The organism is Ignatzschineria sp. 22MB058224 (assembly GCF_058188435.1).
Map to the genome: position 1 here is coordinate 453,698 of NZ_CP187366.1, position 57,671 is coordinate 511,368.

48 protein-coding genes (2 of these 48 running past the window's edge) are annotated in these 57,671 nt (G+C 37.9%); 26 read left to right on the forward strand and 22 right to left on the reverse strand.

Features of this window, described 5'->3' with window-relative positions:
* Positions 1-133, reverse strand: partial view of an isoprenoid biosynthesis glyoxalase ElbB gene (gene elbB, locus ACPF7B_RS01735; protein WP_490505917.1) — the 5' portion only. Its footprint begins 551 nt before the window's first position; only the first 133 of its 684 coding nucleotides appear in the window; its start codon is at positions 131-133; the stop codon falls past the left edge of the window.
* 158 nt (positions 134-291) lie between these two features.
* Here elbB and ACPF7B_RS01740 point away from each other — a divergent pair, with 158 nt between their 5' ends.
* The 6 genes from ACPF7B_RS01740 to ACPF7B_RS01765 all read left to right on the forward strand — a co-directional run bounded on the left by ACPF7B_RS01740 (position 292) and on the right by ACPF7B_RS01765 (position 7,637).
* A complete protein-coding gene (locus ACPF7B_RS01740; protein ID WP_490505918.1) occupies positions 292-2,061 on the forward strand; it encodes a tetratricopeptide repeat protein in 1,770 nt (589 codons plus the stop codon).
* A 9-nt stretch (positions 2,062-2,070) separates the two neighbouring features.
* Positions 2,071-3,705 carry an N-acetylmuramoyl-L-alanine amidase gene (locus tag ACPF7B_RS01745; protein ID WP_490505919.1) on the forward strand — a complete coding sequence of 545 codons (1,635 nt, stop codon included), beginning with the start codon at positions 2,071-2,073 and terminating at the stop codon, positions 3,703-3,705.
* A gap of 209 nt (positions 3,706-3,914) precedes the next feature.
* Complete coding sequence (locus tag ACPF7B_RS01750; RefSeq protein WP_490505920.1) at positions 3,915-4,865, forward strand: ABC transporter permease; 951 nt, start codon at positions 3,915-3,917, stop codon at positions 4,863-4,865.
* Positions 4,862-5,806, forward strand: coding sequence for an iron chelate uptake ABC transporter family permease subunit (locus tag ACPF7B_RS01755; protein ID WP_490505921.1), 945 nt, complete (start codon positions 4,862-4,864; stop codon positions 5,804-5,806). Before ACPF7B_RS01750 ends, ACPF7B_RS01755 begins: the two co-directional genes overlap by 4 nt.
* Positions 5,806-6,564 carry an iron ABC transporter ATP-binding protein gene (locus ACPF7B_RS01760; RefSeq protein ID WP_490505922.1) on the forward strand — a complete coding sequence of 253 codons (759 nt, stop codon included), beginning with the start codon at positions 5,806-5,808 and terminating at the stop codon, positions 6,562-6,564. Before ACPF7B_RS01755 ends, ACPF7B_RS01760 begins: the two co-directional genes overlap by 1 nt.
* Before the next feature lie 89 nt (positions 6,565-6,653).
* Entirely contained in the window at positions 6,654-7,637 is a 984-nt protein-coding gene (locus tag ACPF7B_RS01765) for a siderophore ABC transporter substrate-binding protein (protein WP_490505923.1), read from the forward strand.
* A gap of 175 nt (positions 7,638-7,812) precedes the next feature.
* Here the strand turns inward: ACPF7B_RS01765 and ACPF7B_RS01770 are convergent, their stop codons facing one another.
* A complete protein-coding gene (locus ACPF7B_RS01770; protein WP_490505924.1) occupies positions 7,813-9,024 on the reverse strand; it encodes an argininosuccinate synthase in 1,212 nt (403 codons plus the stop codon).
* 85 nt (positions 9,025-9,109) lie between these two features.
* A complete protein-coding gene (gene trkA / locus ACPF7B_RS01775) occupies positions 9,110-10,489 on the reverse strand; it encodes a Trk system potassium transporter TrkA (RefSeq protein WP_490505925.1) in 1,380 nt (459 codons plus the stop codon).
* A gap of 414 nt (positions 10,490-10,903) precedes the next feature.
* Between trkA and mgtE the strand changes: the two genes are divergently transcribed.
* Both mgtE and ACPF7B_RS01785 read left to right on the forward strand, forming a co-directional pair.
* Positions 10,904-11,932, forward strand: coding sequence for a magnesium transporter (gene mgtE, locus ACPF7B_RS01780; protein ID WP_490505926.1), 1,029 nt, complete (start codon positions 10,904-10,906; stop codon positions 11,930-11,932).
* Between the two features lie 121 nt (positions 11,933-12,053).
* A complete protein-coding gene (locus ACPF7B_RS01785; RefSeq protein WP_490505927.1) occupies positions 12,054-13,340 on the forward strand; it encodes an AmpG family muropeptide MFS transporter in 1,287 nt (428 codons plus the stop codon).
* Between the two features lie 91 nt (positions 13,341-13,431).
* Here ACPF7B_RS01785 and ACPF7B_RS01790 read toward each other — a convergent pair whose 3' ends face one another.
* Positions 13,432-14,082, reverse strand: coding sequence for a fumarylacetoacetate hydrolase family protein (locus tag ACPF7B_RS01790; RefSeq protein ID WP_490505928.1), 651 nt, complete (start codon positions 14,080-14,082; stop codon positions 13,432-13,434).
* 177 nt (positions 14,083-14,259) lie between these two features.
* On the opposite strand from ACPF7B_RS01790, the gene ACPF7B_RS01795 reads away from it, so the two are divergent.
* The 5 genes from ACPF7B_RS01795 (at position 14,260) to rbsB (ending at position 18,986) form a co-directional block, all read left to right on the forward strand.
* On the forward strand, positions 14,260-14,958 hold the full coding sequence (locus ACPF7B_RS01795; RefSeq protein ID WP_490505929.1) for a VIT1/CCC1 transporter family protein: 699 nt from the start codon (positions 14,260-14,262) through the stop codon (positions 14,956-14,958).
* A gap of 244 nt (positions 14,959-15,202) precedes the next feature.
* Entirely contained in the window at positions 15,203-15,625 is a 423-nt protein-coding gene (rbsD, locus tag ACPF7B_RS01800) for a D-ribose pyranase (RefSeq protein ID WP_490505930.1), read from the forward strand.
* The gene (rbsA, locus tag ACPF7B_RS01805) at positions 15,626-17,131 is read left to right on the forward strand and encodes a ribose ABC transporter ATP-binding protein RbsA (protein ID WP_490505931.1); all 1,506 of its coding nucleotides are present in this window, start codon (positions 15,626-15,628) and stop codon (positions 17,129-17,131) included.
* Entirely contained in the window at positions 17,131-18,081 is a 951-nt protein-coding gene (gene rbsC, locus ACPF7B_RS01810) for a ribose ABC transporter permease (protein WP_490505932.1), read from the forward strand. The genes rbsA and rbsC overlap by 1 nt, the downstream gene beginning before the upstream one ends.
* A gap of 17 nt (positions 18,082-18,098) precedes the next feature.
* Positions 18,099-18,986 carry a ribose ABC transporter substrate-binding protein RbsB gene (rbsB, locus tag ACPF7B_RS01815; protein WP_490505933.1) on the forward strand — a complete coding sequence of 296 codons (888 nt, stop codon included), beginning with the start codon at positions 18,099-18,101 and terminating at the stop codon, positions 18,984-18,986.
* 104 nt (positions 18,987-19,090) lie between these two features.
* Here rbsB and ACPF7B_RS01820 read toward each other — a convergent pair whose 3' ends face one another.
* The 4 genes from ACPF7B_RS01820 to fdnG all read right to left on the reverse strand — a co-directional run bounded on the left by ACPF7B_RS01820 (position 19,091) and on the right by fdnG (position 24,718).
* Positions 19,091-19,975 carry a formate dehydrogenase accessory protein FdhE gene (locus ACPF7B_RS01820; RefSeq protein WP_490505934.1) on the reverse strand — a complete coding sequence of 295 codons (885 nt, stop codon included), beginning with the start codon at positions 19,973-19,975 and terminating at the stop codon, positions 19,091-19,093.
* 118 nt (positions 19,976-20,093) lie between these two features.
* Positions 20,094-20,747, reverse strand: a complete 654-nt coding sequence (locus tag ACPF7B_RS01825) for a formate dehydrogenase subunit gamma (RefSeq protein ID WP_490505935.1) — start codon at positions 20,745-20,747, stop codon at positions 20,094-20,096.
* A gap of 2 nt (positions 20,748-20,749) precedes the next feature.
* Entirely contained in the window at positions 20,750-21,655 is a 906-nt protein-coding gene (fdxH, locus tag ACPF7B_RS01830) for a formate dehydrogenase subunit beta (protein ID WP_490505936.1), read from the reverse strand.
* Positions 21,656-21,667: 12 nt separating this feature from the next.
* Positions 21,668-24,718 carry a formate dehydrogenase-N subunit alpha gene (fdnG, locus tag ACPF7B_RS01835; protein ID WP_490505937.1) on the reverse strand — a complete coding sequence of 1,017 codons (3,051 nt, stop codon included), beginning with the start codon at positions 24,716-24,718 and terminating at the stop codon, positions 21,668-21,670.
* Positions 24,719-25,236: 518 nt separating this feature from the next.
* Between fdnG and ACPF7B_RS01840 the strand changes: the two genes are divergently transcribed.
* Together ACPF7B_RS01840 and ACPF7B_RS01845 are read left to right on the forward strand one after the other, a co-directional pair.
* Positions 25,237-25,986, forward strand: a complete 750-nt coding sequence (locus tag ACPF7B_RS01840) for a Nif3-like dinuclear metal center hexameric protein (RefSeq protein ID WP_490505938.1) — start codon at positions 25,237-25,239, stop codon at positions 25,984-25,986.
* A gap of 86 nt (positions 25,987-26,072) precedes the next feature.
* Positions 26,073-29,654: a translocation/assembly module TamB domain-containing protein gene (locus ACPF7B_RS01845; RefSeq protein ID WP_490505939.1), complete on the forward strand. Its 3,582-nt coding sequence runs from the start codon at positions 26,073-26,075 to the stop codon at positions 29,652-29,654.
* 261 nt (positions 29,655-29,915) lie between these two features.
* Here ACPF7B_RS01845 and ACPF7B_RS01850 read toward each other — a convergent pair whose 3' ends face one another.
* Positions 29,916-31,550: an FMN-binding glutamate synthase family protein gene (locus ACPF7B_RS01850; RefSeq protein ID WP_490505940.1), complete on the reverse strand. Its 1,635-nt coding sequence runs from the start codon at positions 31,548-31,550 to the stop codon at positions 29,916-29,918.
* A 184-nt stretch (positions 31,551-31,734) separates the two neighbouring features.
* On the opposite strand from ACPF7B_RS01850, the gene ACPF7B_RS01855 reads away from it, so the two are divergent.
* From ACPF7B_RS01855 to ACPF7B_RS01865, 3 genes are all read left to right on the forward strand, one after another.
* Positions 31,735-32,400 (forward strand): hypothetical protein, encoded by a 666-nt coding sequence (locus ACPF7B_RS01855; RefSeq protein ID WP_490505941.1) that lies wholly within the window; start codon positions 31,735-31,737, stop codon positions 32,398-32,400.
* Positions 32,378-32,857, forward strand: coding sequence for a regulatory protein RecX (locus ACPF7B_RS01860; protein ID WP_490505942.1), 480 nt, complete (start codon positions 32,378-32,380; stop codon positions 32,855-32,857). Before ACPF7B_RS01855 ends, ACPF7B_RS01860 begins: the two co-directional genes overlap by 23 nt.
* 108 nt (positions 32,858-32,965) lie before the next feature.
* A complete protein-coding gene (locus tag ACPF7B_RS01865) occupies positions 32,966-36,391 on the forward strand; it encodes an FAD-dependent oxidoreductase (RefSeq protein WP_490505943.1) in 3,426 nt (1,141 codons plus the stop codon).
* A gap of 141 nt (positions 36,392-36,532) precedes the next feature.
* On the opposite strand, the gene ACPF7B_RS01870 is transcribed toward ACPF7B_RS01865, so the two are convergent.
* A complete protein-coding gene (locus ACPF7B_RS01870) occupies positions 36,533-36,844 on the reverse strand; it encodes an NGG1p interacting factor NIF3 (RefSeq protein WP_490505944.1) in 312 nt (103 codons plus the stop codon).
* An 87-nt stretch (positions 36,845-36,931) separates the two neighbouring features.
* Here ACPF7B_RS01870 and ACPF7B_RS01875 point away from each other — a divergent pair, with 87 nt between their 5' ends.
* Together ACPF7B_RS01875 and rluA are read left to right on the forward strand one after the other, a co-directional pair.
* On the forward strand, positions 36,932-37,339 hold the full coding sequence (locus ACPF7B_RS01875) for a DUF4377 domain-containing protein (protein WP_490505945.1): 408 nt from the start codon (positions 36,932-36,934) through the stop codon (positions 37,337-37,339).
* A 7-nt stretch (positions 37,340-37,346) separates the two neighbouring features.
* Positions 37,347-38,006, forward strand: coding sequence for a bifunctional tRNA pseudouridine(32) synthase/23S rRNA pseudouridine(746) synthase RluA (gene rluA / locus ACPF7B_RS01880; RefSeq protein ID WP_490505946.1), 660 nt, complete (start codon positions 37,347-37,349; stop codon positions 38,004-38,006).
* Positions 38,007-38,105: 99 nt separating this feature from the next.
* On the opposite strand, the gene ACPF7B_RS01885 is transcribed toward rluA, so the two are convergent.
* Both ACPF7B_RS01885 and ACPF7B_RS01890 read right to left on the reverse strand, forming a co-directional pair.
* Positions 38,106-39,389, reverse strand: a complete 1,284-nt coding sequence (locus tag ACPF7B_RS01885) for an MFS transporter (RefSeq protein WP_490505947.1) — start codon at positions 39,387-39,389, stop codon at positions 38,106-38,108.
* An 82-nt stretch (positions 39,390-39,471) separates the two neighbouring features.
* Positions 39,472-40,638, reverse strand: a complete 1,167-nt coding sequence (locus tag ACPF7B_RS01890) for a M20 aminoacylase family protein (protein ID WP_490505948.1) — start codon at positions 40,636-40,638, stop codon at positions 39,472-39,474.
* Positions 40,639-40,931: 293 nt separating this feature from the next.
* On the opposite strand from ACPF7B_RS01890, the gene ACPF7B_RS01895 reads away from it, so the two are divergent.
* The gene (locus ACPF7B_RS01895; protein ID WP_490506481.1) at positions 40,932-41,951 is read left to right on the forward strand and encodes a PTS sugar transporter subunit IIC; all 1,020 of its coding nucleotides are present in this window, start codon (positions 40,932-40,934) and stop codon (positions 41,949-41,951) included.
* A 270-nt stretch (positions 41,952-42,221) separates the two neighbouring features.
* Positions 42,222-42,779, forward strand: coding sequence for a hypothetical protein (locus ACPF7B_RS01900; protein WP_490505949.1), 558 nt, complete (start codon positions 42,222-42,224; stop codon positions 42,777-42,779).
* 101 nt (positions 42,780-42,880) lie between these two features.
* Here the strand turns inward: ACPF7B_RS01900 and ACPF7B_RS01905 are convergent, their stop codons facing one another.
* The 3 genes from ACPF7B_RS01905 to ACPF7B_RS01915 all read right to left on the reverse strand — a co-directional run bounded on the left by ACPF7B_RS01905 (position 42,881) and on the right by ACPF7B_RS01915 (position 45,782).
* Positions 42,881-43,339 (reverse strand): outer membrane lipoprotein, encoded by a 459-nt coding sequence (locus ACPF7B_RS01905; protein ID WP_490505950.1) that lies wholly within the window; start codon positions 43,337-43,339, stop codon positions 42,881-42,883.
* A gap of 141 nt (positions 43,340-43,480) precedes the next feature.
* On the reverse strand, positions 43,481-44,392 hold the full coding sequence (locus ACPF7B_RS01910) for a DNA ligase (RefSeq protein ID WP_490505951.1): 912 nt from the start codon (positions 44,390-44,392) through the stop codon (positions 43,481-43,483).
* 154 nt (positions 44,393-44,546) lie between these two features.
* The gene (locus ACPF7B_RS01915) at positions 44,547-45,782 is read right to left on the reverse strand and encodes an aromatic amino acid transport family protein (protein ID WP_490505952.1); all 1,236 of its coding nucleotides are present in this window, start codon (positions 45,780-45,782) and stop codon (positions 44,547-44,549) included.
* Positions 45,783-46,255: 473 nt separating this feature from the next.
* On the opposite strand from ACPF7B_RS01915, the gene nhaC reads away from it, so the two are divergent.
* The gene (gene nhaC / locus ACPF7B_RS01920) at positions 46,256-47,713 is read left to right on the forward strand and encodes a Na+/H+ antiporter NhaC (protein WP_490505953.1); all 1,458 of its coding nucleotides are present in this window, start codon (positions 46,256-46,258) and stop codon (positions 47,711-47,713) included.
* 65 nt (positions 47,714-47,778) lie between these two features.
* On the opposite strand, the gene ACPF7B_RS01925 is transcribed toward nhaC, so the two are convergent.
* The 7 genes from ACPF7B_RS01925 to ACPF7B_RS01955 all read right to left on the reverse strand — a co-directional run bounded on the left by ACPF7B_RS01925 (position 47,779) and on the right by ACPF7B_RS01955 (position 54,070).
* Positions 47,779-48,630 (reverse strand): metal ABC transporter permease, encoded by an 852-nt coding sequence (locus ACPF7B_RS01925; RefSeq protein WP_490505954.1) that lies wholly within the window; start codon positions 48,628-48,630, stop codon positions 47,779-47,781.
* Positions 48,627-49,508, reverse strand: a complete 882-nt coding sequence (locus tag ACPF7B_RS01930; protein ID WP_490506482.1) for a metal ABC transporter permease — start codon at positions 49,506-49,508, stop codon at positions 48,627-48,629. Before ACPF7B_RS01930 ends, ACPF7B_RS01925 begins: the two co-directional genes overlap by 4 nt.
* On the reverse strand, positions 49,505-50,401 hold the full coding sequence (locus tag ACPF7B_RS01935) for a manganese/iron ABC transporter ATP-binding protein (RefSeq protein ID WP_490505955.1): 897 nt from the start codon (positions 50,399-50,401) through the stop codon (positions 49,505-49,507). Before ACPF7B_RS01935 ends, ACPF7B_RS01930 begins: the two co-directional genes overlap by 4 nt.
* The gene (locus tag ACPF7B_RS01940; protein WP_490505956.1) at positions 50,398-51,306 is read right to left on the reverse strand and encodes a metal ABC transporter substrate-binding protein; all 909 of its coding nucleotides are present in this window, start codon (positions 51,304-51,306) and stop codon (positions 50,398-50,400) included. The genes ACPF7B_RS01935 and ACPF7B_RS01940 overlap by 4 nt, the downstream gene beginning before the upstream one ends.
* 195 nt (positions 51,307-51,501) lie before the next feature.
* The gene (locus ACPF7B_RS01945) at positions 51,502-52,551 is read right to left on the reverse strand and encodes a DUF481 domain-containing protein (protein WP_490505957.1); all 1,050 of its coding nucleotides are present in this window, start codon (positions 52,549-52,551) and stop codon (positions 51,502-51,504) included.
* A 115-nt stretch (positions 52,552-52,666) separates the two neighbouring features.
* Positions 52,667-53,425: a methyltransferase gene (locus tag ACPF7B_RS01950; RefSeq protein WP_490505958.1), complete on the reverse strand. Its 759-nt coding sequence runs from the start codon at positions 53,423-53,425 to the stop codon at positions 52,667-52,669.
* Between the two features lie 57 nt (positions 53,426-53,482).
* Positions 53,483-54,070 carry a LemA family protein gene (locus tag ACPF7B_RS01955; RefSeq protein WP_490505959.1) on the reverse strand — a complete coding sequence of 196 codons (588 nt, stop codon included), beginning with the start codon at positions 54,068-54,070 and terminating at the stop codon, positions 53,483-53,485.
* Positions 54,071-54,317: 247 nt separating this feature from the next.
* Between ACPF7B_RS01955 and purE the strand changes: the two genes are divergently transcribed.
* The 3 genes in view from purE to ACPF7B_RS01970 are tightly spaced (at most 20 nt apart) and all read left to right on the forward strand, a layout consistent with a single transcriptional unit that may run on beyond the window.
* Positions 54,318-54,812, forward strand: coding sequence for a 5-(carboxyamino)imidazole ribonucleotide mutase (gene purE, locus ACPF7B_RS01960; protein WP_490505960.1), 495 nt, complete (start codon positions 54,318-54,320; stop codon positions 54,810-54,812).
* Between the two features lie 5 nt (positions 54,813-54,817).
* Complete coding sequence (purK, locus tag ACPF7B_RS01965) at positions 54,818-55,936, forward strand: 5-(carboxyamino)imidazole ribonucleotide synthase (RefSeq protein ID WP_490505961.1); 1,119 nt, start codon at positions 54,818-54,820, stop codon at positions 55,934-55,936.
* Positions 55,937-55,956: 20 nt separating this feature from the next.
* Positions 55,957-57,671, forward strand: the 5' portion of a protein-coding gene (locus tag ACPF7B_RS01970) for a phosphoribosylformylglycinamidine synthase (RefSeq protein WP_490505962.1). It continues 2,026 nt past the right edge of the window; 1,715 of the gene's 3,741 nt are visible here — the first part of the coding sequence; the start codon lies at positions 55,957-55,959; the stop codon falls past the right edge of the window.

The window sequence follows — 57,671 nt, forward strand, 5'->3', positions numbered from 1 at the left end:
TATCGGGTGCAAAGAAAGAGACTTTGTAGCCTTCTTTTGATAATGCAATATTAAGCGCCACAGCCTCAGTAATTTCTGCTCCATCAAGATGACCCGAACCTGCAAGTATTAAGGCAAAATGTTTTTGACTCATTTTAGTTTCTCCATTCAATGATTTAGTCGTAATAATTAACAATTCAACATTAATTACGTTAAAATAAGGCGTTAAATTGCGTATTATCTTTAATATAGCAGAATTGAAACAGCATGTTAGAGATTGCAAACGAATAGATATAAGGGAGACTCGGCTGTATGAAGAAAATAATCAGTTTTTTTCTTATCTTAGGATACCTTGTGCAAGTATCAGCATATGCACAAGAGATGCAAGTAAGTGATAAAGATACTGCAATCAATAATGAAATTATTCAGGAAGTATCGGATATCCAAGATGAAATTACTGCTTTTCCGAGTGATGAGAGCGCAGCAAACTATGATTTTGTTGCTGCTGAGATAGAGGCAGTAAATCAAGCTGAGCTTGAAAGAGCAAATGCTGAAGCAACCGGGTTAGAGCAGAGTCAAGCTACGAAACGTTCTGTACAATTAAATTTAAGTGAAGGGAATATCGCGCAGGCATTACCTTTTATTCAGCAGTTGGTCATTCAAGATCCTACTAATATCGATAACTATAATCTTCTTGCTGAATCTTATCTTTTGACAGGGGACTATGATGCAGCAGCGATGACTTATCATCATCTCGTCGAGTTACTCTACTTGACAGATGATGGTTCAATGAATGGATCACCTTATTTTTCAATATTAAAACGTTTTCATGAATTTGAATTACCGCTTGAAGTGCAATTAATGGTTTTTAAAGAGCTCGCGGCATTGGAAGATTATGATGTATTTCCTTTGGTGTTGTTAGCAGGATTCTCAATTGATAACTCTCGTTACTCAGAGGCAGAAAGTTATCTTGAGCGGGCACTACAAATTAATCCAGAAAATGCAAAAATCTATACGCTTTATACTTTTGTCTATTGGAATCAAGGTGAGCCAGAAAAAGCTATTAGGTTGCTCGAAAACGCATATAACACCTATCAAGATCCAGAAATGGGATTAGAGTATGTCAATGCCTTGATATCAAATTTTGATTACGAGACAGCGTATCAGCAATTAATTCCACTAATGATCATTACAAATGAAGCACCTCCTGTTTTTGAGAAATTTATTGGTATGGCATATGTGATGGGAAATTACGATAATATCCGTGATATGTTGACGCTTCGTTTGAATCAGCCTGAGGTTCTGACACGCGCTGTACTTAATCTTTTCTACTTCTCGGAAATACTCGGAAATAGTGAAAATCTCTTAAAAGTTCTCCCAGAGATTCCTAATCCAACTCCAGAGTATGCGGAAGCACTTTATACAATTAAAGCAAAAGTTGCGTTGTTAGCAGGAGATATAGAGCAATTTAATCAATGTTTTGATGATATTTCAGCACTTGCTATTTCTGAACCAGCTGCCGTTACGATGAAAAAAATGATGATGCTTGAAAAAGAGCAACAGTATGTATTGCTAGATCGTGAACTTGTAGAATATAGTGATCTTTTTGATAGTAATAATCAAAGTAATTTAACCTTCTTACGTGCGATGAGCGCTTTAGGTAAAAAAGATTACGATACGATGATTCATCTCTTCGAAGAGGAGATAAAAGCAAATCCACAAGATGCCATTGCTTATAATGCTTTGGGTTTTTCCTTAGTAGAAATTGATCCAAAAAATGCTGAAAAAGCATTACCGTTGATTACAAAAGCCAATCTCATGATGCCAGATCAAGATTTTATTGAAGATAGTTTAGCGTGGACATATTTTCAATTGGGCGAACTTGAACTTGCTGATAAATATATTAGTAAAGCGTACCACAAAAATAAAGATCCCGAGATCATTGCGCACTATATTGTGATTTTAAATGCTTTAGGAAAAACAGAAGAGGCAAAAGCGCTTTTTCATAAATTTAATCTTTTCTTTGGGAACTCTAAATCTCAAAAAATTATTACAGATAATATTGATTGGGCAGCAAATTAAGGGGCTAGAATGAATCAAACTGTTTCATTTAAAAAACAGGGAGGGATTGCATTTCTACTCTTTGTCGTTTTAATGTTGTGTAACATAATTTTTGCTGCAACAGTTGTAGGAACCGGACGAGCTGAGAATCGTAATGGAGAGATGATGATCATTTTTCCTCTTAATCAACAGATTAAATTCAATAGTTTTCGTTTACAAAATCCCGATCGATTGGTAATTGATATTCCTAATGCGCAGCTGCAAAATAAGGTTACGTCTTTACCAATAACATCAAGCTTTGTGTCTGGTGTACGTTTGGGAACACAACAAGGGACAGATCTACGGATTGTGATTGATCTAATTCATTCAACGGTACCGGCGAGTGCTGCAGTAATTAAAGGAAAATTAGGTTATGAATTAGTTATTAGTGTAGGGGCATCTGCAGGAAGTGTGCGGCAAGACTTTGCACAATCAGGCCAAACAGTTGTGACACAGCCCCAAGAAATTCAAGTCGCTAAGGCGGTTCCTAAAAAGAATATCTTGATTGTGCTAGATCCCGGTCATGGTGGTAAGGACCCCGGGGCACATGGTAAAGCTGGAACTCGTGAGAAAGATGTTGTTTTACAAATTGCAAAAATTTTGCAGGAAAAGATTAATCGTGAGCCTAATATGAAAGCGATTATGACGCGTAGTAATGACACTTTTATTCCGCTTCGGGAACGTGTTTTGATCGCTCGTCGTAATAAAGCCGATATGTTTATCTCTATTCATGCAGACGCAGGTTCATCGAAAGCTGACGGAGCATCTGTCTATATCCTTTCTACAAGCGGTGCATCAAGTGAAGCGGCACGTTTATTAGCGCAAGCAGAGAATCGTTCTGATTTAATTGGGGGGGTAAAAATCTCTGATAAGGATGATGCGATTGCATCGATGCTTTTGGATTTATCGCAAGAAGCGACAATTGAATCATCAAATGCTTTAGGAAAGCATATTCTGAAGCACGTTAGTAAGCATGCTAACCTTCATAAACGTCAGGTAGAGCGAGCAGGATTTGCCGTATTAAAGGCACCAGATATTCCATCGGTATTGGTGGAAACAGGTTTTATCTCCAATCCCAAAGAGGAGCAAAATCTGCGTAGTAAAAAACATCAAACACGACTTGCAGAGGACATTTTAGCAGGGATTAAAGCATACTATAAAGAGCGTCCTGCTACTGAATTGGTATATAGTACAGTTGTTCAAAAAGCTGATAATAGTAAAGCACAAGTATTGACTCAGAATTCCGGTGCAAAATATGTTGCACCGCAGCGTAAATCGGAAGTAAAATTGCCAGAGTTACGTTTAGAATCTAGCAGTAGCGGGGTCGTACAAAATGTTACGGATAATTCAGTTTCGGTAGCAAGTGTTGATATTCCTAAAGTTGATGCGCCAGCACCAGTTGCTATCCCCCCTGTTACAATTGGTGTAGAATTTCCAGAACCGACTGCACCGATCCAATTAATATCTGAAGGAGATCTTTTACGTGAGTATGTAACGCAGCGTGGTGATAGTCTAGATGCAATTGCTCAAAAATATAATATTAATGTTACAACTTTAAAGAAGGTTAATAATTTGCCGGATAATCAATTACGTGTACCTGTTGGAACACGATTAATTATTCCGTAATATTCTGTAACTTAAGAGAGAGAAATTGCACAAAAGAGCTTGTAAACACAAGCTCTTTTTTTGATATACAGTATTTTGAATTAGATAAAAAATGTCCAAAATGATTTAAAATTTTTAATTCGCCTATGAAAAGCCTAAATATACTGTAAAATAGCAATCATTATCATTCGAGTCATTATTACATTTGTGAAAAGGTTGGTCATCAATCGATGCGAGTCTCATTTTGGATTATCGTTCTTATAGGATTATCATTAGTGTCTCTTTTTATTGGCGCTAGTGATCTTTCTGTGAACGATCTTTTTAATTTATCAGATACGCAAAAGCTGACGATTATTGTGAGCCGAATTCCTCGTCTATTGGCAATTTTAATTGCCGGAGCGGCGATGTCGATCTGTGGATTAATTATGCAAAAGTTGAGTCAAAATCCATTTGTTTCTCCAACAACAGCAGGGACAATGGAATCAGCGCGACTTGGTATTTTAGTGTCTCTGTTATTTTTTGGAAATTCTTCCATGATCATAAAAATGATCTGTGCATTTCTATTTGCGTTAGGTGGCACATTTATTTTTATGAAAATATTAGAGCGTATCCGATATAAAGATGCGGTATTTATCCCGTTAATTGGATTGATGTTTGGTGGAATTATTGGTTCAATTTCAACCTTTATTGCCTACAAATATGATCTTATTCAAAACCTTGCTTCATGGCTAATTGGTGACTTTTCTGTCGTATTGGCAGGGCGCTATGAGTTGATGTATATCTCTATTCCTCTAATGATTATTGCTTATATTTATGCTCATCAGTTTTCAATTGCCGGTATGGGTCAAGATTTCGCAAAAAATCTTGGTCTCAAGTATCAGCAAGTCGTTAATATTGGGTTAGCAATTGTGGCAATGATGACAGCATCGGTACTATTAACCGTTGGAATGATTCCATTTCTAGGATTGATTGTGCCAAATATTGTATCGATTTATAAAGGCGACAATATTCGTGCGACACTTCCATTTACCGCCGTTTTAGGAGCAATTATCGTCCTTGGTTGTGATATTGTTGGGCGACTGATTATATATCCTGCGGAAGTGCCAGTTAGCGTAATGATCGGAGTTATTGGTAGTTTAGTGTTTCTCTGGCTTCTTTTTAAAAAGGCAGCAAGCGCATGAGTGCACGTATTAAATTATTACTACTTTTTTTAGTTGCGATTGTGACCACTTCACTCTATCTCTTTTACCAGCTTGGAGATAATTGGGATTATGCACTACCACGTCGTGGTTATAAAGTTGGAGCAATGATTATTGCTGGTGGCGCTATTGCTTTTTCGACAGTAATTTTTCAAACGGTTACACATAACCGAATTTTAACGCCAAGCATTATGGGACTTGATTCGCTCTATCTATTTGTTCAGACTGTATTAGTTTTTTTTCTTGGTGGCAAGAGTTTTGCCATGATGAATAATGAATGGTTATTTTTCCTTTCAGTCGGTTCACTGGTGTTTTTTTCAATGCTTCTATTTAGAGGTATCTTAGGAAAAAGTGGGCGATCAGTCTTCTTTTTACTCTTAGTTGGAATCATTTTTGGGGCATTATTTCAAAGTCTTTCAACCTTTATGCAGGTCTTGATTGATCCTAATGAGTTTTTGATTGTTCAAGACAAGATGTTTGCAAGTTTCAATAATGTTCAAGTAAAGCTTTTGTGGTGGTCAATACTGATTATTGGGTTGACTTTAGTAGGGTATTTTCCTTGTATTAAGTTTTTAGATGTATTGTCACTCGGGCGAGATCAAGCGGTGAATTTGGGTGTTTCCTATCACAAGTTAGTGATGATTACATTAGTTGTTGTTGCGATCTTTACAGCAGTTTCAACAGCATTGATAGGTCCTATCACATTTTTAGGACTATTAGTGGCGAACTTAAGTTATGAAATTTTTAAAACATATCGTCATTCAGTTTTATTAGTCGGTACAGTACTGGTGAGTATCATTGCTTTGACGCTCGGACAAGTATTGGTAGAACGTATCTTTAATTTTTCGACCACATTAAGTGTGATCATTAACTTTATCGGTGGTATCTACTTTATGTACCTTTTATTAAGAGGGAGTAAATAATGGTTGTTGTAGAAAATGTGTCAAAGTATTTTGGATCACGTGCAGTGGTTGATAATGTCTCTTTGACAATTCCTCAAAATAAAATCACTTCATTAATTGGTCCTAATGGTGCCGGAAAGAGTACATTATTAGGAATTATGAGCCGTTTAATAGCCGCTGATAGTGGTCGTGTCTTAATCAATGGTGAGACAATTGAGCGTTGGAATTCTGATGAACTTGCAAAAAAAATCTCTATTTTGAAGCAGGCGAATCATTTAAATTTACGTATCACCGTCCGTGAACTAATTGCATTTGGACGATTTCCTTATAGCAAAGGGCGCTTAACCGAAGAAGATCAATATTTCATTAATGAAGCCATGGAATATATGGGGTTGACAAAATTACAGGATAAATATGTTTCAGAGTTGAGTGGTGGTCAACGGCAATCAGCATTTATTGCAATGGTAGTTGCTCAAAATACTGATATTATTTTTCTTGATGAGCCGCTCAACAATCTTGATATGAAACATTCTGTCGAGATTATGCAGGTGCTTCGTAAATTGGCAGATGAGAAAAATAAAACAATCGTCATTGTTATTCATGATATCAATTTTGCTTCATGTTACTCAGACCATATTATCTCACTTAAAAACGGGAGGCTGATCCATGAAGGTGAAACCGCTAAAATCATTAATAGTGCTATTTTAAAGGATATTTATGATATGGATATTCCTATCCAAACGATTGATAATCGCCGGATTTGTGTCTATTTCTCTTAACGAATAATAACTGAGATTTTTTAAAACTTGTAGGCTATCTGTGTACAGCCGATCTATTTTGATTTTGAATTAAGCTGAGGAGTTTATTGATGAAAAAATTTAATAAAGTAATTATTGCTTCAACATTGGCGGTTTTATTAGCCGCTTGTGGTGATGATAAAGCAGCACCAACAGTAACAGAGGCTAATAACGTTAAAACGACTGAACAAACAGTGTCTGAGTCGCCTAAAACAGCGTCTATTAAACATGCATCCGGCGAAACGGTCGTTCCTTTAAATCCACAACGGGTTGTCGTATTTGATTTTGGAACATTAGATACCTTAGAAGCATTAGATATTGATGTAGTAGGTTTGCCAAAAGCTAATTTACCGAGCTATCTTGCTGAGTATGATAACAATAAATATCTCGATTTTGGGAATTTAAAAGAGCCAAATTTTGAAGCAATCCATGGTGCAAAACCTGATTTTATTGTGATTTCACATCGTCAAGCACCACTGTACGAGCAATTTACAGAAATTGCTCCTACGATTAATTTAGCAATTGACAATAAGCACTATGTTGACTCAGTAACTGGTAATATGCGTACGCTTGGAGAGATCTTTGGTAAAGAAAATGAAGCGGAAAAAGAGATTAAAGCTATTGAAGCAAAGATTGAATCTGTACGTGCTAAAACTGCCAATATGGATGAAACAGCTTTAATCTTATTGGTGAATGGTGGAAAAATTAGTGCTTATGGGCCAGGGTCACGTTTTGGCCTTATTCATGATGTGTTAGGTTTAAAACCCGCTGATGACTCATTACAATCAGAAGCGACTCACGGGCAGACTGTTTCATTTGAATATGTCATGGCTAAAAATCCAGATTACATATTCGTAGTTGATCGTAGTGCGGTAGTGGGTAATAGCGATCAATCTGCTAAAGAGGTAATTGAAAATGCATTAATTAAAAATACCAATGCATATAAAAATGGTAATATTACGTATTTAGACCCAAATGTCTGGTATTTATCGGGTGGTGGGTTTAAATCAACAGAAAAAATGATTGATGATGTTGATGCTGCAATTAGCAAGTAATCAATAATATTTTTCTTTTATAAAATTTCGTAATGATGGGCGTAGCAGGTAATTCTGCTGCGCTTTTTTATATTGATTAATAATAATTTATTCCAATAAAAAACCTCGTAATGATAACGAGGTTTTTTGTTATTTACTTTTGAAGAAAGGTTACAAGTCTAACAAAAGCAGAATATTAAAAATGGCGATTTTTACTTGCGGCAATACGTAAGCGTAGAGCATTCAATTTAATGAATCCGCCGGCATCTTTTTGGTCGTATGCGCCACCGTCATCTTCAAATGTTGCGATATTTTCATCAAAGAGGGAGTCATCTGATTTACGACCGACAATGATGACATTACCTTTATAGAGTTTAACGCGTACAACACCATTGACGAATTTTTGTGATTCATCAATCATCGTCTGAAGCATTTTGCGTTCTGGTGACCACCAATACCCATTGTAGATTAAGCTCGCATATTTGGGCATCAATTCATCTTTAAGATGTGCAACCTCACGGTCAAGCGTGATTGATTCAATTGCGCGATGGGCTTTAAGCATGATAGTACCAGCGGGTGTTTCATAACATCCGCGTGCCTTCATACCGACATAACGGTTTTCAACAATATCAACACGGCCAATACCATTTGCACCAGCAAGTTTATTTAATTGCGCCATTACATTTGCAGGTGATGTTTCTACGCCGTCAATTGCGACGATATCACCATGGCGATACGTTAATTCAACATATGATGGTGTATTCGGTGCTTCTTCAGGAGAAACGGTCCAACGCCACATGTCTGCCTCAGGTTCAGTCCAAGGATCTTCAAGTACTAAACCTTCATAAGAGATATGAAGTAAGTTTGCATCCATTGAATAAGGAGATTTTTTACCGCCACGATCGATCTTAATATTATTTTTCTCTGCATAATCGAGCAATTTTTCACGGGACATTAAATCCCACTCACGCCAAGGAGCAATGACTTTAATGCCTGGTTTTAGTGCATATGCACCAAGTTCAAAACGGACTTGGTCATTTCCTTTACCAGTAGCGCCGTGTGAGATCGCGTCTGCATTTGTTTCATTCGCAATTTCAACTAATCTTTTAGCAATCAGAGGACGTGCAATGGATGTACCTAACAGATATTCACCTTCATAAATTGCATTTGCACGGAACATTGGAAAAATAAAGTCGCGAGCAAATTCTTCGCGAAGGTCATCGATATAGATCTCTTTAACACCGAGTGCTTTTGCTTTCTCGCGTGCTGGTTCTACTTCTTCACCTTGTCCGATATCCGCAGTAAATGTTACAACTTCACAGTTATATTCATCTTGTAACCATTTTAAAATGACGGAGGTATCTAACCCGCCTGAATATGCGAGGACCACTTTATTGATTTTTTCCATTATAGTCTCCTGACGACTTTGGTTTAAACGCTTTGGTTAAAATATTGTTATAAGTTATTTTATGACATAGAGGTCACAAAAATCCCTATTTCCGCAGCTCAAAAAGATCTTCCACTTCTGGAATACTCTCTTTGTCTGTGATGAATAAGATAAGGTGATCATTTTGTTCGATATACATAGAAGGTTCGATTTTGACAACTTTACCGCGACGAACAAGTCCAGCAACAACAACGTCCTCAGGCCATCGTATCCCTTCGAGTGATTTTCCAACAATTTTAGATGTTTCTGCATTACCATGTGCAATGATTTCCATCGCTTCTGATTCACCCGATCTTAGAGAGTATACCTGAACAATATCGCCTTTTCTAATATAGGTTAACAGCGTGCTTAATGTTACTTGTTGTGGAGAGAAAGCAAGATCAATATTCGATTCATCCTCAATCATCTCAAGATAAGAAGAACGGTTGATAAGAGACATTGAGAATTTTGCCCCGAGCCGTTTAGCGAGCATTGCTGCCATGATATTCGTTTGATCATCGTTGGTTAATGCACAAAAAAGATCAGTATTCTCGATATTTTCTTCAAAGAGTAATGTTTCGTCTGTGCAGTCACCATGTAAAATTAAGCTACGATTGAGTTTTGAGGCTAATGCATTTGCTCTTTCAGCGCTGGCTTCGATTAGTTTTACATGCGTAAAGGCTTCTAATGCCTCGGCAAGAGATGCACCAATATTACCACCACCAGCAATGGTAACTTTTTTCGCAATACGTTGTTTAGATTGGAAAAGTTCGATCACTTCTCGTGCATCAGAACGAGCACATAGGAAATAAACCTCATCATCCTCTTCTAGTACGGTGTCTTCATCGGGGATAAATTCACTTCCTTCGCGATAAATAGCAACATAGTTAATATTTAGATGACGGGTACGGCGTTTAATTTTTGAAAAGCGTCGTCCATAGAGTTGTGAATCTTTTTCAACTCCCATTGAAACAATTAATGCTTCACCTTTTGCAAAGCGAAGGACATCGAGCGCGCCGGGAAGTTCAATGATATTTTTTATATAGTTGGTGATCAGAGTTTCAGGACTTATCACAACATCAATATGAAATGTTGAGTCGATTTTGTTTCCAAAGAGATCGCCTGTTTTGAGATAATCCTGGGAACGAACTCGGGCAACTTTTAACTTGATACCAAATACAGTATGCGCAATTTGGCAAGCAACAATATTAACCTCATCGCTTGAAGTCACTGCAATGATCACATCCATACTTTCAGCACCCACCTCTTTTAAAAGTACTGGGGATGCTGCGTTTCCTCTAATGGTGCGTATGTCATAGCGCTCTTTAAGAGAGGCTAATGGGGCATATTGGTTATCAATGATAGTGATATCATTTTGCGCTTCTTTTGATAACACATGCGCGACCGTAGAGCCCACTTGCCCGGCTCCGAGAATTAGAATTTTCATTACTACACGTCACTCAATTTTATAATCCTGCAATCATACCGCAAAAAAATAGGGATTTGTATCAGTTTTTCATAAAGATATTTTTAGCTATATTAAAGTAAATCTTTGATAGCTTCAGGTATTTGAATTGAAAAATACTGCTTTAAAGGCTATAATTTCGCACTTAAATTTTAGGTTAATCCTGAAAATTTGAATTCAACAACTGCATTCTTACGTAATATATTTACAAAAGGGTGATTGTTTTAAACCTTGCAGGGGCAGTTTTTGGCAATTTTAATAATCTTTTCATCTGCAATATTCATATCATAGTGTAATTATTCACATGAGCGATTGTTTTTAGAGCTTCCTAGCCGCTGACATTAACTTAATAGTGTGATCAGGATAGATTGCCTAATATTCTAGGAGGATGCTTTAATGGTTCATAATCCACAAACATTGAACACAGAGCGGTTTGAAGAAGAGACCGTTGGATCTTTAATGGATTTCGATTTTATCTGTGTCCCCGAAACATTTACTGTGGGAGAAACTTTTAAGTATCTAAGGAAAAATGTCCATGGGAAAACAAATATCCATTATAGTTATGTAATTGATAATATCGGTTTATTGGTGGGTGTGTTGTCGTTAAGAGAGCTTTTGGGTGCTGAAGAAAATCAAATTTTACGAGAAATTATGTCACCTGCAACACTTAAGCTTGATTATAATCTCGACCAAGAGAAAGCGGCAAAAATCTTTCAAGACTGTGATCTTGTAACACTGCCAGTTGTCGATAGTAACGGCCGAATGATTGGTGTGCTTCATGTCGATGAGATGATGGATGTTATGCAGCAAGAGGCGACTGAAGATATTCATAAAATGGCTTCTATCTCTGTTGATGAAGATGAAGAGGTAAAAGGTTTACTAGAATCTTCTTTTGGTTGGCTCTATAAAAAACGTATTGGCTGGTTAGTTATTTTAGTATTTGTGAATCTTTTGTCCGGTGCTGGAATTGCGAGTTATGAGGAGTTACTAGGAAAATATCTCCACATTGTCTTCTTCTTGCCGCTACTGATCGCAAGTGGCGGTAATGCCGGCTCACAGTCAACAACATTAGTTATTCGTGCAATGGCTGTGGGTGATGTCACCATGAAAGATTGGTTTAAAGTTATCAGTAAAGAAGCCTTAGTTTCTTTTGCTTTGGGAATCACCATGGCAGTAGCGATTTCAATTATTGGCTATTACCGAGGGAGTGCACATCATGTAGGTACAGAAACGGCCATTATTGTCGCGATCGCAATGGTTGTAGTGGTAATGTTTGGCAGTTTGTTAGGGGCTGTTATGCCATTTATTTTTAGATTATTTAATCTCGACCCCGCAACAGCTAGTACGCCATTAATTACCTCAATTTGTGATATTGCTGGTGTATTTATCTATCTTGGTATTGCAAGTTTATTCCTTTCATTTTAACCAGGTAGTTGTTAACAACTTTTTCTGATGAAATTTTTATATAAAATGATCGATGAATCATGCATCGGTCATTTTTTATGAGAGAATTACAAGTCATTGATCTTATTTTTTGGAGTAGCAAGTGTCCGAGCAGCGTATTGGTAAAAGTTTCCGTAATTATTTATCACGGCAGAATCTTCAGGTTGCTTTGTTAGGTTTTTCTTCGGGAATTCCTATTTTAATGACACTTTCAACATTAACATTTTGGCTCTCGAAGTATGGCGTGGATAAAACATCAATTGGTTTAGCTTCTCTTCTAGGCATCCCTTACAGCATTAAGTTTTTATGGGCGCCGATATTAGATCTTACGAAATTACCACTTTTGGGGAGATTAGGGCGCCGTAAAGGATGGATCCTCTTTTTCCAATTGATCATTATGTTTGTATTTTTTGCATTTTCGTATATTGATCCGCTAAAAAATCCTTATTTACTTGGAGCACTAGTGTTTCTTTTGGCATTAGCTTCGGCGAGCCAAGATATTGTGGTTGATGCATTTCGTATCGATTACCTTGATACAGATAACCAAGCTTATGGTGCAAGCAGTTATCTATTTATGTATCGCATTGCAATGTTGTTAATGGGAGCCGGCGTTTTTGCATTATCTGATCACTATGGCTGGGATTTTATATTTCGAGGTGTGGGTTATTTAATACTACTTGTTATTATTTTGACGCTTTTTATTAAAGAACCAGGAAGTGAAGTAGTAAAAGCAAGCAGGGAAGTACGATCAGTATGGGAATCTGTGTTAAATGTGGTTGCTAAATTTAAAGGGGGATTTGAAACATTCTTTGCCCGAAAATATGCGCTGTGGTTTTTGCTTTTAGTGGTATTTTATAAATTACCTGATGCGATTTCCGGCGTTATGGTAACCAACTTCTATAACGATATGGGATATACAGGAACAGAAATCGGCATTGCAACTAAAGTCTATGGGCTCATTGCGACATTATTCGGTGCTTTTTTAGCAGCGGCGATTATCAATAATCTAGGTCTTTATCGTAGCCTCATTATCTCTGCGATATTGATTGGTTTAACGAATCTTGGTTATCTCTTGATTATTACAATGCCCGATATCATGATGTTAGTGGTGGCAATTAGTGCTGAAAACTTTATCTCCGGCTTTTCTAGTGCTCTTTTTATTATGTTTCTAGGACTTTTATGCGATCGTAATGCATCGGCGACGCAATATGCACTTTTAAGTGCATTATCAACCTTTGGATTACGTATATTAGGGGGTAGCTCGGGTTTTATGGTGGAAGAATTAGGATGGAGTAATTTCTTTATCATGACATCATTTCTCTTTGTGCCAAGTTTAGTACTGATTATCGCTCTAAAACGAGAGATTGTGACTCTTAAAGCATCGGAGTAATAGCGTAGAAAGTGTATAGATCAAAAAAACCAGTAGAAGGTATGAGCTTACTGGTTTTTTATTGTCATCTTTTATGAGTTAGATTGATGTTTTATGCAATAACACAAGAGGTATTGATAAATGGTTCCAGGGTCATTTTTAACTGATCACCGGAGTGTAATTTTCCAACACCTTCTGGTGTACCGGTGAAGATAAGATCTCCTGTTGTTAAGCCATAAGTATGAGAGAGATAGCTGATAATTTCTGCAATGGAGTAGAGCATTAGTTCACTATTTCCTGTCTGCTTCAGAACGCCATTTTGAGTGAATGTAAAACGGATATTTTTAGGGTTAGTGATTTTATCAGCAGAAATAAAAGGGCTTACAATTGCAGCGTTGGGGAATCCTTTACACTTTGTCCAAGGTTCTCCTTTTGCTTTTATAATACTCTGTATATCACGTGCTGTGAGGTCTAATCCAACGCCATAACCCGCAATAAGCGCAAGGGCATCTTCCGGTGCGATATTGCGAGCCGATTGTCCAATATAGAGCACAATCTCGGTTTCGTAGTGAATATCGTCTGAAAAAGTAGGAAGTTCTATTGTTGAGTCACAAGATGCTAGTGCAGAAGTAGGCTTTAAAAATACTAGCGGTTCTGTGGGTGTTGCATTACTCAGTTCTTCGATATGTTTGGCGTAGTTACGGCCAATACAGAAGATATTTTCTATTTTTTTATGATTGTTTTCGAGTGTGATACTTGCCATACTTAGGCCTCCTTTTAGTTTGAAATCTACTTTACAATACAGGAGTTTTTGGAAGAGCGATAGTATCGATAATCGTATTGTGAAATGGTAATAGAGCAATCAATATTTAGTGATAAATGATAATATCAAGGCCAATTTATTATTGGCAGTTTTTTATTCGACTGAGGGAATAGATTTATGACTAAAAAAACATCTAAGAAACAGAGTGGTGATATTGAAAATAGACTTAATATTTTGCGCGCGGGTGTGCTTGGCGCAAATGATGGAATTATCTCGACTGCGGGGCTGGTGATTGGTGTTGCAAGTGCTACGACCAATATAATGACTATTCTTATCGCGGGATTAGCAGGGCTTTTAGCCGGCGCTTTTTCAATGGCTGGTGGTGAATATTCTTCCGTAAGTACTCAAAAGGACGTCGAGAAGGCTGAAGTAGAGAAGGAGAAACAGCTTTTAAAAAATGATTTTGCAGGTGAACAAGCGGCGTTGACTGCTTTTTATCAGGAGAAAGGATTATCGAAGGACCTTGCTGAACAAGTCTCTTCAGAATTGATGCGTGAGAATGCTCTTGCATCGCGTGTTCAGTCAAAACTCAATATTACTTTAGATGAGTATGTTAATCCTTGGAATGCAGCATTTTCATCGATTATCGCATTCTCATGTGGTGCTGTTATTCCATTACTGTTTATTTTGTTATTACCGCAGGAGTTGAAAATTTTGGGGACATTTGTAGCAGTCTCGGTTGCTTTAGCATTGACAGGTTATATTAGTGCTATGCTTGGTGGTGCTCCAAGATTTAAAGTGCTTGTACGTAATGTTGTTGTCGGTATGTTGACGATGTTAGTTACTTATGGTCTAGGGCAGTTTGCACATATTTAAAAGTCATTTTAGAGGATAAAGTACTTTTAATTTGGATATATATATCGAACTAAATGTGTATTTTTGAATAAATATTATTCTTTAGTGCTACTGATAAATTATGGTTCATTCGTTGTTTATCAAATCCGTGATTTGTTTTGATAGCTTTAATACTTTTTGTGAGTATCGGTTAATTCATTAGAAAGTGATATAGTACGACAAATATATGATTCAGATATGTTCAATTTGTAACGAGGAAACTTAGATGCTTAAAAGTGGTTTATTTAATAGTGATATTCATCGAGTGCTTGCAAAAATGGGTCATACCGACCAAATTGCTATTGCCGATGCAGGTTTACCAATTCCTGAATCGATAGAGCGTATTGATATTGCACTAATGGAGAATCTTCCTACTTTCTTAATGACACTTGAAACAATTTTACCTGTAATGCAAGTTGAACGCGTTTTCTTAGCGGAAGAGATTAAGACTGAAAATGATGCTGTGCATCAGGCTGTGTTAGCGCTCATTGAACGTTTTTCAACGGAAGAAAAACCGATCGAAATTTTTTACCGTTCTCATATCGAATTTAAACAATTAACCGCACAACCAGCATGTAAGGCAATTGTACGGACGGGTGAATGCACCCCTTTTGCAAATATTATTCTTGAGTCTGGTGTGGTGTTTTAAATGGCACGAAGTTGTTTGTTAAGCATTCAATCGGTGAGTAAAGCTTTTCCTGGTGTGAAGGCTTTGGATAAAGCAAGTCTTAATGTCTATTCTGGACAAGTGATGGCATTATTAGGTGAAAATGGTGCAGGTAAATCGACATTGATGAAAGTATTGACCGGCATCTATTCTAAAGATGAAGGCACAATTGCTTATCTTGGAAAAGAAGTCTCTTTTAAGAATCCTCGTGAATCACAATTTGCAGGGATCGGGATCATTCATCAAGAATTGAATCTTATTCCTGAACTCTCGATTGCTGAAAATATCTTTCTCGGACGCGAGTTTACCAATAGCTTTGGTTGCATTAATTGGAAAAAAATGCACGAGGAATCAGCAAAACTTCTTAAACGGCTCAATATCCCATATAGTACCGATACGCTCATCGGTGATCTCTCTATCGGCGGTCAGCAGATGGTTGAGATTGCGAAAGTTTTAAGTTTTAAAACCAAAGTGATCATTATGGATGAACCAACTGATGCACTCACCGATACCGAAACAGAAGCACTCTTTCGGGTAATAGCTGAATTAAAAGCATCTGGATGTGGGATCGTCTATATTTCACATCGACTGAAAGAAATTTTTGAAATTTGTGATGATGTGACAGTTTTACGCGATGGCCAGTTTGTTACAGAAAAGCCTATTTCAGAACTCACAGAAGAGAAACTCATAGAATTAATGGTTGGTCGTAAGCTCGAAGATCAATATCCGCGGATTGATAGTATGATTGGCGATGTGACATTATCCGTACAAAATTTATCAGCGCCGGGTATTCATGATGTTAGTTTTGAACTCAAGACGGGTGAAATTTTAGGCGTCGCAGGTTTAATGGGCTCTGGTCGAACAGAGTTGATGAAGGCAATTTATGGTGCACATGGTCGCAAAGCTGGAAAGATAACTTTAGAAGGTAAAGATGTGCGCGTAAAATCTGCCGCGGATGCACTTAATGCTGGAATTGTCTATATTTCAGAGGATCGAAAACGTGATGGTCTAGTGCTTTCGATGTCGGTCAAAGAAAATATGACGTTAAGTTCCTTAAAGCAATTTAAAGGGGTTGCTAATAATCTTCGATTAAAAGAAGAGCTAGAAGCTGTTAAAACCTATATCACTACATTTAATATCAAAACACCTCATGCCGAGCAAAATATCGGTCTGCTATCTGGTGGAAATCAACAAAAAATTGCGATTGCGAAAGGACTGATGACGAATCCTAAAGTCCTTATTTTGGATGAGCCCACGCGAGGGGTGGATGTCGGTGCTAAAAAAGAGATCTATCAGCTGATAAATGAATTTAAAGAGCGCGGATTAAGTGTGATCCTTGTTTCTTCTGAGATGCCGGAGGTGCTCGGAATGAGTGATCGAATATTAGTGATGCATGAAGGGCGAGTTACGGCGGAGTTTAATCGTTTAGAGGCGACACAAGAGAAAATTATGGCAGCTGCCGTAGGTAAAATAGAGGGTAATGCATAATGCAACAAAGAATGATTAAAAAGTTTTTAATTGAACAGAAATCGCTGATCGCTTTGATCGTCTTAATTATCGGCGTTTCAATGTTGAATGAGAATTTTTTCACGCTCAATAATATTTTTAATATATTACAGCAGACATCCGTGAATGCCATTATTGCAGTGGGCATGACGCTTGTGATTTTAACGAGTGGTATTGATTTATCCGTAGGTTCTGTTTTTGCTTTAACAGGAGCAGTTGCGGCATCGATCATTGGACTTGATATCAATCCTTTTATTGCCGTTGGTGCAGCACTTCTTTTAGGGTCGGGAATTGGCTTTGTATCAGGTGTGATTATTGCAAAAGGTAAGTTACAGGCCTTTATTGCAACATTGGTTATGATGCTAATTATTCGTGGTGCTACGCAAGTCTATACGCAAGGCAGTCCAATAGGTTTGGGTATGAGTGATTATGCTTATATGTTTGAATGGATTGGATTTGGACGCATTTTTGGTGTGCCGTTACCCATTATTATCATGTTAGTGGTATTTATTATTGCGGGTTATATTCTTAAATATACTAAGTTGGGTCGCCATATTTATGCTGTCGGCGGTAATGAGGCTGCAACTAAACTTTCAGGAATTAATGTTGATCGTGTAAAAATCATCGTCTATATGATGAGTGGTGTTTTATGTGCTATTGCAGCGATGATTGAAGTTTCTCGTCTTTCATCGGCACAACCAATGGCGGGCTCAGGTTATGAGATGGATGCGATTGCAGCAGTAGTTCTTGGCGGAACTAGCATGGCTGGTGGACGGGGAAAAATTCTTGGAACTTTGATTGGTGCATTGATTTTAGGATTCCTCAATAATGGGTTGAATCTTTTGGGTGTTGATGCCTATTATCAAATGATAGTGAAAGGTGTTGTAATTCTTTTAGCAGTTTTAATTGATAACAAAACAGTTCGTTCGTAAATAGAAGGAAATTGAGTATGAAAAAACGTTTTTTAAAAACAGCAATGATTGCTGCATTAGGTCTAGGGTTGGTGGGTACGGCAATTGCTCAAGAGAAAATTGCGCTTGTTGTTTCAACATTGAATAATCCCTTCTTTGTGACTTTAAAAGATGGTGCCGTTGATAAAGCAAAAGAGCTTGGTTATGAGTTGGTTGTATTGGATTCTCAAAATAACCCGGCTAAAGAGCTTGCGAATGTAGAAGATATTCTGGTGAAAGGAACGAAAGTCCTATTGATTAATCCTACAGATTCAGATGCCGTAGGAAATGCTGTTTTAGCGGCGAATAAGGCTGGTATTCCTGTGATTACTCTTGATAGAGCAAGTGTAAAAGGGGATGTTGTGACTCATATTGCATCGGATAATGTGGCAGGAGGCAAAGCTGCTGGAGATTTTATCGTTGAAAGACTTGGGAGTGATGCAAAAGTGATTCAACTGCAAGGAATCGTCGGTACATCGGCTTCAAGAGAGCGTGGTGCAGGATTTAAACAATCTCAAGAAGCGAATGGTTTTAAAATCATTGCAGCGCAACCAGCCGATTTCGACCGTGCAAAAGGGATGAATGTCATGCAAAATCTTTTAACTGCGAATCCTAATGTTCAAGCAGTATTTGCAGAGAATGATGAAATGGCGCTTGGAGCACTAAGAGCGATACGCTCAGCAGGCCAAAATGATATCGTAATTGTTGGATTTGATGGCACAGAAGATGCCATTAAAGCTGTTGAACGTGGACAAATGGCTGCGACAATTGCTCAGCAACCGGAACTTATTGGTTCAAAGGGTGTAGAAGCAGCCGCGCTGATTATTCAAGGACAAACACCAGATGCTAATATTCCTGTTGAATTAAAAGTTATTACTAAAGAATAATAGAATAATTACACGTGATTAATTAGCAATTGTTAAGCAAAAGCCATTCAAAATGAATGGCTTTTTTACTGTAATCTATCTTTATCTGCTATCCAATACCGTTATTAAATAATATAGGGGTTAAAACCATGAGTTTTGTACTCATCACTATGGAGTTTTATCGCTAACGGTAATGTCAAAAGATCTTCAATAAAGGGATCTGCCATAATCTTTTTTGTGCGATCTAAGAATTTTAAATAAGTATAGCATTCATCGCATGTCTCAGCGGCCATTGGACTCTCTAATTCTTCAATCTTCATTTGGAAAAGTGATTTATTGCTGACACACTCTGTACATTGGCTACGTACAACATGCCATTTTGTTTCACAAAAGCTACAATAGAGATAACGTAAGCCATCTTCTGTATTATCGAGTACACTACTAATTGCCGGCATCTTGCAGCAAGGGCAAAGATCTTTGTTTTTGAGAGTATATTTTTTATCGACTATGAAATGCGCTGCCTCAAAGTGAAGTGTTACTTGCATGATTGCAAGAATAAAAAGACGTTTTTCCGCCGGTATTGCCTCTAGATCAAGTGAAAGTACTTTTTTGAAATAGTCTGTAACGTCTGCTTTATCTTTAAATTCATCGTTTAAAGTTTCAATCGTTTCTAGGGTTGCTGTATATTGGGTCGATTCAGTTTTTACAAGATTAGTATGTAATGTTGTGAGAAATGATATTCCTGCTTTATGAAAACGTTTGATAATCTCCTCATTCATGACAATAAAGGGCTCTTCATCTTGGAAATGATGTGTTGCAAAAGATTTTTCTAATTCGGAATATGCCACGTTTTGCGCTGTGACTAATGCTTGAAGGAACGGTAATGCTGGAGATTCAGGATGATTTTTTATAGCCGTTTTGATTGCTTGTAGACGGAAAGGATAGTGACTTCCCTTAGGAGGAATTACTGCGATGATTTCTTTAATACCGCCGGTTGGTGTCATTGTCATAGTATTGATCTCAATTGTAGAATTTTTAAAATAGTAACGCACCAACAATGTGGTGCGTTATTAAAGTATGAGTTAATAATATCATGCATTAATAGTACTGATTTAGCACCTAAAATGCTTACTCTTTTTCAGTTTTAGCATTATTAGTAATAGAATTTCCTTCCATTACTTCTTTGTACCAAAGGGGATGATGGCTCTCTGCCCATTTCTCACTGACGACTCCTTCAGTCATTGCACGAATGGTCCCTTTTACCCAGATTGCTGCGTAAACGTGAACAATGATACAAGCAATCAGAATTAATGCACACCAAGCGTGTAGCAGGATTGCCACACGGCGAAGTGGAATGCTAAATTCATTGGCAAAGTATGGTTGCCACATGATAGTTCCGGTAGTAATCAGCACTAACATCGATATCGTCATTGCCCAGAACATAATTTTTTGTCCTGCATTGTACTTCCCAACATTTGGCAAATGTTCGCCTTTGATGACTTCTTTAACCGACATTGCCCATTTGATATCGGCTTTATTGATAAAGTTACGCTTAACGTAACGGAAGAATTGAATAAAGAAACCAATAAACATAATGACCCCCACAAATGGATGCACAATGCGTGCCATTTGCGGTGTACCAAATATTTGGCTAAACCAAAAGAAACTCGGATAGAAGAATGCTAATCCTGAGAATGCTAATAAGATAAAGCATAGTGCCACAATCCAGTGATTGATTCTTTCTGATGCTGAATAGCGTTGAATTAAACGTTTTTTAGTCATGACTATTCTCCTTTACCGACTTTCTTTTTAGGATCAATAACTTCTTTACCTTCATCTGGGTCATCGGCACGGCTAGGGCCTACAGTAATGTAATGCAGGAAGCCTGTAAATACAGCTGCGGCGATTCCCACAGTTGAAAGCGGTTTAAGAAGACCTTTCCATAGACTTGTTACAGGACTGATATGAGGATCTTTTGGAAGATTGCTATAAAGTTCTGGTTTATCAGCATGATGAAGAACATACATTACATGTGTACCACCTACACCTGCTGGATCATAAAGACCTGCATTTTCAAAGCCACGCTCATTGAGATCTTTAATACGTGTCGCAGCATACTCTTTCATATCTTCTTTTGCACCAAATTGAATTGCACCTGTCGGGCAAGATTTGACACATGCAGGTTCCTGTCCAACAGCAACACGATCAGAGCAGAGTGAGCATTTATATGCTTTATTATCTTTTTTGCTCAGACGAGGAATATTGAATGGGCAACCAGTAACACAATAACCACAACCGATACAGTTCTCTTGGTTGAAGTCTACAATACCATTGTTATATTGCACAATTGCACCAGGTGAAGGACAGGCTTTTAAGCAACCTGGATCTTCACAGTGCATACAACCATCTTTACGGATGAGCCACTCTAGTTTGCCATTTTCGGTGGTTTCATTAAAGCGCATGACTGTCCATGACTCATTTGTTAAATCTGGTGGGTTGTTGTATGTGCCATCACAAGTACCGACAACATCACGAAGATCATTCCACTCAGAACAAGCTACCTGGCATGCTTTACAACCGATACATGTAGTAACATCAATAAGTTTTGCTACCTCAACACCTTGTCTTGCATCAGGTGATTTTGTTGAAGTCGCAGAACGACGTTTAATATCTAAAGATTCTAAAATCATTTTTGCTTCCTTTTATGCGTTGAGGGGTTCGACATTCACAAGGAATGTTTTATATTCAGGTGTTTGAGTATTGGCATCACCAACAGCGGAAGGAAGGAAGTTCGTTAGGAACCCTTTTCTCGCAACACCCTCAAAGCCCCAATGAAGAGGGACGCCGATCTGATGGACTTTTTTGCCATCGATCATTAACGGAACAATACGTTTGGTAACAACAGCAACAGCCTCGATAAAGCCACGATTAGAGGATACTTTTACCATATCGCCAATTTTTATGCCTTTTTCAGCTGCTAACTCTTCACTGATTTCAATAAATTGCTGTGGTTGAGTGATTGCCGCTAAACGTGCATTTTTTGTCCAGAATTGGAAATGTTCTGTGAGACGATAAGTCGTACCTACATATGGGAAGTTTTCGTGGGAGCCGAGCATCTTACGATCATCTTCGAACATACGAACAGCAGGATTATTGACTGGCGTATAAAGTGGGTTATAACCAAGAGGTGTTTCCATTGCCTCGAAATGAGTAGGGAATGGACCGTCGACAAGCTTTCTTGCAGAGAATAGACGGCCAACCCCTTCTTCATTCATGATAAATGGATCCATTTCGCTACCTGGACCTGCTGTTGCATCAAAGTCAGGAGTGTCCCAACCAATCCAGCGTTCTCCATTCCATTTAAATAGGCGGCGATGTGGATCCCACGGTTTGCCCATTCTATCTGCTGAAGCGCGATTATAAAGAATACGACGATTAGCAGGCCATGACCATGCCCATTTTAACGTAATCCCTAAACCAGATGGATCACTATTGTCTCGGCGATCCATTTGATTGCCTTCTTCTGTCCAAGAGCCGGCATAAATCCAGCAACCGGAAGCAGTTGAACCATCTGCACGTATTTCCCCAAAACCACTGAGTAATTCGCCTTTTTTGCGGATGATTTTACCTGTTTCATCATAAAGATCTTCTAATGCGTAGCCATTTTGCTCTTTAGTAATTTCTTCAGGGGTAGGAAGAAGAGGTTGGGCATAATTCCACTGGATATGATGAATTGGATCAGGGAATGCGCCACCCTCAGCCTTATAGAGCTCACGAAGCTTAAAGAGTAAAAGAGAGAGAATTTCAGCATCACCTTTTGCTTCTCCCGGAGCTTCAGCTGCTTGATAATGCCACTGTAACCAACGAGCTGAATTCACAATTGAACCACTACCTTCGGCAAAACAGTGAGCCGGCAAGCGGTAGACAGTTGTCATAATTTCTTCAGGATTGCTGTCATTATGTTTGCCATGATTTTGCCAGAAAAGCCCCGTCTCAGTCGTTTGTGGGTCAATAACTACAAGATATTTTAGTTTTGCTAGCGCTTTACGATTTTTATTGGCATTTGGAATAGCTGCTAAAGGATTGAATCCTTGGCAGATGAAACCATGCATTTCACCATTTGTCATCATTTCAAATGAGTTCATGATGTCATACATTTTGTCCCATTTTGGTAAATAGTCAAATGCAAAGTTATTTTCACGTGTTGCATAAGGGCCATAGAATGTTTTCATCATACTATTGAAGAATTTTGGTGTATTCTTCCAATAATTCATCTGACCCGGGCGGACAGCTTTAGGAGTTGTCTCATCGATATATTTTTCGTAAGTGCTTTGAGAATCACTAGGAAGGTTGAGATATGCAGGCAACTGCGTAGAAAGTAAACCTAGATCTGTCAATCCTTGGATATTGGAGTGACCACGGAGTGCATTTACGCCACCACCTGGAACACCCATGTTACCGAGAAGTAATTGTACCATTGCCATGGTACGAATCATCTGCGTTCCCACAGTATGTTGTGTCCAGCCTAGCGCGTATAAGATGGTAGCCGCTTTATCATCTGCTGAACATTCTCCAAGTGTTTTTGCAACATAGAGAAAATCTTCAATAGGCGTACCGGTTACACGAGTCACCATTTCAGGTGTATATTTGTCATAATGCTGACGCATCAAATTGAATACACAACGAGGATGTTGTAATGTCTCATCTACTTTTGCATAGCCATTTTCGTCAAGATCGTAATGCCAAGATTCACGATCATATTTTTGTGTTTTTTCATTCCATCCTGTGAAGTAACCATCTTCAAAATCGTAATCAGGATGTACGATAAATTTTGCATTGGTATATTCTTTAACATATTCAAGATTGATTTTATTATTATCAATCAACCAACGGATTAAACCACCAAGAAAAACAATATCGGAACCCGAACGAATAGGTGCATAGAAATCTGCAACAGAGGCTGTACGATTGAATCGAGGGTCAACACAGAGTAATTTTGCTCCGCGTTTTTTTGCTTCAATCGCCCATTTAAAGCCAACAGGATGAGCTTCAGCTGCGTTTCCACCCATTACTAAAACAACATTGGCATTACGAATGTCAACCCAATGATTTGTCATTGCTCCACGGCCAAAAGTAGCTGCTAAACTTGCAACTGTTGATCCGTGACAAACGCGTGCTTGATTATCAATCGAGAGCATCCCTAATGCTCGAACGAACTTGCCGGTGACAAATCCATTTTCATTGGTGCCCGCAGATGTTGCGAGAAAGCCCGTAGAGGTCCAACGGTTTACCGTTACACCATCGGCATTTTTAGTTTGAAAATTTGCATCACGGTCATCTTTCATCCAACGCGCAATTTCATTAATCGCTTTGTCCCATGAAATACGTTCCCATTTATCAGAACCTGGACGGCGAACTTCAGGGTATTTTAAACGGTTTGGGCTATGAATATAGTCAATTACCCCAGCACCTTTCGGGCAAAGCGAACCACGACTTACAGGATGATCAGGATCCCCTTCAATATGCATGATTTCTGCTTGTGAATTTTTGGGTTTACCACCCATTGTGTAGACTAACATTCCGCAACCTACAGAACAGTAAGTACAGACCGTACGCGTCTCTTTTGCCTTTAAGATCTTGTACTGACGAATGGCCGCTTCAGATACAGCTGGCATCATTCCCAAAGCTGCCAAGCTTGTCCCACCGATAGTACCGGCCGACACTTTAAAAAATTGTCGTCTTGATAATTGCATCGTAGCATCCTTATTATAATGTTTGGCCAACGGTTAAACGCGTCTCTATCTTATTGTTATTATTAGAAACACTTCGTTGGAATAAATGGAAATAAATGAAAAATTATACTTAATTTAACGTATGTTTGCTCAAAAAAATGTATATTTCTTTGCTGTTTCAGCGATTTATTTTTTTAATCAATATTAGTGATAATCATTCTCATTTAATTTTTATAAAAAATCAGCATGTTAGCTCTATTATAAAATTGTGAGAATCAAGCACATCACTATTTTAATTTGTGAAGAGAAGTATAGTAGTTGTGTTTTTATGAAGAATGTTGACTTGTTTTTGTTATTTTAGGTTAATTTTAGTTGTTGAATTGATAATGACGCCCATAATATGACTAATCAGGTATAATAAATGGTAAGACTAAAAAAAACAGGTCAGATAATAGTGTCTATTTGTCAAATACGTTTGCTTAGTAGTTCTATTGTCTGAAAATTCAGGTCATAAAATCATCCTAATGAGCAAATAGTATATGAATAATTTTGAGCTAGAAAAAATTCTTAATGAAAAATTAGCGAGTGCATCTATTAAAGATTATGTGCCGAACGGGCTACAAATTGAAGGAAAAGAAGTAGTCCGCCGCGTTATGACTGGAGTCACGGCAAGTTTAGAACTAATTGAACAAGCAATTGATGCAGAGGTTGATGCACTTTTAGTTCATCATGGCTATTTTTGGAAGAACGAATCGCCTTTGATTCGAGGCATGAAGTACCAACGGATTCGTAGATTGATTGAAGCAGGCATTAATCTCTATGCATATCATTTGCCGCTCGATCTGCATTCAGAACTAGGAAATAATGTTCAGCTTGGAAAAATGTGGAATATTCAAAATATTACAGAATTAAGTGAATCAATTCCGCTTGTTTTAACGGGTGAATTACCGCATGAAATGGATGTTGTCTCTTTTGCAAAAATGATTGAGCAAACATTGTTGAGAGAACCATTTGTGGAAGCATCCGGCCCTAAGATTATTCGTAAGATCGCTTGGTGTAGTGGTGCCGCCCAAGATTATCTAGAGGCAGCCGCTCTTGCAGGGTTTGATGCATTTATTACTGGGGAAGTTTCTGAAAGAACTATCTATATTGCCAGGGAGCTGGGGATTCATTTCGTTGCGGCAGGGCATCATGCGACAGAGCGTTGTGGTGTTAAAGCTTTAGGTGAATGGCTACAAAATGAGCATCATTTAAGTGTTGAATTTTTAGATATTAATAATCCTATTTAAATCAACAATAAATGATTGTTTAGAGGTTTTTCTACTATCTAAATTATAATAAAATAACTGCCTGTTAAATATTCTAAAGGGTAAAGATGACGAAAAAACATGATGTTCAGCCTTCTGAAATAAAGGAACAAAAAACTGAAACAGCGCCTGCAAGTGAAGAAACTGTGAAGAATAATCATGTCAATTCGAAAATTGCATCAGGCACCCAATTGTCAGAAAAAGCTGAGGATACATGCACAAGTGAATCAGTTAACGAATCAGAAGAGAATGCGTCATCTGACACAGTACTGCCCGAGAAATCACAGAAAAAACGTAAACGTCGTTCTCTTGTTGGGCGAATTTTTACGCATTTCTTAAGTACTATTTTTATCATTCTTATTTTTCTAGTAACAACGATCTACTTTTTAGTGGATACTCAGCCAGGCTTGAAAACACTCGTCAACCTTGCTAATCGTTACGCAAGCCATTATGTTTCAATAGAAAGTGCTGAAGGACGATTAGGTCGTGAGTTTGAGTTGACGGGTATTACACTTAATTTGCCGAATTACAAACCTTTGAGTCTTTCTGAACTTAAACTCTCATGGGATTATGCATCGCTTTTTTATAAGGAAGTTCAAGTAAATGAGTTAACACTCAAGGGGGGAGATTTAGATTTTACTCCTATCATCCCAACAGAGAAAGAAGAAACGTCGGTTTCTGAGCCGTTTAAGTTAAAAGATCTCAATATTCCGATCAATGCCGCAATTGATAAAATTGATATTGAAGACTCTACATTGAGAATTGATGATTTTTATCTGGCGATGAATGATATATCGTTGGAAGGAGCAGCGCTCGTAGATAATCATCTCTCTATTGAGAATTTAATTGGTAATTTACAGACATTAGTGGGGGAGAATATTGATGCACCATTCGTTATTGCCTTAAATGGTGATGTCGATACTCCAACTGAAAATTTTGATTTGAATTTAGCAATCTACGCTCAAGAAGCATTTATTAATGGGAATGAACTGAATCTTGCAGTGAATACAGAAGTGAAAGGTATTCTTCAACGCTTTGATTTAACGACTAATGGACGAGTGGATTGGGCAAATATGCTAAATGATCCAATATTGCTAAAGTTTGATAACACCATTACTGATCTTAATACTATTAAAAGTTATCTGCATGTTAAAAATTTAAGTAACCAAATAATGCTTGATAGTGAATGGTCGATGAAAGAACCATTAGATGTAGATCTAACATTAAAAATGAATGTACCTTATTTATCAGAATTTCATCCGGCAATACGGGGTTCTATCCTGGGAGATTTAATGGTTAAAGGCAATATCATGGGGCCACAACTCGTTGCAGATATTGATGTGGAAAACGTTGATGCCTTCGGTGCAAAAGTTGAGTCTTTAACCTTAAAAGGTAATCAACAAGAGACTTATGATGCAAATATTGCTCTTGAGCTCAATAAGTTTCGTTTTGATACATTCTATTTGTCCCAATTTGGTATTCATTTAGATGGGCGTCTGACAGAAGAATTTGATTTTGATCTTGTTGTTAAAGACCTAGAACGTGAAATTATCCCAGAAAATATTGATGTCGATGCAACAACAGTGCAAAGAGTCAATGTCCGAGAAAAAGATGGAATGATTGATGAAGAGATTTTTTATGCTGAAAATCAACCCATTCGCTTTTTGCCACAATATAACACAGAAAAGTTGATAAACTCGATTGAATATCGGGTAAAAGGTCGAGCAGAAGAACATAAATTCACATTCAACTTAGATAGTGGATTTGGCACGATACAATCTGATGGTATTGCAGCATTAAAAGATATTTTAGAAGATCCAACATTTACATTGTATTTACAAAATTCAGTGATCAGTTCCTCATTGGTCGGTGGCGATTACAAGTTAAATAAACCTGCATATTTCTATTTCCGTGCAAAAGAGCAACAATTTACACTGAGTTCCGCCTGTTATCAGCAGGGCTATATAGCAGTCTGTGCAGAAGGAGGTCGTTCTCCTGAGGGAATTAATACTGCTGTTGTGACGGTGAATAATTTGCCATCATCCTTAATTTCGGAATTTTTACCACCAGATTTGTTGGTAAATACTAAAGCAAATGCAACGATTGCCGGACAATTTACAACACAAGATGATTTTGTAGGTGTTGTGAATGTATCTTTATCAAAAGGAGACATCCGTTATCGATTCCAAGGCCGGGAAGTGTTAGTACCATTGGATAAAACGATGTTAGAAGTTCATGCGCTACCAAGTGGTGTAACTAGTAATTTAGATATTGATTGGGGTAAATATTTACAAGCAGATGGAAAAGGGAGTTTAACAGATCTTTTTAAAGAAAATATTGTTGATGCAAATGTAAGTGCTTATATTCCAAGCTTCGATTGGCTCTCTCCATTAATTCCTGCATTACAAGATTTGGGAGGGGAGGTTACTTTAAAAAGTAAAGTTAATGGTCCCATCACGCATCCTAATATGGCTGCAAATTTTTCTATTAAGGATGGTCATCTTTATATTGCCTCCTTAAACAGTCGGTTAAAAGATATTAATCTTGATGTTGATCTTAAAGAGGGCACGCCAGAATTCTTTATTAAGGGGAATGTAGGAACTGCCGAGGGATCATTGAATATTAATGGTTACTATAATATAGCTAATTTTAATACAGAGCTAAGAGCAGAGGGAACAAACCTAGTTCTAGCCGATAGTGAGGATATTCAAGTCACGATTTCACCAAATGTTACCTTTAAAGGCACACATCCAGCCCCTAAACAGCAACGATTTGATCTCACAGGCACAGTACGTGTCCCTAAGCTTAAGTACATCCATTCTTCTATGGGATCAGGTGGATCAGTTGTTACAGTATCTGATGACACAGTAATTGTTGGTGGAGGACGCGAGCGAGAACGTGCACAGAGTTTTATGGAAAGCTTAGTGATGAACCTTAACGTGATACTTGGTGATGATATTTTAGTCGGGGCGCAAGGTTTAAAAGCTCATCTCAACGGTGGTTTAAAGATATTAACGGATTATGGAAATCCAGCAATCAGAGGGCTTGGTGTTATAAATGTTGGTGAAGGGCAATTTGATATTTATGGGCAAGTACTTAATTTAGATCGAGGAAAGATTCAATTTTCTGGTGCATCTATTACAAATCCAGCACTTGATATTCAGGCATCGCGTCAATTTATTAATGAAATTGAAGGACGGGAACTGCAAGTAGGGGTCAAAGTTTTAGGGAGCGTTGAATCACCTAAAATTGAGTTATACTCTTCGCCAAATATGACAGACATTGAAATAGTCTCTTATCTTTTTTTAGGCAGAGGACCAAACTTAGGATCTGCTCCAGAAAATTTGATGCTTCTGAATATGGTACGGAAAATTGCAATGGGAGAACCTGTTTCAAACTCTGAAACAAGCCTTGCAAATAAAGTTGGACTCACTGACTTAGGTTTTATGGAAACACCGAATGGGCATATTGGTATCGGTATTGGTAAGAGATTTGCTAATAGTTTCTATGTGGGTGTTGGTGTAGGAATTGATGAAGGCGAAAGTACTTTTGCTATATTACGCTACCAATTTTTAAAATACTTCAATGTAAATACTGCATTTATGAGTGAAGGTGAAAGTATTAATATCAACTATACTCGTGATTTTTAAGAGGGTTCAAAATCGTTTTAGCAATGACCGCTAGCTTATTGTTTGAGTTAAATTGAATTTATACTTTTAAACTATCAGGTGAAAAACTCGATGAAGTTCAAATCAATAATTAAGAAGTGAAAATACCAGTGAGGTAGGCGTTAGTTATATACATACTATAAGTATAGTTGGTATTCGCTATTTTTTAGTTTAATCGTGTTTCTGTGAGGTGTAAAAAAGGAGCCTGTATCGCTCCTTTTTATTTAGCCTATCATTATTCAATTATACTTTTGGCACAACCACCCTTGGTTGGAATGACTCTGCTTGTGCAATATTCCATATGCTCGAATAATAGTTACTTTCGATCTCTTCGCCAAGTAGAGCGCCTTCAGGAAGATAGAAATGCATATTTGAGAACAGGCGAATCTCATTTTCAGATGAACGCATTACCAAATGTTGTGGTAGTAATTTCGATGGATGAGATACACCCGCTGAAGAGAGAATTTCTGCAAGTGCATGAAGGGTATTATGGTGAAAGTTTTTAACACGCTCCATCTTATCACTAACAACTAATGCTTTTTGACGAATGGGGTCTTGAGTTGCGATTCCTGTTGGGCAGTTATTTGTATGGCAGCTGCGAGATTGAATACAGCCAAGTGCGAACATAAATCCACGTGCTGAGTTCACCCAGTCCGCACCGATAGCCAATGTACGAGTGATATCGAACGCAGTAATAATTTTTCCACTTGCACCGATACGAATTTTTTTACGGAGTCCTGTACCAACAAGGACATTATGAACAAATAGTAATCCTTCTTGCAGCGGTGTACCAATATGATCCGCAAACTCAATCGGTGCAGAACCAGTTCCGCCCTCTTTTCCATCTACAACGATAAAATCAGGAAGAATATTGGTTAATAGCATTGCTTTTGCAATTGCCATAAATTCCCAAGGATGACCAATACAGAGTTTAAATCCGACCGGTTTTCCACCACTTAAATCACGTAGTTGTTTGATAAATTCCAGTAGCTCAATAGGTGTTGAGAAAGCGCTATGGTTTGATGGAGAAATACAATCCCGATCTCTTGGTACACCACGAGTCTCGGCAATTTCTTCACTAATTTTATCTTTTGGAAGAACGCCACCATGTCCTGGCTTTGCGCCTTGACTGAGTTTTATCTCAATCATTTTAATTTGTGGATCAGCTGCTTGAAGTTTAAATTTTTCAGGATCAAAATGACCATCATCTGTACGGCACCCAAAGTATCCACTGCCGAGTTCCCAAATAAGATCACCACCATGTTTACGATGATAAGGACTAATGCCACCTTCTCCTGTATCGTGCGCAAAGTTCCCCATCTTAGCCCCACCATTTAGTGATTCAATCGCTCGAGCACTTAAGGCACCGAAACTCATCGCTGAAATATTGAGGATAGAAGCTGAATAAGGATGAAGACAGTCATCACCGCCAATTGTTACACGAAATGTATTTGGATCACCTGCTGGCACAGTCGCCATAGAGTGTGTTACGAACTGATATCCAGGCTCGTAAGTGTTTTGAAGTGTTCCAAATGCTTGAACAGAGTCTTGAAAGATATTCTTAGCACGGGCGTATACAAGGCTCCGCTCCGCATGGGTAAAAGGTACCGCATCATTGTCAGATTCGATAAAGTATTGACGAATTTCTGAACGAAAATGTTTTAATAGATATCGGAGATTTCCGATAATAGGATAGTTCTTACGAACAGCATAGGTATTTTGTGACATATCCACGATCCCAATGATCGATAGAATTGCAGTAATTGCTGTCAATACCCACATTGTGGTTGTATGATGTGCGAAAAATATCCCAAAAATCGTGAAAGCTAGAGCAGCTATAAGGGGTAGATAACGCCCGAATCGAGCAGCGAGATGCATGTCAGGGAGCTCCTATAAAAAAAAGTAAAGGAATTTATATAAATTGCCACTATCATAACGTATTCCATGATTTTAATTTAGAAATTTTTGTTACACTAGAGTGGATATTTTGCAAGTGTAACATGCTTTTAATGGATGTTGCATGCAATAGATATATATGAGGAGATTTTAGTATAATAATGCTATGAAAGACAATGAACTAAACCCTTGGGATGATCAGATTGTTCCTCGTAAAAAACTAGATGAAATGACGATTGCTCGCACAAAACTTCGGAATGTGCAACGAGAAATTGGTCAGATGTCCCGTAAAAGATCACCGCTTAATACTTACCAAAAACTCACAATTTATTTGAAGCGTTCTCTTCAGCTCTCTTATATCGAACCATGGTTTCAATTTTTCCTTCCGCCAAAATTAAAAGGGAAATTATTTATTGCAACGATTGGAAAACGTTATTGGGTAATTGGAACGCCGATTTCAGAATATGGTGCGGCATTTAATTTTTATCAGAAAGAGATTCATCGATCATTAGAAAATCATCTAAATAAAATTTCTAAGAAAAAGTGGAAAATTCCTCCTTTTAGAATTGTAGTGATGCCAGAAAACCCTAATGATCGATCTCTAGAGAAAGAGCTTGAGTTATTGATGGAAATTAAATCAGTACCAATGAAATCAAAAGCGGAGAAATATCGAGAAAACTTGAACACTGAGAAATTTTGGGGGATGAAAGCATTACCAATACAAGCCCAAGAAAATGATCAAGTGAGCCATTTACTCTCATCATTAAAGGCTGAGGTTGATCGTTATAAAAATCGTTATGGAAAACTTCATGGGCGGGATAGTGATGAGTGATTTCTGCAACAATATAGATCCAAATAATTCTTATGATAAAGAAACTCTTGAACGTTTACGACGTTATTGGCGGGAACGTGCCATGAATTTTTTGGTGCGCCGAGAACACAGTGAAATAGAGCTTCGTCAAAAACTTACCCAAAGAGAATGTACACCATGGTTGTTGGATGAAATTATTGAATGGCTCTATGAGAAGCGATATTTAAGTTTGGAACGTTTTGCGTATAGTTATGCAAAGAATCGCGCAGATTTAGGATATGGACCGATCAAAGTACGCTATGAATTAACTGCTCAACACCAAATTCCGATTCAATATGTAGATTTAGCATTTAACGAAATTGATTGGGAGAAATCTCGGAAAATAGCACTTCGTAAAATTGGTAATAAAGCGTCAATAAAACTAAAAGCAGCACTTTATCGTCGAGGTTTTCTATTTTCTGAATTGGATAATGAATAAACAGTTACCAATATGGCTTGGCAATTGATCTAACTTCCGCTTTTATAAAAAAATCACGTTATAATAAATATAATTTAATTTATGTGGACGTATTAAAGGAATACTTTTATGGCATTAGATGCGACTTTGCAGCAGTATGGCTTAGATTTCCAAGATCTTCAATCCCGTGATGGATTGGTCGAAGTAGATACTCTTTTTCAGCAGTTTCTCCCGGAAGATGTACTGAAAACACTTCTGCAATGGCGTAGAGGTGAGACCTCATTTACGGCAATTGAAGAGTCGGAGTTTCAGATCCAGCTAGGTAAGCATCTTAATGCTTTTATTGCTAAATTATTTGGGCTGGAAGCACAGACCGAAGCGCTGATAGAGCGCGCGAACCGCTACGAGTGTTTGATGCAATTTAAAGAGCAATTTATTCAGCGAGGTGCGCGTCGTTATCGTCAAGCAATTGAAGGTGATTTTGTTACTCATCATACTGAACTTTTGCAAATGATTAAAACAGACGATTCGGATCCTGATCTTGAATTTAAAATTGCAGCGTACGCTTTAAATTTAGATGCTGAAAAGAATCCTGATGCTATCGAAAAGATCTATCAATGGGGATCACTTGCTGAATCAGATTCGGTTGGTCAAGCACGTGTAAAAGGTTGGATTACTTTTAAATTCCCTGCTCGTTTAGATTTTGATAATTTGGTTGGGACTCAAGAGAGCACATTCCAAGGTATTCCAGTAAAAATCGGGACAAATCCCCTGCGTAAACGAGATGGTTTTGCGCTAACTGATAAGCGCATGAATCGTTATGATATTGCAAGTGAAATTGCATATTGTAAATATTGCCATGATCATGATGGTGATTTTTGTAGCACCGGTTTCCCTGTTAAGAAAGGGGATCCCGCGCAAGGTTTTCGTAAAAATCCCTTCAATGAAACCTTAACAGGCTGTCCGCTCGATGAGATGATCTCAGAGATGCAGCGGCTTGAGAAGCTTGGTCTCTCAATTGGCTCTTTAGCTATTACAATGGTTGAAAACCCAATGGTACCGGCAACAGGACATCGTATCTGTAATGACTGCATGAAATCGTGTATCTATCAGAGAGCAGAGCCGGTGAATATTCCACAAATCGAGACTGGCGTTTTAACGACTGTATTAAATCTTCCTTATGGTGTTGAAATCTATAATCTGCTAGCGCGTTGGAATCCATTGAAACAGAGTGATTTTCTTCCGGCAAAAGAGAATGGCCGGAAAGTATTAGTTGCCGGAATGGGGCCTGCTGGCTTTACAATGGCTCATTATCTTTCGCAACAAGGTTGCCATGTTGTGGGAATTGATGGTCTTAAAATTGAACCATTAGCAAAAGAGCTTTTAACAGAGCCGATTGAATCTTGGTCGAAACTTGAAGAAAATCTTGGTAATCGTATTCTTGCCGGCTTTGGTGGTGTTGCGGAATATGGTATTACGGTCCGTTGGGATAAAAACTTCCTTAAATTAATTTATTTAACACTTGCTCGTCGTACGAATGTTGAAATTTATGGTGGGGTTCGTTTAGGCGGTACAATAACGTTAGATGATGCTTTTGATCTAGGATTTGATCATGTGTCACTAGCTGTTGGTGCTGGTTTGCCTCGCGTATTAAACATAGATAATTCACTAGCTAAAGGGATGAAGCAAGCTTCGGATTTCTTAATGGCGATGCAGTTGACTGGTGCTGCAAAAGATAGTTCTATTGCGAACTTACAGGTCCGTCTTCCTGCAGTGGTTATTGGTGGTGGATTAACTGCGATCGATACTGCGACAGAAGTACAGGCTTATTATGTTAAACAGGTTGAAAAAGCACTTCATCGTGTTGAAATTTTGGGTGAAGATAAAATTCGTGAAAATCTTTCGCCAGAAGATAATGAAACTTTAACGGAGTTCTTAACGCATGGACGAGAAGTCCGTGCAGAACGTGAGCGTGCAAAGGAAGCAGGGGTTGAACCTGACTTTAATCCATTAATTCAAAAATGGGGCGGTGTAATGATTGCGTATCGCCGAAAAATGCAAGAATCTCCTGCGTATACGCTTAATCATGAAGAGGTTACGAAAGCCTTTGAAGAAGGTATACATTTTGGAGAAGAACTCAATCCGTTAGGGGTTGAACTCGATCAATATGGTCATGTCAAAGCGATTCGTTTTACAAAATCTGGTGAAACAGACGTTACTGTTCCTGCACGAGCTGTACTTGTTGCTGCCGGAACATCTCCAAATACAATTTATGGTACAGAGTATCCAGGTTCACTTGAGATTGAGGAGAAGCATCATTTCCAAGGATATGATATTGATGGAAACTTGGTGCCCTTTAATTGGGGGACGAATAATAAAGAGCCATTTGCACCTTTCACATCTTATCGTCGTGGTGAGAAACGTGTCTCTTATATCGGTGATACACATCCGGTATTCAATGGTAACGTAGTAAAAGCAATAGCCAGTGCAAAAAAATCATCGCGTATTATTATGCAAGCACTTAACCGTCTTCCAGAAAATACGCTAGCGAATGATGAATTATCAGAAACAATGGCATCAGGGTTAACTGCAACGATTCAATCAATCGATAGTTCGAATCCAACAGTGTGTGAAGTATGGGTGAAAGCACCAATGGCGGCTCATAATTTTAAGCCTGGTCAATTCTTTAGAATGCAGACATTTGAAACGGGAAGTGAAATTGTTGCAGGTACACGTTTACAAATCCCGTTATTAACGGTATCTGGGACGGGTTCGACAGACGATGCAATTCGTCTGTTAGTGTTCCAATGGGGAACTGGACAACGTTTAATTCCTGCTTTAAAAGCCGGTGATAAAGTTGTATTGGCGGGTCCAACAGGTGCGCCAACGGATTTACCAACAGGCAAAACAATTTTGGTTGTTGCCGGTAAATGGGGAGCGGCAGTTATGCTTGATATCGGTTTTGCGCTTCGCAGTGCCGGTAATAAAGTGATTTATCTAGCGGCGATGGGTTCGAAGAACGATGTAGATCAGATGGATGCACTTGAAGAAGGTGCGGATCAAATTATCTGGGCGGTTGGGAAGGGTGATCCGATAGAAGCACGTCGTCCACAAGATCATTCAGTTGTTGAGTGGGATGTGATTAAACTCATCCAAGACTTGGATGATCAAGGAATTGTACCCATGAAGGATGTAGATCGCTTAATGGCAATGGGTTCTACGGGAATGCTGAAAGGTTTCCAAAATGAGTTATCAGAAGGTGGGAAACTCTATGATCGCTTTAAAGAGGATCTAGAAGTACTCGGTACTATTGGTAGCCCGATGCAGTGTATGATGAAAGGGGTTTGTGGTCAATGTTTACAATGGCAGATAGATCCGGTCACGAAAAAACGTACTAAAGCAGTATTCACCTGCTCTCAGCAAGATCAACCCCTTAAAAATGTAGATTTAGATAACTTAACGGCAAGAACGAGTCAAAATCGTCTACCCGATATTATCTCTTCACATTGGTTGACGCATGTTTTAGAAGAGAAAGCAAAGCTCGATGCTAATTAGTGCCGCTTTTTAATATTCGATAATCTTAGAATAAAGCCATTAGGATATTTCTTAATGGCTTGTTTGTTGCTAAATAGCGTTGGAATTTGGGGAAATCGCTACTTTCTGCGCTACCTTTAGCTTAAAAATTATCTCTTTGATTTAGAGATCTTCTAAGCGAATCACATCATACGCGGGGACTTCGTAAGGATGTATTGCTTTCATCGCACGAATTGCGGAGTGAATACGTGCATCTTCCACAACGAGTTCCACACGCCATTCGGGAACTTTCTTAAGTGTATCAATTTCACCAGAGTAGGGGACAGAACCTGATAATGGTTTAAATTGACCTTCACCCAATATTTGCCAAGCACAGTGAGAGTAGTTGTCTATTTTCCCACCGCCTGCATTAAATATTGCTTCTTTTACTGCTTCTAGATGTGAATCAGGGACAAAAAATACCAATTTATACATATACGCTACCTCACACTTATTTAAAGGTCGAAGAAAAATCGCTTCCAATTTATAATACGGGTTTCGCGAACGATTTATAGGATTTGTATGCCATTTACGCTTTTACTTCGTTATGTCTCCTTCATTGGGCTACTGATTTTTGTCCTGTTAGGTTGTACTATAAGTGATTTTCATAATTATGGTACTGAAATTATCGTAGCATCAGAACGTGTTGATTGTATTAATAAAGTTCCTCAAAAATGTTACCTCATCAAACGCAAAAATAGCGACAATCCAGATGGTTTTGATAATCAGTGGCGCTATTTTTTTGGCAATATCGAAGGATTTGATTATAAAAAAGGCACTGAATATCGACTATTAATTGAGAAAGATAAAAAAGAATATTCCGTTAGAGAGGGCAATAGCAATCTTCTTGTGAAAAAGATTCTTACACAAACAAATGGACGCTCACAAAATATCCCAGAAACTTTGCATTATTCCGTTCGTCGGAAGTAAGGATACAATGGAATTTTACTACAATCCGCCGACAATCCCGTGGTTAAACATTTTGTTTCAAGATGATCAAATTATGGTTGTGAATAAACCAGCTGAATTGCTCTCTGTACCGGGGAAAGGAGCAGAGCTCCGTGATAGTGTGATCTCTCGAGTTCAATGGGAATTTCCTGAAGCGGAAACTGTGCATCGTTTAGATATGTCTACAAGCGGCATTTTAGTAATTGCTCTGACAAAAGAAGCAGAACGAGAACTGAAGCGTCAATTTCGAGAACGAGAAACTCATAAAAACTATATTGCCGATGTTGATGGGATTATGAGTGAAGATGGTGGGTTTATTGATCTCCCACTCATTTGTGATTGGCCTAATCGTCCTAAACAGATGGTCTCTTTTGAATATGGTAAATCTGCTAAAACGCTCTATCGAGTATTATTTCGGGATTATGAAAAACGGTTTACGCGAGTAAGTCTTGAGCCAGTTACGGGGCGTTCGCATCAACTTCGGGTGCATTTGCTCTCTATTGGTCATGTAATTCTCGGAGATCGCTTTTATGCCTCAGGAAATGCATACCATCAGCGTGATCGATTAGCACTTCACGCAAGCTTTCTTTCATTTTCACATCCTACTACGGGTCAGAGATTATCATTTTCTTGTGATGTACCTTTCTGATGGCATGTCGTTGTACTGAAAATGTTAATAATCAATTTAATAAAAAGCGCTTCCGAAGAAGCGCTTTATAGGTATGTGATGGAGGTAGAATTTCTATCATTATTCTAAGGGTTTACCGGCGGTCTCTTTTACTAACAGCAATGCAATTAAGCTCACTAAACCAGTTGCAATAACATAAAATGCCGGAGAGATAGGATTTTCTGTCCATTTAATTAAGATAGTTACAAATGCTTGGGCAAAACCACCAAAAATCATGACTGTAAAGCTATAAGAAATTGATAAACCTGTTGCGCGAATACGGCTTGGGAAAATCTCAGCACAGAGCACAATACTCGCAATTCCATTTCCAGCTAAGAAGAAGGCTAAGATACCTACAACAATATAAAGCATATAAGGCTCAGGATATTTGTTGATTAAGACAAAGGCGGGGTAGATAAAGAGGACGATTCCCATGCGTGTCCAGAAAATCATACGTTTGCGGCCGATTTTATCCGTTAAAATCCCGTAGAAAGGTGAAAGTATGACTTGCACAATTCCCGAAACAGTGACGGCCCAAACCGTATATTTAAAGTCGATCTTTAATTGTGTTGCGGCATAATTTGCCATGTAATAGGCAATGATATAAGTTGATGCTGTGATCCCTATGATAATTAAGACACCCGCGATCAGTGTTTTCCAATAATCTTGGAAAAGTTCTTTTAAGATCGCCTTTTCAGCATCTTTGTCTTTATTTTCTTCTTTTGTTTCGGGAAGATTTCGGCGGATATAGAGAGCAATAGGAATAATGATTAAACCGAGTGCAAATGCAACTCGCCAGCCCCACATTTCTAGAGCACTTTCAGAAAGCACTAAGCCTAAGATACCACCGATTAGCGATGCGAGTAACTTGTTGAAATTTTGGCTGAACATCTGCCAGCTACCATAAAATGCACGATTATGATCATCCGCATACTCCATTAGCATTGCTGTTGACGAACCAAGCTCCCCCCCTAATGAGAATCCTTGAATTAAACGGGCGGTGATAATTAAGATTGGTGCGGCAATTCCTATTGATTGGTAGGTTGGGGTAAAGACGAATATAAGTGTTCCTAAACCCATTAAGAAAAGGGTTAAGAGAAGCGCTGGTTTACGACCGTATTTATCAGCATAAAGACCAATGCAAACTGCACCTAAGGGGCGAGTAATAAAGCCGACACCAATTGATGCAAATGCTAATAGTGATTGGGCAAATTCGCTTTCACCAGGGAAATATAACTTCCCGATTAAAACAACAAATACGGTATAAATGCCAAAGTCATAAAACTCAATGGCATTTCCCATAGTAATGCCGGCAATATTTTTAATCCTTTCGCGCCGGCTATCTGTTTTCGATACTGTAATCACAATCAATCCTCCGTGTACGTTCCATACGGAATGTACGGTACAAAAATTTAATGGGTGGGGTTGTTACTGCAAAGTTAAAAAGTTATTGAGGGCAGAAAGCATAAACTAATTGCACCCAATAATTAGCAACGATGGGTAAAATATCATCGTTAAAGTCATATTTAGGGTTATGGACTGAGCAACCATGTGTTCCTTCTAGACCATTTCCCACAAAGAGATAGCTGGAAGGACAGGCATTTGCAAAGAATGAAAAATCCTCACTTGCTGTCATTGGGGGAAAGTTTTCAATAATTTGAGAATCACCATAGATTTTTTGTGCAACTTGCTTAGCAAAAAGAGTCTCTTTTTCTTGATTCATCAATACAGGATAACTGCGGTTATAATCAATTTTTGCTTTAGCACCGAAGCTTTCCGCCTGTTGCGTTATTAATTGTCTTACACGTTTTTCTACTAAATCTTGGGTTTGTGGGTCAAGAGTTCGAATTGAAAGTTGCATTGTTGCTGTATCAGGAATGACATTAAATGTTGTTCCTGCATGAATGGAACCCACAGAAATCACAGTCATATGAAGTGGGTTAACATTGCGAGAGACAATTGTTTGAAGGTTGAGAACAATAGAAGATGCAATTACAACAGGATCCACAGAAAGATGGGGCATTGCTCCATGACCACCGTTGCCTTGAATGGTGACAGTTACTCGATCGGAAGAAGCCATTGCAGCACCCGAATGAAAGCCAAAGTGGCCGGCAGGAAAGCCGGGCATATTATGAAAACCGAACATTGAATCACAGGGAAATTGTGTAAGCGCACCAGATTCAATCATTGCTTGTGCACCGCCTAAACCTTCTTCAGCAGGTTGGAAAAAGAGATGAACAGTCCCTTTAAAGTTAGGATTTTCTGCAAGATACTTTGCTGCTGCAAGTAAAGTAGAAGTGTGGCCATCGTGCCCACATGCATGCATTAATCCGGGAACTTGGCTTTTATGTGCGAAATCATTTTCTTCTTGAATCGGTAGGGCATCCATATCTGCACGGAGTCCAATAGTTGGCCCCTCACCGTTTGATAGTTTTGCGACTAAACCTGTTTCTCCAAATCCTCGATAAACTTCATAGCCCCATTGCGTGAGCTTCTCAGCAACTAAATTACTTGTATTAAACTCCTGAAAACCAATTTCCGGATACTGATGTAGATAGCGACGAACCTCGATCATTTCGTTGCAAACTTCATTCATACCGGGTAATAAATTCATAGGAGGTTCCTTATTAGTATATTAATTTAAAATTTAACGGGTTTAGTGTTGTACTTTCAGAGCACGACAAATAGAATTATCAGAAAATTTGTAAAGAATTATTTGTAATAGAAATGTAGTCTGTAAAAAGAGCAGGAGGAATGAAATGAATATATTTCGTTTTGCTGTAATTATCTGCCATGATAAAGAGCACCTATGTTCGATCAAAACTATAAAATTTTACTAAAATAATAGAATAGTTAATTTAACTAAAAGGAGGAATCACTCATTGAGTGAAAAATAATATGGCAGTAATACGGGAATTTTTAGCAAAAAAAGGGGTGAGTTTATCACCAAAAATCTATTTTATAGATGCACTTGGCTTCATGGCATTGGGATTATTTTCATCTCTATTAATGGGATTAATTGTTAAAACCTTAGGCCAACAACTTCATATTGATTTTTTTGTTGAACTTGGCAGCTTTGCAATGGATTCGAAAATTGTCGGCGCAGCAATTGGAGTGGCGATCGCTTCTAGTCTTAAAGCACCTCCCTTAATTCTCTTTTCAGCTGTGTTTGTGGGAGCGTTTGGTAATCACTTAGGTGGGCCAGCTGGCGCGTATGTATCAGTTATATTTGCGGTTGAGATTGCAAAATTGGTCTATAAGCTCACCCGGATTGATATTATTATTGTTCCATTTGTAACTTTTTTTGTTGGTTATTGGGTCGCTAAATGGATTGGGATTCCTATTAGTGATTTGATGCAAGGATTGGGTCAATTGATTAATTGGGCAACAGAACAACGACCCTTTATAATGAGTATTATTGTTGCGACTATCATGGGGTTAGCACTAACCGCACCTATCTCTAGTGCCGCGCTCTCTTTTATGCTCGGGCTCGATGGATTAGCCGCAGGTGCTGCCGTCATTGGTTGTAGTGCTCAAATGATTGGTTTTGCAACAAGTAGCTATCGTGAAAATGGCTTTGGTGGTTTTTTGGCTCAAGGAATTGGGACATCAATGCTTCAAATTGCGAATATTATTAAAAATCCATTAATTTTATTACCGCCGACAATGGCTGGAATAATTGTAGCACCGATTGGTATTTTGTTATTTCATATGACCAATAACGCTGCCGGAGCCGGAATGGGAACGAGTGGGTTTGTTGGACAATTTATGGCTTTTGAATCGATGGGATTTAATTTCTCAACGGTTGCCGCTGTTTTTTTGTGCCATCTGTTACTTCCAGCTTTAATTAGCTATTTAATTGCATTCTGGTTCTATAAAATTGGCTGGATCAAAGCTGGCGATATGTGTTTAAACTATGGGGAATAATTTATTTCGAAAATAGGCTTGTTAGTTTTCATTAAATTTAAGTAATTTTTTGGTAAAAAATATAAATAAATATATCTTGAGTAATTGATTTATACTACTTTAATCTGCTTATTAAGTATTTAATGTGATGAATCATGAGCGATATGTTTGCAGAAAAATATTTTATGTGAGCCATGTTATAAGCTCAATGCAGGTTTATTGAATGAATAAATAATTGTTTAAATTGCCATCTATTAAACTGACTATTTTTTTAAAAAAATTGGAGAAATTATGAAAAAGTTACTATTAGCCACCGCGACAGTTCTATTAATTGCGGGTTGTGCTTCAGAGCCAAGAATGGAATATATTCCATCTATAAATCTTGCAGAAGTAACTCAATATAAGCAAATTCCTTATACTTTTGGGGATGTGAAGGTTGTTTTAGCGCCTGAGGATCGTGGTAGTGAACCATTCTTTTTTGGAACTAAGGGGAGTAGTTATGAATCATCATTTGAAGGGCGATTTATTGATGCTTTAGAAAAAACATTTAAAGAATCGGGTGTTTTTTCTCAAACAGCTTCTAAAAGCGTCAGCTTAGAAGCAACAGTAACACGATTTAGTCAATTAAGTGTAGGACTAACATTCCCGACAACAATGACAGTGAAGTATAATTTAATTGATAATACGACCGGACGAACCTTATTTACAAAAGTGGTTACTTCAGAAGCTGATGTTAACTTAACGCATTCATATTTTGGTAGTAATAGAGCCGTTGCTGCTCGTAATCGCGCTGTACAAGAGAATATCACTCAATTACTCAATGAATTACAACATGCCAATATTCGGTAATTGAAATAATAGGAAAAGGGGTATATAGGCATATAAAATGGCTCAAAGAGATCACTAACTTTGAGCCGTTTTTCATAGTTTGATTTTTTATAATAGGGTATTTATAGAGGTGAGACGTTAATACTACGACCACCACCAGTCATACGAACGCGCTGACCAGGTGAAAATACAGATACGTCTTGTTTTTGTACAACAGCAATTGATTGGCCACTATCTGTTTTAATATCGAGCTCAACTGCGTTGACTTTATTGACTTGCTGTTCAATTTTGTTACCAGCAATACCTCCAAAGATTGCACCAATCGCCGTTGCAATATCGCGTCCATGGCCACCACCGACAGCATTACCTGCAACTCCGCCGAGTACAGCACCAGAAATTGCACCTACTGGTGAGTCTTCAGCTTGAATTGTAACAGGGCGTACACTAATTATAGTCCCATAAGAGACTGATTGTACTGTTTTCGCTTGGTTACCACGATAGACATCACCAGAGTAAACACCTGTATTGGTACAAGCGGCTAATGCAATTACAGCTAATCCTGCGATAATCACTTTTTTCATATTTTGTCCTTTCTTAAATCTTTTCAGATTAAACACTTTGTTATTATAACAAAATATGTGTTATGGATATATTTTTTACACAAAATATATTTTATGGATATCTATTTGTTTATAAAATAAAAAATCGATTGCTGAGAATACTCAATCAAAGCGACAACTATCCACATTGATGGCTTTTAAACGGGGAAATCGTGGGACGTTATTATTTGTTAATCCATTATGTAAGTAACGGATAGCACTGCCAATTTTAGGTGGATTTTTTCGTACATCATCGGTAAGACCTGACCCGACATTAAAAAATACAGTCTTATTTTTGATAATAGTTTTTACGCGGAATGATCCGAGTAAATTTTTATATTTTCCTTTGCCTTTATTATAGCCCGTGATAATGGCACAGCCTTCATCAATCACTTTTAATTTGATTAAATCCTGATTACGTTGATAAGGTTTATAGAATGAGTTCCTATGATGAAGCATTAATCCTTCACCGTTTTGACGTACCGTCGTTAATAGTTTTTTCTTAAGTGCGCCATAGTTATCTATTTTTTGTTGAGGAATCATCTTTAGATGTGGGTTTTTATGTGATTTTCTTGCGATATATTCTGCCATATAATCAATTCGTTCTATGAATGGTGTTTTAAGCGCCGGCATATCGAAAATATTATAAGTGACATTTTTCCAAAGAGGGTGGTCAGGATCATTATTACTAATAAGACTCGAGATAGTTTGAAATGTTGCTCTCCCAAGCCAGATCTCCCCATCGAGCGGTTCTTCCCCTAAATTTTCAGTAAACCACTTCGGAGTACTGATAGGGTAACCTTGTCTTGAAAGAAGCTCTTTTCCATTCCAATATCCACGTATGCCATCAAGTTTTTCACTCACAAAATATTCATTGATTGGAAGAGCTTTTAATTCGCTCTCAGTCAATGATATTCCATGCTGAAGAGGCATTGCTGAAAATGGTTGAATGCTAATAGTAGATAAAATGAGTATTCTAAGAATGAGTGAATGAATATTTTTGAGAAAAGTATGTATATAAAATGAAAAATTCATAATTGTATTACTCTAAAGTCTGATAAGACAGGAAGGAAGAGTAAGAATAGAACGTAAATTTATTTTTATGGGATTAAACAGTGAAAAGCGGGAATAAAAAAGGATCTTCCTAGTGCGGGAAGATCCTCTGAGTAATGTGGTTTAATGACTAATTTTATTTAAAAAAACTTAATGTATTTACATGAAAAACCTCAACGAGAAGATGAGAGATAATTGCGATGACTCCATAAATAATGATAATGATTGGCATGGCTTTACCACCAAATGCTTTAAATACCGATTGATCACGTTTTTTATGACGATTGCGAAAGCTTATAACCATTGCTGCGGGAACTATTACAGACCAAATAGCTGCAAATAATCCTGCAAATCCAATGGCTAGTACAAATCCATTAGGAAAGATCATACCAAGCACTGTTGGCGGAAGGAATGTAATCAATGCAGTGCCTAAACGTCCTTTGGGGGTATCACTTATTTTAAAAAGATCAGCAATATAATCAAACAACCCTAGTCCCGCTCCTAAGAAAGAGGTGACAACGGCAAAAAATGCGAAGAAACGAAGCGACAGATCGGCAAATTGAGATGCATTAACTTGTGTAAGTAACCAAGCAACTTCATCGCTGCCGACAGAAAGAAAGTTTACCCTGTCGATACTACCCATAATTGCAATCATCCAGCAGAGATAGAAGAAGAATGTAATAATCATGCCCCATAGGATGGCTTTACGAATTTTCCTACCTTCAATCCCATAATATTTTACAAAGCTCGGCACACTTGCATGAAAGCAGAAGGATGTTAAGAAGAATGGGAGGCTCGCAAAAGCGTAGATTGCAAATTTATGTTCACCGCTCGGTTGTATGAGATAAGAGATATTAATTTGGCCGAGTAATCCTGTGACTGCTGCAAAGAGAGTTAAAAACATGCCGATCATTAAAATAGTCGAAATTCGATCGACCGCACGTGTACTCCACCAAACAATTGCAGTAAAGAGTAACGCGAAAAGGAATGAAGATTGATAACGTGGTAGTGAAATATTAAAGTTTGTCGTAAGCGTGTTACTGATGACTGAGCCAGATCCAACCACATATGCATAGAGTAAAATATATAGAACGAAAGCGATGGAGAAACCATTAACAAAACGCCAAGGTGTTCCGAGATTATCTTTGACTAAAGTGTCAAAGCTTGCCCCTGGTCGGTAGTTAAGATTTACCTCTAAAATTTGTTCGGCAGCAATATACATAAAAAAGACAGTCATAATCATAATAACTACTGTCCAACCAATCCACATCCCAGCGGACGCAATAGGTAAACTCAACATTCCTGCACCAATCATTGTACCAGCAGCAATCATAGCGCCACCGACTACCGATGGTGTTTTTTCACTATTCATTTTAAACCTTCATTTATCTATAAAATTGTCGGCGCAAAAGCAGAGTGAGCTTTTACGAAGCCTTTTAGTAATTGCTTGATATTTTCATTAAAAACCTAAAAATTTTTTTAGCAAAATCTCTCTAATCTTATCATGAAGCAGATGCTCTGCAATCTGAAAAACTCACTCTCCAATTATTTTTCTGTATTATTTTCAATCACAAAAAAAAGGGATTTTATTTTGAAGTATGCTAGACTTCTCGCATGCAACATGATGATCTAATAGTTCTTATCACTCATATAACTTACTGCACCGTATCTCTTTGGGTTCCTGTTTTTAATAATGCGTAAGTAGGCCGCCACATTCCATTGTTGCTACATATTGACGTTAATGGGCGCTATTTTGCTTTCTGAATATTTTATGAAATAACGTTTAGTAGAAGAAGCGAAATAGATTTTCTCCTCTTATTAACCTTGTGAGGAAAATATATAAGTATGACTATTGAAGTATCTCCCGTTGAAGCAAGTTCAACAAGAATGCCAACCATTATCGAAGCTTTAATTCCAATTGTTTTTATGATGTTTGCGTTAGTAGTTGGTATTTTTTTTTGGGGCGTAAGCCCACATATTCCACTTCTTTTAAGTGTCTGTGTTGCAATTTTAGTAGCGATGAGGCTCGGATTTAAATGGAAAGCGATTGAAACAGGAATGCTCGATGCTGTCCGCTTAGCATTACAAGCCATCGTTATTTTGATTGTGATCGGGACAATTATTGCTTCTTGGATCGCTGGAGGAATTGTCCCAACATTGATCTATTATGGGTTAAATCTGCTAGCACCTGAATATTTCTTAGTCGCCGCTTGCGCTATTTGTTGTATTATCTCCATTGCTTCAGGGAATGCTTGGACCGCTGCCGGAACAATTGGGATTGCAATTATGGGGATTGGTTTTGGGTTAGGAATTCCTGCACCAATGGTTGCAGGTGCGGTTATTTCTGGTGCTTATTTTGGAGATAAGATCTCTCCGCTTTCAGAGTCGACAAATTTAGCTCCGGGAATTGTAGGTGTTGATCTCTTTGAACATATTCGTTATATGCTCTATACCACTATTCCAGCATTAGTTATTTCTTTAATACTCTTTACGATTTTAGGAATGACCGTAACCGCAGATTTAACAAATACCGAAGCGAGTAACTTTTCATTACAGCAAGATCTTAAAGATATATTTGTCATTTCACCTTGGTTACTTCTTGTTCCAGCATCGATTATTATCGTGATGATTTTTCGTATTCCGGCATTTCCAGGATTAATGATCGGGTCAATTTTAGGCGTCCTATGTGCGATATTTGTGCAAGGTGCAGAACCAAGTATGGTTCTAACAGCGTTGTATGATGGTTATTCAATTCATGTTCAAAACGAAACGCTTAATGAGTTGCTTAATAATGGGGGAATTGTCTCTGTATTTGCAACGGTTTCATTAGTAATTATTGCAATGTGTTTTGGTGGTATTTTAGAGTTTACCGGTATTTTTCAAACAATTGTTTTTAGTATTGTAAAATTAGCACAGACAACGAGAAGTTTGATTATTACCACTGTTGTAACCTGTATTACCGGAAATATTGTGGGGTGTGATCAGTATATGTCGATTATTATACCGGGGCGTATGTATGCCGAAGAGTACCGTAAACGTGGTATTAAAGGAAAAGTGTTGTCTAGAACATTAGAAGATGCAGGTACAATGACATCACCACTAATACCATGGAATACCTGCGGTGCTTTCATGGCAACAACACTCGGTGTTGCAACATTTGATTATGTTCCTTACACATTTTTATGTCTTTTAAGTCCCTTAATTGCGATTGCGTATGCATTAACAGGATTTACCATAGAGTATTACGAAGATGGTGAAGCTCCTAAAAAAGTGAGACGCTTTAGAATGTCTAAACGAATCTAGATAAATTGATAGGATACTTCACTAAAAAACCCAACAAGCCCAATGATGTTGGGTTTTTGGGGTAACTATTGAGCTTTGGTTATAGACTGTTGGCGTGTGAAATGCTGTTTTATACGATTATAAATAAAAGCCATTATAAATAGCATCGACTGAGTTAACACGATACAAGGGCCTGTTTCCGCATCAATATGAAAACTCACCAATACACCAATAAACGAAGAGAGCATTGCAGAGATGATGGCGATAATCATCATTATTGAGAAACGTTTTGTGAGCATGAAACCTATAATGCCTGGTGCTACTAACATCGCTATAACAAGGATCACACCAACTGCTTGTAGGGAGGCGACAATGCTAAGTGCTAAAAGAATTAAGAGTGTATAGTGTAGAAATTTTACTGGCAGCCCTAAAACTTGTGCTTGTACAGGATCAAAGCTATACAGCATAAAATCTTTTCGTTTAATAAGAATGATGATTAACGTAATAACTGTAATAACAATGATTTGCCACAATTCTTGCGGTAGGATGCCAAGAATATTTCCAAAAAGAACATGGGTTAGATGTTGATCTGTTTTTACAAAAGAGAAGAGAAACAGTCCTAGTGCAAAGAGTCCAGAAAAGACAATACCTAGCACAGCATCTTCTTTTACTCGGCTATTTTGCTTAATATAACCTGTGGCAACGGCGCAAAAGAGTCCAGAAACAAATGCGCCTACTACTAAAGGAGCTCCCAAAGTAAAGGCTAAAACAATCCCTGGCAAGACAGCATGTGAAATTGCATCTCCCATTAAAGCCCATCCTTTTAGGATAAGATAACAAGAGAGTACTGCGCAGACAAGTCCTGCAATGACAGCACCTAACATTGCTTGTTGCATAAATGGGTATTGTAGAGGGTGGAGAATAAGACTATCGATCATGCCATATCTCCTCTTTGTGTTTGATTTTTGAGATGCTGCTTTAAAGCTCTTCGTTTAGCGATTTGCCCATGCTTTGGTGCAAATAGGAATGTGATTAAAAAGATTGATGTTTGGAATACCACAATCAGGCTTCCGGTTGTTCCTCCCGGAAGAAAAAAACTAATATATGCCCCTAGAAGTGATGTTAAGCCGCCGATAATAACGGAAAGTAGTAACATCACGCCAAATCGATCCGTCAAAAGATAGGCGGTTGCTCCAGGGGTAATAACCATTGCAATGACCAGTATCGCACCAACTGTTTGTAAGGCCGCTACCGTACAAGCACTTAATAGTACAAAGAAGAGAATTTTTAGACGATTAATCGACAGACCAATAGTGGTTGCTTGAACTTCATCAAAAAAGAGCAACATTAAATCTTTCCAATAAAAGAGTAAAAGAGTAATGGCAATAATTGTAATAATCGTTGCTTGTAGCGCATCACTATCAGAGATCCCCAATACATTTCCAAAAATAATAGAGTTGATATTAATGTGTGTCGGGTTAAGAGAGATAATTAATAATCCAGCAGCAAAGAAGCTACTAAAAACTAGACCAATAATGGCATCTTCCCGTAATTTGGTGAAATGTTTAACAAGTCCCATGGCAAGTGCTGCTAATATACCTGTGAAAAAAGCACCAATAGCATATGGTAGATTAAGCGCATAAGCCCCGGCAACACCTGGCACAACTGAATGAGAGAGTGCATCTCCCATTAATGACCAACCTTTTAAAACGAGGTACGCGGATAAGAATGCACAAGAAACGCCAACAAGTAGGCACATGATGATAGCTTTCACCATATACTCATATTGAAAAGGTTCTAATAGAAAATTCATTATTCATTCTCCCTATCTTTGCAATTTGCCGCTTTAAGAAAGGCATTTTTGCGAGATTTTTTGAGATTTTGATTATTTTCACAACCATAGAATACTGCTGGACGCTCATCATCTGTTAAAACAGTAACGCTGCGAGGATCATCATCATCGTGAAGATGATCACCATGTAGCGAGATTTCTCGTAATACGCCCCCAAAAGTACGTGTTAGATTTTCTTGTGTATAGGTTGTTTCAGTCGGGCCTTGTGCGAGTACAGTTTGGTTCAACAAAATTACTTGATCGCAAAATTCTGGAATTGATCCAAGATTATGCGTAGAAACAAGCATAAGATAGCCTTCATCTCGTAGTGAAATCAGGAGTTCAATAATGCTATCTTCTGTTTTCAGATCAACACCTGTGAAGGGTTCATCAAGAAGTAATATTCTGCTTTCCTGGGCAAGAGCTCGTGCTAGGAATACCCGCTTTTTTTGCCCACCCGAAAGTTCACCTATCTGACGCTTTCGAAAATGAGTTAAGTCGACGCGTTCAAGGGCATGATTGACCATTTCATGATCTTTTTTAGATGGGATTCTTAAAAAACCCATTTTGCCATAACGACCCATCATGACAACATCTTCAACCAATACAGGGAAGTTCCAATCAACCTCTTCGGTTTGTGGAACATAAGCAATTTTATTTGTTTTTAAGGCTTCTTTAATTGTCTGCCCATCAACTGTAATTGCTCCTTTGGTGGGGCTGACTAATCCCATAATGGATTTAAAAAGGGTAGATTTTCCACTCCCATTAACTCCAACAAGTCCGCATATTGTGCCGGAAGTGAGTGTGAAGTTTACATCAAAAATAGCGCGGTGACCGTTATTGTAGGTCACAGATACATTATCAACGATAATACTCATTCTAGATCAAATCCTTTCACAATGGTTTCGACAGTTGTTTGTAATAGGTCGATATAGGTAGGTACAGGGCCATTTTCATCTGAAAGCGAATCGACATAAAGAACACCACCATATTTAGCGCCGGTTTCTTTAGCAACCTGTTTAGCAGGTTTATCGGAAATCGTACTTTCACTAAAAAGGACAGGGATTTCGTGTTTTCGAATGGTATCTATAAGACGTTTAACCTGTTGCGGAGAGCCTTCCTCATCGGCATTAATCGGCCAGAGATAAGCTTCTTTAAGGTTATAATCTTGTGCAAGATAGCCAAAAGCTCCTTCGCTTGTGACAAGCCAACGTTGCTCTTCTGGAATTTGATCGAGCTTGGCGCGCAATGGTGCATCTAAAGCGCGGATTTTGTCTGAATAGACTGAAGCATTTTGATTATAGATCTCTGCATTATCAGGATCATATTCAACTAGCGCTCGGCGGATATTTTCGATATAGATCAACACATTGCTTGGACTCATCCATGCATGTGGATTAGGCATTCCTTCATATTCACCTTCATAAATGGATAATGGAGTAATTCCTTCCGTAACAGTAACAGAGGGTACATTACGTATGCTCTGAAAAAAGCGGTTAAACCAGCGTTCAAGATTGAGACCATTCCATAAAATCAGTTGTGCATCTTGTGCTTTAACAATATCTTTAGGCGTTGGTTGATAATCATGAATCTCCGCTCCTGGTTTTGTAATCGATTCAACAACAGCTGCATCACCGGCGACATTTTGGGCAATATCTTGAATGATCGTGAAGGTTGTAATAACTTTAAAGGGCTCTTTTGCGATTGAATTTTGGGTGAAAAACATCAAAAAAAGTAGTGTGAAAATTTTTAGTGTGGGGTGAGTAATACGTTTTCTAAACATCTAAAATAGGCTCCTCGAAACTTTCTGTAATAATTATCAGAACCCTCTATTTCTAAGATGCTTTATCTAAAAAATAGAGGGTTTGATTATTATCTTAATGTAAAAACATTATAAAGTTTAAGGATATTTAAAAAAATATTTTAAATCATCGATATTAATAAGAATTATTGCTTGAGCAATTCTATATATCGATGATTAGAAGCTCAATCCAACGCCTAAAAATAGATTGTTATTCTTAGAATTACCATGTTTTGCTTTAATGCGCTCAAATTTATAGCCAGTATTGAGTGACAGTCTTTCATTGAGTTTATACGCTAGCGATGTCGTAAAATTAAGATCTAAACGAACATCATTATTAAAACTACGGCCAATGCTACCATTAGAGATAAGACGAAGTTTTTGATTGTAGAGATCTTGGCTATAATCCCATTTGAGCGCCATCTGTGGATTATGATCTTTATCTCTGCTCTGATAAGTAATAGTCTGATAGTTCAGGATCGTTGCAAGTGATAGGCTAGAGCGAGTCGTATTCCAAACTTGCCATCCAGGGCCAATTCCAACCACAAGATTTTCGCGAATATCTTCAATCCAATCATGTGTATATTTGATTGATCCTTGCCAGAAAAGATAGGGGTTTATAAAACGATCAACGGTATAGCCTGCGCTATAATTGTATGTTTTTGTCTTTCCATCATCGGTTTTACGATCAATATTCGCCATGGTTTTATGACGCCATAAACCATGTTCGAGCTGATAATCCCCTTTAAGACGAAAGTACTTTGTATTAGAACTATCATTATCGAGGCTGATACTGCCTTCTAAATTACCTGAGTGGCGTAAGGTTGTCTGATCGAGTGATTCCCCATCCTTGATTTTTGCGATGATAATTGGTTTATCAAGTGGGACTTCATGTTCACCAAAATTATCTTTGATACGCATTTCAGTTGCGCTTTCATTTGCAGCGTAAATTACTTCTGATGCTCGATAACTATGGCCAAATCGACTTTCATTAATAGCAACCGGTGAATTAATAGTAAAGCTTCGTATTGCCGATTGGTTAATCGCTAATGTTCCAGCGTATTCTGTTTCAATATGAATAGTCTCTTTTTCGACTAATACAATGTTTCCAGTAACACGATCCTCATTTTTAAGAAAAATAGTATCAGCAAGAGTTACAGAAATAGTAGAGCAAATAATTGCAATGCTAAGAAATAAACGATTTTTAAACTGTGATTGAAATAGCATAAATTAGAACTTCATAAAAATGGAATGAATAAAATGAACATATTTTATAATTTTTTAAAAAAATAGCACTATTGAAATTTGTTCTGATGGCAGAAAATTTTGATTGGCAAAAATATTATTGTTTTTCAATGATCCAATGGAGATAGCGTGCGTGAGCTTGATAATCAGGATTAAGAGAATATTTTAATTCCATTGCAAGATGATCTTCTTCGCTGATTCGGTTTCGAGCTTCATGATTCATAAAATCGTAATAGGTACGAATGCCACTTTTATGAATAATTCCGAAGTTATTTTGATAAAGGTATTCTTCTAGTTTATGGGCATCAATAGGTGAGAGTGGGGTAAATCCTCCATGTTCACCACGAAAATTTTCTTTTGTGATATAGCGAAAATTTCCACGAATAAGATTGTGATAGATTAGTCCTTCACGATTATAAAAAAGAAGAGACAAACGGGTACCAATAGTGAGGTATTGAGCTAAATGATCAAATAGATCAAATGGGTTTTCAAGCCACTCAATTACTGCATGGCAAAGGATTAGATCAGGTTGTGGTAGCTGCATTTTTGAGAATTCTTCAAGCGATATATTTATGAAGTCTGCAGCAAGATTATGGATTTGAAAATTTTTTTCAGCAATCTCTAGCATATTTTGCGCCGGTTCGATCAGTGTTAGATGATGACCTTTTGCTGCTAATGTCTGTGAAAATTGCCCTTGACCTGCACCAATATCGTAGATAGAAAGCGGTGTCTGGTGAAGTTTTAATAACTCAAAATCACGGTTTAAAATTGCAAGTCTTAAGCGCCCTTTAAAAGTGGCATAAATATTACGATTAAATTTTTGCGATAATTCATTAAAGAGTGGTTTTTCTTGCACGATCGATCCAATTTAAAGAGCACAGTTGAATGTTCAGTATACGTGATATTGAATTGATTAAATACGATGATAGTGCGGATACTGAAAAACTTCGGCAAGCATAGATGCTGGAAATTTTGAGGTAAACTCTCGATAATCATGAACCGTATCATTGTAAAAAGATGCCGATTCATCAATATTGCGATTAGTAATTAGCACTTTTGTCCATAATTGTTGAAGGTTTTCTAAATCTTTAAGTTCGGGATGGGTTAGAGAGCGCTTATAAAGGAGTTTGACGTTTTTTCGTAATCGTAAAATCGCTTCGACTTGAGCTGCATGATTTTTCTCAGGATTATTATTGCTGATATCCTTGAGTTCTGAGAAAAGTTTTTCCTCATCTCTTAAAACTTTTTGGGTAATATCAATGATGGGCGACAGTCTGCTGACAAGTTGAGATTGTAAGTTTTCAACATCATTGAAGGCGGCGTTGCAAAGATTTTTAAGCGTTTTTAAATGTTGTGCTGTTTTGACAAAATAAAAGAGTAACGCTGCAGCAAAAAGGGCAGTAAGTGAAAGTGATAGTACGGTAGTAACCATGATCAATAGATTATTTTTGTCGAGTTGAATAAATGGAGGCTTATATCGGCGTGATACCCAAATAAGCATTGATGATCTTTTGTATTATATTACATAAATAGGTTTATGATTAGGCTTATTTCCCTTAGAAATATTTACTTTTCGGTAATATATTATATAGTGCAAAATAATGAGTAGTATGAAGATATTTCATAATTTCTAAAAAATAAATTTAATGCTTATTGACTAAAATTGAACTTCCCTATAAAATTCAAAATTCACAAACCGACATCTAGCTTCGGTTTATAAATATCTTATTTTTAGGTTGAATTTCTTAATGAAAAAACAGAAAGTCGCCATTATTATGGGAAGCAAAAGCGATCTGCCAACAATGCAGAATGCCGCGGAGATTCTCAACCAATTTTCCATTAGTTATGACATGAAAATTGTTTCGGCACATCGTACGCCGGAGCAGATGGTATCCTTTGCGCTAAATGCCAAGGATACTGGTTATGATGTCATTATTGCTGGCGCAGGTGGTGCCGCACATCTTCCTGGAATGGTTGCTTCCTTAACGCCATTGCCTGTTATAGGTGTTCCCATAAAGACAAGCACTTTAAGTGGTATTGATTCCCTCTACTCCATAGTTCAAATGCCAGGCGGTATTCCCGTAGCGACAATGGCTATTGGAGAATCCGGTGCGAAAAATGCGGGGCTCTTTGCAGCACAAATTCTAGCCTTAACAAACGATGAATTGTACGAAAAGCTCAAGACATTCCGAAAGTGCCAAACAGAGAATGTATTAGCTGATAGCACGATAGAGGAGAAATAGTCATCATGCACATTTTACCTGGCAAAACAATTGGAATTATTGGTGGTGGTCAACTAGGTAAAATGTTAGCAGAAGCAGCAAATAGGATGGGATATTATGTAATTACTCTCGATCCTGCTTCAGATGCACCGGCAGTTGCAGTTTCTCATAGTCACATCACATCAAGCTTTTCAGATGAAGAAGGATATGAAACTTTAGTATCTCGATGTGATGTTGTTACGTATGAATTTGAAAATATTAGTGCGGAGTTAGTTCGTCATCTAAATCTCGAATATCATAATATTCCTCAAGGAGAGTTGCCTCTCTATCTTGCTCAAAATCGAAAAAGAGAAAAGCTCGCATTAGTAGAAGCTGGACTTCCGATTGCACCATTTGTGATTCTCGATGATCCGGAGACCTCCATATGTGAAGCTGTTAGTGAGCTTGGCTTTCCTTTCGTCGTGAAAACACAGGAAGGTGGATATGATGGGAAAGGCCAAGTTATTGTTCGATCAGTGGATGATCTTCCAAAAGTTGCAACGTTATATGGTATTGCTTGTGTCGCGGAAAAATTTATTCCTTATGACTGGGAATGCTCCATTATAGGGACTCGTTCCACGAGAGGGGAGTACCGCTACTTTCCAATTGCCGAAAATCTTCATATCAATAATATCTTATTTCGTACGGTAGCAGGTGGTGAGCGAGTCACTGCCCAATTAGAAGCAAGACTAAATCAAATGCTACAAATCTTTATGGAGAAACATAATATTGTTGGAACATTAGCCATGGAGGCTTTTATTGTAGGTGAAGAGATTTATGTGAATGAGCTTGCTCCAAGGCCCCATAATTCAGGGCATTTCACGATGGAGGGTTGTGCTACAAGTCAGTTTGAACAACATATTCGTGCAATTTGTGGTTGGCCACTTGGTGATACAACATTGCAGCAAAAAACAGTTATGTTCAATATTCTAGGGCAGGATAAAGATCTCCTTTTTGCTTATTTACCCCATTTATCACCTGATGCACATCTGCATCTTTATGGGAAAAAGGAATTTAAAAATAACCGTAAAATGGGCCATGTCACCTTTACGGGTTCAGAAGGCTTAAGTGCTTTTGAAACACTATTGGCATATCGTGTTCGTTAATTTTATAAATAAGGACCCCAATGAAAAGAAGATTTTATATTGAAAGTGCACCACACTATTCAACGGAAGCTGCTGCTTTATTGAATGAATTGAAAATAGCTTTAAACGTTCAATCATTAACGAAAGCTCGTCTTATTTATGTATATGACTTTTTTGATCTGAATGAACACGATACTGAAAAAATTGAGAGTATTTTAATGCAAAAAGGCCGTCATGAACAGATCAGAGAAGATGTAATGCTAGCAGAGCTCCAATCAATGCCTCATTTTGCAATTGAGAGTTTGCCGGGGCAGTATGATCAGCGTGCATATAGTATTGAAATGGGTATGAAAATGTCTGATATATCGCCAAAGACCAAAGTACTTACAGCGACGTTATATGGATTTAACGATAATTTAACACCAGAAGATCTGCAAAAGATTCAAGATTATCTCTTCAATCCGATTAATTCAGGACTTAAAGATTTAACTCAAGAAATCAGTGATGCTCGTTTTAAAGATGATCATCGTCCTAAGTCTGTGGAAGATGTGAAAGATTTTATTCATATGGGCGATTCCAAACTTGCGGAACTTAAATTATTGATGGGTTTAGCAATGGATTATGATGACTTACGTTTTATTCAGCAATATTTTAGAGATGAGGAACGTCGTAATCCAACAGAAACAGAAATTCTAGTATTAGATACATATTGGTCAGATCACTGCCGTCATACAACGTTTGAGACGGTTCTGGATAAAATTGATTTTACTGCGAGTCAATTTAAAGAACAGATTCAACAGGCTTATGAAACTTATATTGAACTACGTAAAGCAACAGGCATTACCGATCGACCAGAAACCTTAATGGATATGGCAACTATTTTTGGACGTTATCAGCGTAAAACGGGTGAATTAGACGATATGGAGATTTCCGATGAGGTAAATGCCTGTTCTATTCATATTAACGTTGATGTCGATGGTAAAGATGAATCGTGGTTATTAATGTTTAAAAATGAAACGCATAATCACCCAACAGAGATTGAGCCATATGGTGGTGCGCACACTTGTGTTGGTGGTGCGATTCGAGATCCTCTTTCAGGTCGAGCCTATGTCTATCAAGGAATGCGTATAACAGGGGCGGGCAATATCTTAGAACCTGTTGAAAATACAATTCCTACTAAGATTCCACAACGTCGTATTAGTCGTGTTGCAGCACAAGGCAATAGTGATTATGCAAATCAAATCGGTGGAACAACAGCATATGCGCGTGAATATATTCATCCTGGATTTGTCGCAAAACGAATGGAGCTTGGTGCTGTTGTTGGTGCTGTTCGTGAAGATTATGTTGTTCGAGAAAAACCTAAGCCTGGTGATTTGGTACTACTCATCGGTGCTAAAACAGGACGCGATGGTGTTGGAGCGGCAACAGGTTCATCGCAAGTACAGACTGTTGAATCTGTTGAAACAGCAGGGACAGATGTACAAAAAGGTTGTGCAAGTGAAGAGCGTAAAATAGTTCGTCTATTTCGCAACAAAGCTGCAACAACTTTAATTAAAAAATCGAATGATTTTGGTGCAGGTGGTGTATCAGTGGCTATTGGTGAGCTTGCTGATGGTGTGAAGGTGAATCTTGATCATGTTCCTGTCAAATATTCAGGATTGAATGGTACAGATCTTGCGATTTCTGAATCACAAGAGCGTATGGCAGTAGTTGTTGCAGCAGAGAATGCTGAAAAATTTATTCAACTTGCCAATGA

What these genes read in the sequence shown, in the direction of transcription:
- ACPF7B_RS01945 (WP_490505957.1), bottom strand. Translation starts at nt 52,551, where the DNA reads ATGCTATTTCAATCACAGTTTAAAAATCGTTTATTTCTTAGCATTGCA.
- rbsC (WP_490505932.1), top strand. Translation starts at nt 17,131, where the DNA reads ATGCAACAAAGAATGATTAAAAAGTTTTTAATTGAACAGAAATCGCTG.
- ACPF7B_RS01820 (WP_490505934.1), bottom strand. Translation starts at nt 19,975, where the DNA reads ATGACAATGACACCAACCGGCGGTATTAAAGAAATCATCGCAGTAATT.
- ACPF7B_RS01910 (WP_490505951.1), bottom strand. Translation starts at nt 44,392, where the DNA reads ATGAATTTTTCATTTTATATACATACTTTTCTCAAAAATATTCATTCA.
- ACPF7B_RS01900 (WP_490505949.1), top strand. Translation starts at nt 42,222, where the DNA reads ATGAAAAAGTTACTATTAGCCACCGCGACAGTTCTATTAATTGCGGGT.
- ACPF7B_RS01890 (WP_490505948.1), bottom strand. Translation starts at nt 40,638, where the DNA reads ATGAATTTATTACCCGGTATGAATGAAGTTTGCAACGAAATGATCGAG.
- rbsB (WP_490505933.1), top strand. Translation starts at nt 18,099, where the DNA reads ATGAAAAAACGTTTTTTAAAAACAGCAATGATTGCTGCATTAGGTCTA.
- ACPF7B_RS01865 (WP_490505943.1), top strand. Translation starts at nt 32,966, where the DNA reads ATGGCATTAGATGCGACTTTGCAGCAGTATGGCTTAGATTTCCAAGAT.
- ACPF7B_RS01860 (WP_490505942.1), top strand. Translation starts at nt 32,378, where the DNA reads ATGGGCGGGATAGTGATGAGTGATTTCTGCAACAATATAGATCCAAAT.
- ACPF7B_RS01770 (WP_490505924.1), bottom strand. Translation starts at nt 9,024, where the DNA reads ATGGAAAAAATCAATAAAGTGGTCCTCGCATATTCAGGCGGGTTAGAT.
- ACPF7B_RS01870 (WP_490505944.1), bottom strand. Translation starts at nt 36,844, where the DNA reads ATGTATAAATTGGTATTTTTTGTCCCTGATTCACATCTAGAAGCAGTA.
- rbsD (WP_490505930.1), top strand. Translation starts at nt 15,203, where the DNA reads ATGCTTAAAAGTGGTTTATTTAATAGTGATATTCATCGAGTGCTTGCA.
- ACPF7B_RS01855 (WP_490505941.1), top strand. Translation starts at nt 31,735, where the DNA reads ATGAAAGACAATGAACTAAACCCTTGGGATGATCAGATTGTTCCTCGT.
- ACPF7B_RS01765 (WP_490505923.1), top strand. Translation starts at nt 6,654, where the DNA reads ATGAAAAAATTTAATAAAGTAATTATTGCTTCAACATTGGCGGTTTTA.
- ACPF7B_RS01795 (WP_490505929.1), top strand. Translation starts at nt 14,260, where the DNA reads ATGACTAAAAAAACATCTAAGAAACAGAGTGGTGATATTGAAAATAGA.
- fdnG (WP_490505937.1), bottom strand. Translation starts at nt 24,718, where the DNA reads ATGCAATTATCAAGACGACAATTTTTTAAAGTGTCGGCCGGTACTATC.
- trkA (WP_490505925.1), bottom strand. Translation starts at nt 10,489, where the DNA reads ATGAAAATTCTAATTCTCGGAGCCGGGCAAGTGGGCTCTACGGTCGCG.
- ACPF7B_RS01935 (WP_490505955.1), bottom strand. Translation starts at nt 50,401, where the DNA reads ATGAGTATTATCGTTGATAATGTATCTGTGACCTACAATAACGGTCAC.
- ACPF7B_RS01740 (WP_490505918.1), top strand. Translation starts at nt 292, where the DNA reads ATGAAGAAAATAATCAGTTTTTTTCTTATCTTAGGATACCTTGTGCAA.
- ACPF7B_RS01940 (WP_490505956.1), bottom strand. Translation starts at nt 51,306, where the DNA reads ATGTTTAGAAAACGTATTACTCACCCCACACTAAAAATTTTCACACTA.
- ACPF7B_RS01760 (WP_490505922.1), top strand. Translation starts at nt 5,806, where the DNA reads ATGGTTGTTGTAGAAAATGTGTCAAAGTATTTTGGATCACGTGCAGTG.
- purK (WP_490505961.1), top strand. Translation starts at nt 54,818, where the DNA reads ATGCACATTTTACCTGGCAAAACAATTGGAATTATTGGTGGTGGTCAA.
- ACPF7B_RS01925 (WP_490505954.1), bottom strand. Translation starts at nt 48,630, where the DNA reads ATGATCGATAGTCTTATTCTCCACCCTCTACAATACCCATTTATGCAA.
- purE (WP_490505960.1), top strand. Translation starts at nt 54,318, where the DNA reads ATGAAAAAACAGAAAGTCGCCATTATTATGGGAAGCAAAAGCGATCTG.
- ACPF7B_RS01875 (WP_490505945.1), top strand. Translation starts at nt 36,932, where the DNA reads ATGCCATTTACGCTTTTACTTCGTTATGTCTCCTTCATTGGGCTACTG.
- nhaC (WP_490505953.1), top strand. Translation starts at nt 46,256, where the DNA reads ATGACTATTGAAGTATCTCCCGTTGAAGCAAGTTCAACAAGAATGCCA.
- ACPF7B_RS01745 (WP_490505919.1), top strand. Translation starts at nt 2,071, where the DNA reads ATGAATCAAACTGTTTCATTTAAAAAACAGGGAGGGATTGCATTTCTA.
- ACPF7B_RS01840 (WP_490505938.1), top strand. Translation starts at nt 25,237, where the DNA reads ATGAATAATTTTGAGCTAGAAAAAATTCTTAATGAAAAATTAGCGAGT.
- ACPF7B_RS01955 (WP_490505959.1), bottom strand. Translation starts at nt 54,070, where the DNA reads ATGCTTATTTGGGTATCACGCCGATATAAGCCTCCATTTATTCAACTC.
- rluA (WP_490505946.1), top strand. Translation starts at nt 37,347, where the DNA reads ATGGAATTTTACTACAATCCGCCGACAATCCCGTGGTTAAACATTTTG.
- ACPF7B_RS01905 (WP_490505950.1), bottom strand. Translation starts at nt 43,339, where the DNA reads ATGAAAAAAGTGATTATCGCAGGATTAGCTGTAATTGCATTAGCCGCT.
- ACPF7B_RS01845 (WP_490505939.1), top strand. Translation starts at nt 26,073, where the DNA reads ATGACGAAAAAACATGATGTTCAGCCTTCTGAAATAAAGGAACAAAAA.
- ACPF7B_RS01850 (WP_490505940.1), bottom strand. Translation starts at nt 31,550, where the DNA reads ATGCATCTCGCTGCTCGATTCGGGCGTTATCTACCCCTTATAGCTGCT.
- mgtE (WP_490505926.1), top strand. Translation starts at nt 10,904, where the DNA reads ATGGTTCATAATCCACAAACATTGAACACAGAGCGGTTTGAAGAAGAG.
- ACPF7B_RS01755 (WP_490505921.1), top strand. Translation starts at nt 4,862, where the DNA reads ATGAGTGCACGTATTAAATTATTACTACTTTTTTTAGTTGCGATTGTG.
- ACPF7B_RS01915 (WP_490505952.1), bottom strand. Translation starts at nt 45,782, where the DNA reads ATGAATAGTGAAAAAACACCATCGGTAGTCGGTGGCGCTATGATTGCT.
- ACPF7B_RS01790 (WP_490505928.1), bottom strand. Translation starts at nt 14,082, where the DNA reads ATGGCAAGTATCACACTCGAAAACAATCATAAAAAAATAGAAAATATC.
- fdxH (WP_490505936.1), bottom strand. Translation starts at nt 21,655, where the DNA reads ATGATTTTAGAATCTTTAGATATTAAACGTCGTTCTGCGACTTCAACA.
- ACPF7B_RS01750 (WP_490505920.1), top strand. Translation starts at nt 3,915, where the DNA reads ATGCGAGTCTCATTTTGGATTATCGTTCTTATAGGATTATCATTAGTG.
- ACPF7B_RS01825 (WP_490505935.1), bottom strand. Translation starts at nt 20,747, where the DNA reads ATGACTAAAAAACGTTTAATTCAACGCTATTCAGCATCAGAAAGAATC.
- rbsA (WP_490505931.1), top strand. Translation starts at nt 15,626, where the DNA reads ATGGCACGAAGTTGTTTGTTAAGCATTCAATCGGTGAGTAAAGCTTTT.